A 57,284-nucleotide genomic window follows, 5' to 3' on the forward strand; every position below is an offset into this window, starting at 1 on the left:
ATTCAACGCCATCTCCGAGAGCCGCCAAGAAAACGAGAATACCAAGCGTTAATTTGGTAAGTTAGCGCCAATGGGGGCAGCCACACGCACAAACCTCGCGGAGAGTCCCCCTCACCCGGATTGCATCTGGCGATGCAATCCGACCTCTCCCCGCAAGCGGGGCGAGGTGAGGACCTCGCACTCAAAACTTCAGATTGGCGAAGATCCGCACGCCGATGCCGGGCAGCAGCACCTCGTCCTTGGTGTAGGACACGGAGTTGCGGATCTTCTCGTTCAACAGATTGTTGCCGACCATGCCGACCAGCATCTCGCGCGCGCCGAACATGTTCGGATCGAGCTTGGTGCGATAGCTGACCTCCGCCTTGAGGAGGTTGTAGCCTGGCGTCGGCGTCTCCGCGATCGGAGCGATATCGTTCTGCGCGAAGGCGTGCAGCAGATTGATGCGGGTCAGCCAGTTGGCGTCGCGCCAGAACAGGCCGCCGCCGACGCGCATCGGCGGAATCCGCGGCACATTGGTGCCGTCCGCGAAGGTGGCGCGGACGACGTCGAACTGGTTCTCGATGCCCCAGATGCCGGTGCCGAGCGAAGCGACATCGAACTGGCTCTGGAACTCGAAGCCGCGGAACAGCGCGTTGCGCTGCGAGTAGACCGCCTGGTTCAGCTCGGTGCCGGTGGTGCCGCAGGAGGCAAAATCATCGCCGCACATCACGCCGGTCAGCCGCCGATAGATGAAGTTGCTGAACTGCGTGTAGTAGGCGGTGGCCTCGAAGCGGAAAGGGCCGGTGGCCTTGCGCAGTCCGGCCTCGACGGTTTTGGCCGTCTCGATGGTCAGGTTCGGATTGCCGATGTCGAAGGTTGCGGTCGCATCATGGCCGCCGCGCGAGAACAGCTCGGCTGGCTTCGGCGCGCGCTCGACATATTGCGCGGTGACGCTCGCCACGAGATCGCCCGGCAGGTTCTGCAACAGGCCGACGCTCGCGCTCTTCGGCGTGTACGACGGATTGCGGGCGATGTTGGCCTGTGGCGTGCCGTCCGGCAGATAGTCGACCGGGAAGTTCGGCGTGGAGCCGTTCAATGAGACGTGCTCGATGCGGGCTGCGACCTGCGCCTTGGTCGCCGGTGTGAAGGCGAACTCGTTGAAGACGTAGCCGGCGACGCGGTTGTTGGTGTTGGGGCCGAACAGTCCGTTGAACACCGAGCCGGGATTGTCGGGGCTCGGCGCATTCAGCTCCTGGTGTCCGGCCTGCACGCCGTAGGCGGTCGTGAGCGTCGCGAAGCGCAGATTGACTGGCATCATCTGCATCTCGACGCGCGCTTCCTGCTCGCGATTGGTGAAGGTCTGCCGCACGCCGTCGGTGGTCGGATCGGTGACATCGGCGAGACCGATCTCGTTGTGCCGATAGTCGGTCGCACCGGCCCAGAAGCGGATGGCGTCGATCGCCGCGGAGTCCGGGCGGTACTCGCCCTTGGCGGTGATCTTGGTCTGGTGCGCGTCGATCCGCGTCCGGCTGTCGGCGCCGTCGATGCCGGGGATGTGGTAGAGCGCATCGGTCTGCGTGATCGCCGCACCGATGAAGCCGCCCGAGAAGAAATAGCTGCCGCCGAGCGAGGCGCCATCGTTCTGCACGGCCGAGTTCGGCTGCCGGCCGTTCACCGGGCGGGTCTGGTCGAACAGATAGGGATAACCCGGAATCGAATAGTCGCCGGTCTTGCGGCCGTAGGCATCGGCATGGACAGCGAAATTGCCGCCGCCGGCATCGAGCAGCACGCCGCCCTCGACGCCGCGGTCGACCGAGCTGAACGAGGTGCGCGTTTCCGCGGTGACGCAAGGCGCGCTGCCCACGGCCGGCGCGCTCGCCGGCAGGCCATAGGTCTGGAACGGCGCTGTCGAACAGGTCGGCACCGCATTGGGAATGCGGTTGTTGGTGGCGCTCACGACGCCGCCGATCGAGGTCGAGCCGTAGCGCAGCGCCGCGGGGCCGCGGACGACCTCGATCTGGTCGCTGGTGAGCGGATCGATCGGCACGAAATGATCTTCGCCGAGATCGGACGCACCGCCGCCGCCGATGCCGTTCTCGACGATGCCGACGCGGTTGACGTCGAGGCCGCGGATGATCGGCCGGCTCGATGCGCCCGGCGCGAAGCTCGAGCCGGTGATGCCCGGCTTGGAATTCAGGAGATCGCCGAGCGTTGCCGCGCCGGAGCGGCGCAGCTCCTCGTTCGGCACCACCGTGACGGTCGCGAACTGGTCGGTGATGATGGGCGTCACGCCCTGCTGCGGCGGGGGCGGCGCGGTCTGTGCCTCGCGCGCGGGCGCCGGCGTGCGTGGGCCGCTGCGCGCCACGCGCGCGGTGGGATTGGGCCGCGGCACCACCGGCTTGCGGGCACGGATCGGGCTCGGTGCGGTCACTGTGACCTCGGGCAGTTCGGCCGCCGGCTTCGCCGGATCGTCAGCGCGCGCGGGCGCACCCAAAACGCACAACAAGGCTGCGGCGCTGCAGCCCGACATCAAGGCTCTCGACAACATCTTTCAATTCCTGATCCTGATCAGGCGTCCCACGTCTTTCGTTGCTGGCGGGATGCGCCTGCCGTCGGGTTGCGACGGACCCATTCCTGCACGCGGCCGCCGTGCGCTCGCGCAGCGGGGCAGCGTTTCGAGCGGCTCAGATCAGGCGGTGGGAGGAGCGCGCGGCTGGAAGGCGGTGTCGACGACGACGGCCGCGACAGTGGCGGTGATCGCATCGGGCAGCCGGAATGCGACCGCTTCAGGAGGCGTCAGAACGGGCGCCGGTGACAGCAGGATCGACTGCGCCATCGCCATGACGGCGCAGATGGCGCAGCCGTCAGCGGATGGCTGCTGGTCGGGGTCCTGGCTTGCGGGAGAGGAGCCGGTATGGGCCTGCGCCGTCGTGAGACGGCCGCCGTCCAGCGCCTGCGCGGAGAGCCAATGAACGTGGCCGAACGCGAGCGCGAATTGCAGCACCAGCGCAAACAGCGCCAGCCGCGAGACATCCTTGATGTTCGCGCGAAACCAGCTCATCGCCAGCTCTGGCTCATGTAAATAGGCCTCATGTGAATAGGCCACCCCGTTCGGCTGGGAGGATGATCAGCCGTTGTTACAATGTAACATCGCAAGGGGGCTTCACACCTGTCAATCAGCGCACTGCGACGGCGGGTGGAATCCCCGTCGCTGTGCCCTTCGCGCCACGTCGCACGAGGCGGTGGCGCGTGCTCGTGTCGTCGTGTCAGCGACCCTCGCGCACCCAGGTGGCGGCGAGCGCGCCGAGCAGCAGCAACAGGCCGATCACGCCGGCGAACATCGGCAGCACGCCGACGCCCTTGACGACGCTGGCGTCGCGCATCCGCACGCCCATCCAGCCGTCGCCGCTGAACAGCGTCGATGACCTGACGGGGACGATGCGCGGCATGTCGATGCCGGATCCGTCGGCGATGCGGCGGGCGTCGCCGCCGGTGGCCTGTGCCAGCGGCTTCAGCGTCTCGGTGGTCGAAGTGACCTCGGAGAATTCCTTCGGATTGGTCGGGCCGACATTGATGAGCGCCTTCAAGGTGCCGTCCGTGGCCTGCCACAGGCCGAGCTCGTTGGCCGGCAAGGTCGCGCGCCATTCGCCGGGATCGCCCTGGCTCAACGTCAGCTCACGCGTCTGGCCGGACGGCGAAGTCACGGTGACCGGCGGCACGGTGTCGCCCATGGTCTGGCGGATGACGGCGAGATCCTTGCCCTGGATCTGGAGTCGCAGCGCCTCCTCATCCAGGTCAGGCTGCTGCATCAGCCAGTGCGACGTGCGTCGGAGCAGGTCGAGATGCGGACCGCCGCCCTCGTAGCCGCGCGCCCACAGCCAGATGTGGTCGGATAGCAGCAGCGCGACGCGGCCGGCGCCGAAGCGCGACAGCAGCAAGAGCGGCTTGCCGTCGGCGCCGGTCATCACCGGCGGGCTGACCGCATTGCGCGTCTCGACGGTGCGGAAGAAGCGGCTCCAGCGCGGCGGCTCGGAGCCCGAGCCTTCGAGGCCGCGCGTCACCGGATGCCGTTTGCCGGCGTCGGACAGATGCGCATAGAACGGCTTCTCGGTGACGCCGACCGGTTCGGCGGGCAGCACCGAGTCGAGCGGTGTGCGCCAGATGCTGGTGTTGGAGGCGTAGTCCGGGCCGGCCGAGACCAGCACCGCGCCGCCATTGCGCACGTAGCGCGCGATGTTGTCGAAATAGGCGACCGGCAGCACGCCCTGGCGGGCATAGCGGTCGAAGATGATCAGCTGGAATTCGTTGATCTTCTGCTGAAACAGCTCTCGGGTCGGAAACGCGATCAGCGACAGCTCGTTGATCGGGGTGCCGTCCTGCTTCTCCGGTGGCCGGAGGATCGTGAAGTGGACGAGATCGATGCTGGCGTCTGACTTCAACAGGTTGCGCCAGGTACGCTCGCCCGAATGCGGCTCGCCCGACACCAGCAGCACGCGCAGCTTGTCGCGGACGCCATCGATCGAGACCACCGCGCGGTTGTTGACGAGGGTCAGCTCGTTGTCGAGCGGCGAGGCTTCGATCTCGACGATGTTCTGACCTTCGTGCTTGACGTCGACGTCGACATTGGCGGCCTGGCCGCTGGTCAAGGTGCGCTCGCTGATGACCTCGCCGTCGCGGCGGATCACGACCTTCGCGCTGGCGCCCGCGATGCCCTGATCATCGAGCCGGAAGCTGATGGTCTGGGGCTGGCCGACGATGCCGAAACGAGGGGCCGCGGTGATCGCGACGCGGCGGTCACGCTCGGCCTTCTGGCCCGTGATCAGGGCCTGCAGCGGAGCCTGGAAGCCGAGCGCGGCGAGGTTGCCGGGAATGTCGTGCACGCGGCCATCAGTGATCATGAAGGCGCCCGCGACCCGATCGACGGGGACGTCCGACAGGGCCGATGTCAGCGCGCTGAACAGATGCGTGCCGTCGGTCTCGCCGTCGGCCTGGCCGGCATCGACGACGCGGACCTCGAGGCCCTTGATCTTCTTCAGGCTGTCGACCAGCGACTCCTGGGCCGCCTGGGTCTGCTTGTTGCGGTCACCGAAATTCTGGCTCGGGCTCTTGTCGACCACGACGGCGGCGACCGAGCTCAGCGGCTCGCGGTCCTCGCGCGTGAACTGCGGATTGGCCAGCGCGAGCGCGATCAAGGCCAGCGCGGTGACGCGGATCCAGGCCGAACGCGAGCGGCCGAGCAACAGCAGCGCCGCGATGACGACGATCGCGCCGATCGCGAGCCACAGCACGATCGGCGGGACCAGAGGTGTGAACGCGATGCCGTAGTTCATGAGGCAAACTCGCTGGCTTCGTCATGGCCGGGCTTGTCTCGGCCATCCACGTCGAGCCGCATGAAAGGTTGGACGTGGATGCCCGGGCCTTCGCCGCGCCGAAGCGGCTTCGGCCGCGCAGGCGGGACAAGCCCGGGCATGATGGTGGAGGTTTTGGCGCGATCAACGCGCATAACTGGCATCATTGCCCGAGCCGTTCGATCAGCGCCGGTGCGTGCACCTGATCAGCCTTGTAGTTGCCGGTCAGCGTGTACATCACGATGTTGACGCCGGCGCGGAAGGCGAATTCGCGCTGCCGCGGCTCGCCCGGAACCATCGGCAGCATGGCCTGGCCGTCGGGGCGGATGGCCCAGGCACCGGCCAGATCGTTGGAGGTGATGATGATCGGCGAGACACCGTCGCCGCCGCGCGCCGGGCGCGAGGCGCTGTCCTCGTCCTCGTCCTTCGGCAGCGCCTCGACCCAGGTCTGTCCTGTGGTGAAGCGGCCGGGGAAGTCGCGCAGCAGGTAGAACGTCTTGGTCAGCACGTGCTCGCGCGGCACCGGCTCGAGCTCGGGCACATCGAGCGACGACAGGATCTCGCGCAGCGACTGCATGCCCGGGGTCTGCTGCGCGCCGTTCTCGCCGGGGGGCGCCTCGACCGCGTCGCGGGTATCGAAGATCACTGTGCCGCCCTGCTTCATGTAGGCATCGATCTTGTTGATCGCGTCCTGCGGCGGCTTCGGCACGCCCGGCACGATCGGCCAGTAGATCAGCGGGAAGAAGGCAAGCTCGTCATGGGCGGGATCGACGCCGACGGGATCGCCGGCTTCGAGCGCGGTCCGCTGCGCCAGGAACAAGGTCAGTCCGGTCAGTCCGGCCTTGACGATGGAATCGACGTCGGCATTGCCGGTCACGACATAGGCAAGTCGCGTCTGCGACACCGCGCGCATCGCGAAATCATCGCTTGCCGCATCGGCGCGCGCGGTGGTCGGCATTGCGACGGCGAGCAGGGCGCCGGTTGCAAGCACCGCAAGCGCGATGGAGGCGGGTGCCGCACGTCGCCGCCGTGCGAGCGAGGCCAGCGCGCCGCCGAGGAGAGCGACGATGACCGCGTCGATCAGGAAAAGCAGCAGTGCGGTCGACAGCAGGATGCCCCGGAGATCGCGCGGCTCGGCGGTGGTGTAGCTGGCGCGGTTGGCGCGCAGCGCCGACGTGTCGAGCTGAAGAATGCGATCGGCGGGGCTCAGCGTGTTCACTGCGGTGGGTCCCTCGGCTGGGCCATAGAATCCGGGCGGATGATCCAGCGAAGCCCGGTCGTTGAAATCGGCCGGCAGCGGCTTGGCGGTCGAAGGCGGCGGTCCGAAGGCGCCGAAGCCGTCGAGGATGTGCAGCGGTGCCAGCGTGGCCTTGGCGGTCTCGCCGGCGGGACCCGGTCCCGGCGTCGAGGTGTAGCCGGACATGTCGACGATGCGGCGGAGCATCTCGACCATCGCGCCGGACATCGGCAGATCGGACCAGCGCATGTCTGCGCTGACGTGGAACAGCGCGATCACGCCTTTGCCGCGATGCTCGCCGGTGACGAGCGGCGTGCCGTCCTCCAGCGATGCCCAGCTCTTGGTCGCCAACACGGCGTCGGGCTCGGCGAGGACCTGGCGGTTGACGGTGACGTCCTTCGGCACGGTGATGCCGGCGAACGGGCCGTCGGCAGCAAACGCTGCCAGATGCTGCGGCTTCTCCCAGGTCAGGCTGCCGCCGAGCGTGCGGCCGCCGCGGCGCAGCTTGACCGGCACGAGGTCGTCGTCGCCCTGCGCCAGGCGCGGGCCGGCGAAGCGCACCAGCACGCCGCCATTCTCGATCCAGTCGTTGAGACGGTCGCGCAGCTCGGGCGACAGCGTGCCGACATCGGCCATCACGATCATCGGCACCTTCTGGTCGAGGAATTGCGTGATGACCTGCTGCGGCGCACCGCGGTCGCCGAGCCGGAGATCGGCGAACGGCGACAGCGCGCGGGTGAGGTAGAAGGTCGGGGCGAGCAGCGGCTGCGCGGTGTCGCTGGTGGCGCCGGAGACGATGCCGACGGCGCGGCGGCGCCAGCGCTTGTCGAGCAGCTGTACGGCTCCAGCCGAGCGCTCGCCCGCGATCTCGAGCCGGGTGATGTCGTTGCGCAGCTCGACCGGCAGGTCGAAGCTCGCCTCGGCGTCGTGCGCGCCGGCGGCGAAGCTGAATTGTGCCTCGCCGAGCGGCGAGCCCTTGGCATCGAGCGCGCGGACGATGCCGCCGGGAACGGAGAGATCGGCGCGCAGCACCTTCACCGTCATCTTGGCCGCGGCGTTCTCGGCACCGGCGAGCGCCAGCGGCGAGGACGTGCCGCCTTCGAACACGGTCAGGCTGCGGTCGCCGACGGTCTTGGCGAGACCCGTCACGAACTCGCTGCCGCGGCCGGGATCGACGCCGTCGGAGAACCACATGATCTCGGCATCGCCGGTCGCCTTCAGGAAGCGATCGAGCTGCGGCAGCGCATCGGCGCGCTCGGTCGTGTAGGCCTTGGGCGTGATCTGGCGCAGCGCGACGCGCGCCGCGCCGGCCGCCATCAAGGTGAGGTCACGCGCGGGCTCCGACAGCGGCAGCAGCGCGACGCCGCGGCGGTCGGCATCGGCATTGGCGATGATCTCGTCGGCGGCCCTGATGCGGGTGTCCCAGCTTGCGGCTGCGCTCCAGCTGTCGTCGAGCAGCAGCACCAGCGGCGCCTTGCTGCCGACGGCCTCGGTGCGCGGATTCCAGATCGGACCGGCCGCGGCGAAGATCACCAGCGCCGCCGCGATCAGCCGCAGCAGGGTCAGCCACCAGGGCGAGCGCGACGGTGTCTCTTCCTTGGGCGTGATGTCGAACAGGAGGCGGGTCGGCGGAAACTCGATCCGGCGCGGCCGCGGCGGCATCACCCGCAGCAGCCACCACAGCACCGGCAGGCTGACGAGGCCCGTCAGCAGCAGCGGCTCGGCGAACGACAGCGGCAGGCCCATCATGCGCCGAGCCCTCCGGGGCCAGCGCCCACTTTGACGCCGCCGCGCGCGCTGCCTTTTGCCGTGGTCATGCCGGCATGCAGGAACAGCAGCAGCTCGGCGGCCGAGCGGCTGGTGGTGTGGGTGGTGAACAGCCAGTCGAGCTTGCCGGTCTCGGCGCGGATCTGGTCGCGGTGCAGCGCCACGCGGGCGACGTAGTCCTGCGCCCAGCTCTCGGCGCGGCCCGCGGTGATCACCTCGCCGCCTTCCGGCTCGACGAACTCGACACGGCCGGAATAGGGGAAGGTCTCCTCGGCGGGATCGACCACCTGGACCATCGTGCCGTGTGCGCCCGATGCGGACAGGCCGGCCAGCATGGTGCTGATCTCCGAGATCGGCGACCAGAAGTCCGACAGCACGACGATCTCGGCGAGCGCCGAGGGGACGAAGGACGGCGGCAGGCTCGGCCTGACCGTCTCATCGTGCAGCATCGCTTGCGCGATGCGGTCGATCACGTTGCGGCTCGCGGTCGGATTGATCAGGCCGGGAATACCGACGCGCTCGCCGCCGGCGACCAGCAGCTCGGCCAGGGCGAAGGTCACGATCAGGGCGCGCTCGAGCTTGCTGTCGCGCGCGCCTTTCGACGCGAAGGCCATCGAGGGCGAGCGGTCCGGCCAGATCCACACCGTGTGCGCGGCCTCCCATTCCTGCTCGCGGACATAGAGATGGTCGTCGCGCGCCGAGCGGCGCCAGTCGACGCGCTGCGACGGCTCGCCGGAGACGAAGCGGCGGTACTGCCAGAAGCTTTCGCCGGAGCCGGCGCGACGACGGCCATGCAGACCATGGATCACGTTGGCGGCGATCTGGCGCGCTTCCAGCACGAGACGCGGCAGCGATGCCGCGAGCGTTCGGCTTTCGCCGTCGGCACGCCGTATCGCGAGAATCTCCTTGTCGGCGTGCGCTGTCGCTGCGGCCATCAGCCAATCCGGCTCTTCAGTTGCCGGATCACGTCCGGAATGGTGCGTCCCTCGGCGCGCGCCGGGAAGGTCAGCGCCATGCGGTGCTTGAGCACGGGCTCGGCGAGATCGAGCACGTCGTCGATCGAGGGCGCGAGGCGGCCGTCGAGCAGCGCACGGGCGCGCACCGCGAGCATCAGCGATTGGCTGGCGCGCGGACCGGGGCCCCAGGCGATCAGCTTGCCGGCGTCGCCGGCCTCGGGACCGGGACGCGCCGAGCGCACCAGCGACAGGATCGCCTCGACCACGGAATCGCCGACCGGCAGTCGCCGCACCAGGCGTTGGGCCGCGATCAACGCATCGGCCGTCATCGCGCCCTTGGCGGCACTCTCCTCGGCGCCGGTGGTCTCGAACAGGATGCGGCGCTCGGCGTCGCGATCCGGATAGTCGACGTCGATCTCCATCAGGAAGCGGTCGAGCTGCGCCTCGGGCAGCGGATAGGTTCCTTCCTGCTCGAGCGGATTCTGGGTCGCGAGCACGTGGAAGGGCTTGGGCAGGTCATGACGGGCGCCTGCAACGGTGATGTGCTGCTCCTGCATGGCTTGCAGCAAGGCCGACTGCGTGCGCGGGCTGGCGCGGTTGATCTCGTCCGCCATCAGGAGCTGCGCAAAGACCGGGCCGGCGATGAAGCGGAACGAGCGCTTGCCGCCGGCGCTCTCGTCCAGCACCTCGGCGCCCAGAATGTCCGACGGCATCAGGTCCGGCGTGAACTGGATGCGCTTGGCATCGAGGCCGAGCGTGACGCCCAGGGTCTCGACCAGCTTGGTCTTGGCGAGGCCGGGGACGCCGATCAGCAGCGCGTGGCCGCCGGACAGGATGGTCACCAGCGTGTTTTCCACCACGCGGTCCTGGCCGAAGATGACGCTGGAGATCGCATCCTTTGCCGCTCGGATCTGGCCGGAGACCTGTTCGGCCGACCGGACGATCGCATCCTCGAGCTTCTCGGCACTCTCAGCCATTCCCGTCGCTCCTTCTGCCCCGCGTCTTCGACTTTCGGACGGACGTTCCGCTCCAGTTTGCCGGGGAAGCGGATGCCAATCTATGCGAAGGCGCTGTATTCGTTGAGTTAAACTATCCCCATATTATCGGCATTACGGGGTATTGACGGCATCACGTTATGGCGACCTTACCTGACCTGCAGGGCCGGCAGGAACTTTTGCACAGACGACAGCGATGGAATCTTGCACCAATCGTGCCAAGGTGGACGCAAACTCAAGGCAAACCATGGCGAAGCAAGGGCAGACCACCGACAACGGACTCGACACCGCCAACGGACTCGATCGGCTGACGTCGGCGGCAACGCAGGCCGGCACGTCCGCAAAGGGATTGCCGCCGGTGCATTTGTGGAATCCGCCATTCTGCGGCGATCTCGACATGCGAATCGCCGGTGATGGTAGCTGGTACTACATGGGCACGCCAATCGGGCGGCCGGCGCTCGTGCGGCTGTTCTCGACCATCCTCAAGCGTGAAGGTAACCGCTATTTCCTGGTCACGCCGGTGGAGAAGGTCGGCATCCGCGTCGATGATGTCCCCTTCACGGCCGTAGAAATGCGGACGGAGAGCGATGCGCGCGGGCCGTCGCTGCATTTCCGCACCAATGTCGACGACTGGGTCGGGTGCGATGCCGAGCACCGCCTGCGCTTCGAGCCCGGCGAGAGCGGCGGCCTGACGCCCTATCTGCATGTGCGAGCCGATCTCTGGGCCAAGGTGACGCGGGCGCTCTACTACGAGCTTGTTGACATGGGCGAGGAGCGGATGATCGATGGGCGTGTCATGTTCGGCGTGGGGTCCGGCGGCGCGTTCTTCCCCATGGCCGATGCAGAAGAGGTGAGGGCGGCGCTTTGAACCAGCCCATGGTGAGGAACGGGACCGCTGGGCTCAGTTCAGCCGATTTCTTCGCGCGGGGCCGCGCGCGGCTGCGCTTCGACGTTCCGCAGGCCCTGCTCGATCCCGATGTCATTCCGGCCAGCGGAGATTCCGGCACCGACCGCATGCTCGAGATCATCTCCCGCGAGCAGCCGATCCGCCCCGCGGCAGTGCTGATCCCGGTGGTCGACCATCCCGAGCCGACGGTCCTGTTGACCCAGCGCTCGCCGAACCTCTCGAGCCATGCCGGACAGATCGCCTTTCCCGGCGGCAAGATCGACGTCACCGATGCCTCGCCGCTCGATGCCGCCCTGCGCGAGGCCGAGGAGGAGGTCGGGCTCGACCGCAGCTTCGTCGACCCGATCGGCTATCTCGACGTCTACGGCACCGCGTTCGGCTTCCGCATCCTGCCCACGGTGGCGCGGGTGCGGCCCGGATTCACGCTCAAGATCAACGCCGGCGAGGTCGACGACGCCTTCGAGGTGCCGCTGGCCTTCCTGATGGACCCCGCCAATCATCAGCTGCATTCCAAGGAGTTTCGCGGCATGGAGCGCTCGTATTACGCGATGCCGTTCGCCGAGCGCTACATATGGGGCGCCACAGCCGGCATCCTTCGGGTCTTGTACGAACGGATATGTCGGCCATGATCCGTGGCGTGTTGACGGAAATCGGAATTTTCCTCATTCCTTTTGCGGTTTATGTGTTGTTCTTGCTCGCGACCAAATCGGGGCTGTTGGTGCCGGCCAGCTGGCCCTTTCATCTGATCACAAAATTGACGGTGGCGGCGCTGGTGTTGGTGATTGCAAGTCTGGTCCTGCTCGCCGAGTTCTCCGGCGCGCCGCCGCGTTCGACCTACGTCCCCGCTCATGTCGAGAACGGCAGGCTCGTTCCAGGGGTCGAGAAATGATCGACGCGCGGGTGCTGCACGCGCCCTGGCTCTCGTCCGGTCCCGCCGCGCGCGTGCTCGCGCTGCTCAATTGCGACGGCGAGGAGGCGCGGGTGGTCGGCGGCGCCGTGCGCAATGCGCTGCTCGGCATCGCCATCGGCGACATCGACATCGCGACCACGGCGCTGCCGGCGGAGGTGGTCCGGCGTGCCAAGGCGGCGTCGATCAAGAGCGTTCCGACCGGCATCGACCACGGCACCGTGACCCTCGTGCTCGAGGGGCATCCGTTCGAGGTCACGACGCTGCGCGAGGATACCGAGACCTTCGGCCGCAAGGCCAAAGTCGAGTTCGGCCGCGACTGGGTCGGCGACGCGCACCGGCGCGACTTCACCATCAACGCGCTCTCCGTCGGGCCGGACGGCGTGGTGCATGATCACGTCGGCGGTCTCGCCGACATCGCCCAACGCCGCGTGCGCTTCATCGGCGATCCCGCCCAGCGCATCGCCGAGGATTATCTGCGCATCCTGCGCTTCTTCCGCATCCATGCGGCATTCGGGCATGGCGCCCCTGATCGCGAGGGCTATCTGGCCTGCATCGCCGGCCGTGGCGGGCTTGCGACGCTGTCAGCCGAGCGCGTGCGCATGGAGATGCTGAAGCTGCTCGTCACCGACGGCGCGGTCGGCGCCGTCGCGGCGATGGCGGATGGCGGGTTGCTGACGGCGATCCTCGGCGGCGTCGCCTATCTCGGTCCGTTCGCCGCGATGATCGGCATCGAGCGCGAGCTGGAGCTGCCGCCGAGCGCGGTCCGCCGTCTTGCCGCGCTCGCGGTCGCCGTGACCGAGGATGCGCGCCGGCTCGGCGTTAGGCTGAAGCTCTCCAATGCCGAGACCAAGGCGCTCGACGGCATGGGCCATCGCTGGTGGCGGTTCGCTTCCGCCGACGAGGCGCGGGTCCGGCGTCTGCTGTATCGTCTCGGCGAGACCGTCTACCGCGACCGCCTGATGCTCGGCTGGGCGCGGGCGCGCGATCGCGGCGACCGGCGATGGCGCGAGCGTGCGCTGTTGCCGCAGCGCTTCACGCCGCCGAAATTGCCGTTGAAGGCGGCCGATTTCATCGCGCGCGGGGTTGCGGAGGGACCGCTTCTCGGTCATGTGCTCACCCTCGCAGAGGATGCCTGGTTGGCTGCGGACTTTCCGCTCGACGAGGCATCGCTGAACGCGATCGCCGACCAGGCGGCGGCGCGCGTCAATCGCGACGGACGTTCATGAATTTTCTGGCAGGCTTTGCCGACATCTCGCTCTCGCAACTCCTGCTCGTCGCCGCCGTCGCCCTGTTCGCTTCCATCATCGGCGGTCTTGCCGGCTACGGCACCGGCGCTCTCATGCCGCTCGTACTGGTGCCGATGGTCGGCGCCGAACCGGTAGTGCCGATCATCGCGATCTCCGCGATCCTCACCAACCTCAGCCGTGTCGTTGCCTATATCAGCCACGCCGACCGTGCGCGCGCCGGAATCGTCATCGCGGCGGCAGCGCTCACGACCGCGCTCGGCGCCTACGGCTACACGCGACTGACCAATGCCGGCGCGGCGTTCGTGATCGGCACGATGCTCATGATGAGCGTTCCGCTGCGGCGGATCCTGCGCAAGCGCGAGGTCCGGATCGGCAACGGCGGACTCGCCGCCGGCGCCGTGGGCTATGGCGTTCTCGTCGGCGGCACCTCCGGCTCCGGCGTCATCCTGCTGTCGCTGCTGATGGCCGCGGGCCTGGAAGGCGCCGCGGTCATCGCCACCGACGCGATGATCTCGGTGGCGACGGGCGTCATCAAGATCTCGGTGTTCGGCCTCGCAGGCGTGGTCACGGCACAGGTGCTGGCCTTCGCGCTGCTGATCGGCGCGGTCGCGGTGCCCGGCGCGTTCCTCGCCAAGGCCTTCGTCGCGCGCATGCCGGTGCACATCCACGCCGCCATCCTTGACGCCGCCGTGATCACCGGCGGCGGCGTGATGATCGCGTCGGCGCTGCGACACCTGCTGCCGGCGGGGTAGCTTTCCGGCGTCAGGCCACCTGCTGGCCCGTCTCCCGATCGGATGGCGTGATGGTGTCGGTCTCCGCACGTGCCACGATGGCATCGAGCGCGGCGACGGCCCGGTTCGTCACCTCGTCGATCGGCGGGACCATGCCGCCGGAGGCGAGCTCGACCCGGTTGCGGCCCTTGTGCTTGGCGCGGTACAGCGCGCCGTCGGCGACGCGCAGGATCTCCGTCAGGTCGAGGCCGGCCTCGGGATAGGCGGCGACGCCGACCGAGATCGTCACTCGCGGCAGCATGCCCTCGCCATAGCTGATGTTGAGCGCCTCGACGCGGGCGCGCAGCTCCTCCGCGCGCAGCGCGGCCTCCTCGATTCCGCAGTTCGGCAGCATGACGACGAACTCCTCGCCGCCGAGGCGGCAGGGCACGTCGTCGCCGCGGAACGTGGCCTTGAGGATATCTCCGACATGGCGCAGCACGGTGTCGCCGGCTTCGTGACCGTGATTGTCGTTGAACGACTTGAAGTGGTCGATGTCCAAGGTCACCACGCTCAGCGGCGTCTGATTGCGCGCGGCGCGCAGCAGTTCGCGGCGTGCCGTCTCGATCAGATAGCGGCGATTGTTCAGCCCGGTCAGCGTATCGCGTAGCGACTGGTCACGCAGGCCTTCGCGCAGCTTCATGTTGGCGATGGCAATCGACAGGTGCTCGGCGCAGGCGAGCGCGAGACGAGCCCGATCGGCGAAGCGCGCCTTGGCCTCGGCCGCGGTGTCGCGGTCGTCGAAATTGTAGGCGACGTGCAGCAGTCCGACGGTCTCGCCATGGGCCAGGATCGGGATGCAGCAGTAGTTCTCATTGGTCTCGTGGTGCACGTGGTCGCAGCGGAATTCGACCTCGCTCGTGCCATGGACGTAGACATGGCCGCGGCGCAGGCTCCAGCAATCGTCGGGGTGCAGGGTCCGGGTGGGCAGCGTGCCGTTCCATTCGGCGGCCAGTTCGAGCACGTCGCGGCTGTCGGCGTAGATGTAGAGCGCGCCCGTGCATTCCGGCATCAGTCCGCCGAGCACGGTCGAGATCATTCCGTAGAGCTCGCTCTCGGACTTGGCCGACTGCAGCCATTCGCTGAGCTCCGAGAGGGTTCGTGTCGCCGCGTTCAGGCGTTCGTTCTCGACCAGGCTCTTGCGGAACACGGCCAGCGCCCGCGCCATCATGCCGAGCTCGTTGCTGTGGCCGGCATAGGGAATCTCGGTCTGCAGCTCGCCCCTGGCGATCGCCTCCATGCTGCGGGTGATGCGGAAGATCGGCATCGAGACATCGTGGACGACGAACAGCAGCGTCGCCAGCCCGATCAGCGCGCTGACGCCGTTGACCGACCACAGCACCAGGCGAAACACCTGGGCATCCAGCGTCGCGCTCTCGATCGCGCTGTCGGCGCGATGGTCGGCGAGCCTGATGCCGTGTCCGATTGCATCGACCACGGCCTGGAAGACCGGCGGCGTTTCGATGTTGACGACATGCTCCAGGCGGTCGCGGCTCGCCCCGACCTCCGGCTCGAGCATCACCGCCTGCTGCTTCTGGTACAGGTCCCATTTGTTGACGAACTGGTCGAACGCCATCTTCAACGGCGCGTCGGTGCCGATCGTGTCCTGGAAGCGCGCGATCTTCGCATCGACGTCGGTGGTGCGGCGTCTCAGCTCCTGCTCGGACGCGGCGCGTGGCTCGGCCGCGGTGGAGAGGGCTGCGCGGATCGCGACGAGATGGGTGTGGGCGATGCTGACGTTGAGATCGCCCAGGGTGTGAATCTTCGGCAGCCGGTCGCGGTTGATGTTCTCGATCGCGTCCTGCAGCGCCGACAGCCGCATCGTCGCCATGACCGACACGCCGGCGAGGATCGCCAGCAGCAGGAAGACGGACGTCAGGAGCGAGTTCTTGATCGACACGCCCAGGGAGATCTGCGGCAGATTGAGAGCCATGACACCGACGCTGCTCGAACCGGCTTGCGATCGGTCGAAGCGGCGCGCAAGGACTGGCGCCTATTCCCCTCCAAGCCCCGCAGCGAATAGACGCTTGTGCGAATTTCGATTCGGTTACGGGCAGGCCGCAGGTCACCGGGGGAGGGCACGAACGGCGCGCGCGGTTAAAGGCGCGTGTCCCGTCAAGGTGAACGACGGGCTAACGCTCAGGCCGGCACCAGCTCGGTCAGCGAGCGGATGATGCGGTCGGGCTTGACGTCGGTGCCTTCGGGCAGGCCGTCGCCATGGACGTCGATCCAGATCGAGTAGATGCCGAGCCGCTGCGGCGCGACGATCTCCCATTCGAGATTGTCGCCGATCATCCAGGTGTCGTCCGGACCGACGCCGAGCCGCTCCATCGCGTGCCAATAGGCGCGCTCCTCGGGCTTGCCGAAGCCGTGCTCGCCCTCGATCTGGATGTGGTCGAAGCGATGCGCCAGCGCGAAGCGCTCGATCTTGGCGCGCTGCTGGCCGGCCTCGCCGTTGGTGACGAGCGCCAGCCTGACGCCGCGCGCCTTGAACGCGTCGATCGCCTCGTGGGCGCCGGGGAAGACGAACATCTGCTCGTCGCGGTAGGCGGTGAAGCGGTCGGCGATGCGGATCGCGAGCTCGGTCGGCAGGGCGGCGCCGGCGCTGGTCAGCGCCGCGAAGCCGCCCTTCACCACCTCCTGCCGCGCCTGGATCAGCTTCATCCGCCACTCCGCGCCCGCGACCGACCAGAAGCTGCGCGCGGAGGCCAGGATCGCGGCGGCCACGGCCTGCGGCGTATGCGGCGCGAGTTCGTCGGCGAACTCGGTGGCGACGATGTTCCAGGCGATCTCGGGACGGCCATAGGCCGACAGGATGGTGTCATCCATGTCGATCAGCATGGCGCGGGGCAGGGCGGCGGTCATAATGAGCTTACGGGTCAATCAAACAAGGGTTTCAGGGCCATTTCACTTCAGGCGGCATCGACGACAGAATGGACTCCACATTGCCACCGGTTTTCAGCCCAAATGTGGTGCCGCGGTCATAAAGCAGGTTGAATTCCACATAGCGGCCGCGCCGGATCAGCTGCTCCTCGCGGTCCGCCTCGGTCCAAGGCGCGGCAAAATTGCGGCGGACCAGCTCGGGATAGATGGCGAGAAAGGCGCGGCCGACGTCCTGGGTGAAGGCCAGGTCGGCCTCCCAGTCGCCGGAATCGTGATGGTCGTAGAAGATGCCGCCGACGCCGCGCGGCTCCTTGCGGTGGGGCAGGTAGAAGTACTCGTCGCACCAGCGCTTGTACTTGTCATAGGAGGCGACAGCCGCGTGCGCGTCGCAGGCACCTCTCATCGCGGCGTGGAAGGCGACCGTGTCAGGGTCCTCCTGGGTGCGGCGGCGGTCCAGCACCGGCGTCAGATCGGCGCCGCCGCCGAACCAGGCTTTTGTCGTGACGACGAAGCGCGTGTTCATGTGCACCGCCGGCACGTGCGGCGACCACAGATGCGCGATCAGCGAGATGCCGGAGGCCCAGAACCGCGGGTCTTCCGAGGCGCCGGGAATCTGGCTGCGGAATTCCGGGGCGAACTCGCCATGCACGGTCGAGCAGTGCACGCCGACCTTCTCGAACAGCCGGCCGTGCATCATGCTCATGACGCCGCCGCCGCCATGCCCGCCGCCATGGTCGGTGCGCTCCCACGGCGTGCGCACGAACCGGCTCGGTGCGCGCGGATAGAGCGCAGCCGGCGCCTCGTCCTCGAGCCGCTCGAACGCCGCGCAGATCTGGTCGCGCAGGCTCTCGAACCAGGCGCGGGCGCGGGCCTTGCGATCCTCGATGGCGGCGATGGTCATGGACGCTCCCCCCTGGCACATTGGCGGTCACCCCGCCGTCAAGAGTCCATGACAGCCGGAGGTGACAGTGCTGTTGTCGCTACGGTTCGGTCCTACCACAATCGATCAGGCCTGCGGACCGAAATAGGTGCAGGTCTCGCGGCAGCTGTCGCGGTGGACGCTGACCTTGGTGACATGGCCGATGGAGCGGACGCGCTCATAGATGAAGCGCGACAGGTTCTCCAGCGTCGGCAGCCCGATCGCCTCGATCTTGTTCAGGAACTTGTGGTCGAGCATGGTCTGGATCTCGCCCAGGCGCTGCGTCAGCACGCCGAAATCCACCACCATGCCGGTCTCGGGATTGGTCGCATCGCCCCGCACCGTCACCTCGGCGCGGAAGGAGTGGCCGTGGATCTCCTGGCTGGCTTCGCCGAGCGTCGTGATCGGCAGCGTATGCGCGGCCTCGAAGGTGAACGACTTGGTCAATTCCCACATCGTGTCAGTCACAATCCTATCTGATGCCGATCATCTTGTGCGTCTGCAGGCTGAGCCGCCATTGCGGATGATGCTGGCAGTAATCGATGGCGCGCGCCGTGTTCGCGGCCGCCTCGGGCCCGTCCATCGGCTGCAGCGAGAAGCGCTCGAAGGCGAGCCCGTCGAACCGCTCCGGCTCGGCTCCCTCCTGCGGATAGACCAGCTTCAGCTCGTGGCCCTGCCGCAGCTTCAGCTCGGCGCCGGCCTTCGGGCTGACGCAGATCCAGTCGATCCCGTCAGGCGGAATGAGCGTACCGTTGGTTTCGACCCCGACCGCGAAGCCGCGGGCGTGGAGCGCTTCGATCAGGTCGGCATCGACCTGCAGCAGCGGCTCCCCGCCGGTGAGGATCGTATAGCGGTCGGCCGCCCCGCCTGTCCATTGCCCGGCGATGGCCGCGGCCAGGTCGGCGGCATTGGCGTAACGGCCGCCTAGCGTGCCGTCGGTGCCGACGAAATCGGTGTCACAGAACCGGCACGTCGCGGTTGCGCGGTCGGCCTCGCGGCCGCTCCACAGGTTGCAGCCGGCGAAGCGGCAGAACACGGCGGCACGGCCCGCCTGGGCGCCTTCGCCCTGCAGGGTCATGAAGATTTCCTTCACCGCGTAGCTCACGCTCCGGCTCCTTGTGACTGCAATTGGACGAATTGTCCGGTCTGGCGCAGCGCCTCGCCGGTGGCGATCGCCGCCGCCATCGCCACGTTCAGCGAGCGCAGTCCGGGCTTGAGCGGAATCCGCAACCGCGCATCGGCCGCTGCCGCCACGCCGTCCGGCACGCCGGCGCTCTCGCGCCCGAGCAGCAGGATGTCGTCCGGCCGGTAGCTGACGTCGAGATAGCAGGTCGCGGCCCTGGTCGTCAGCAGCAGCAGGCGATGGCCCGCTCCGGACCGCCAGGCCTCGAACGCGCTCCAGGAATCGTGCCGCCGCCAATTCAGCTGGTCCAGATAGTCCATGCCGGCGCGGCGGAACTGGCGGTCGGACACCGGAAAGCCCGCCGGCTCGATGATGTGGGCCGCGAGCCCGAGGCAGGCGCAGAGGCGCAGAATCGTTCCGGTGTTCTGCGGAATGTCGGGCTGATAGAGCGCGATCTGCATGCGAATTGGTCTTAAGACTGAGGCTGAAAGTCCGCTTCGGAAGCGGGAATTGGTGCATGGCGTGCTGCAGGGCCGATAGCGGGCTTGCGCTCGTATCGCAAGGGTGCCAATAGAACGATTCTGGACGGCTTGTTCCCCAGGGGCGGTGGAGCGAGCCGTTTTCTGCCGCCGCGGGGGACGCGGGCGCCGGCAGGATCTCCCGGTCACGTGATCTCCCAGGTCGAGATCGTCAGACGTCGAGCGGGGCGGTTCCACCGGCTGCAACGAAGAAAGGGTTGGAATCGTGACAGCGTCTACTGCGGATCATCCGACACGCCGGGATTTTCTTTTCGTCGCCACGGGCGCTACCGCGGCAGTCGGCGGTGTGCTCGCCCTGTGGCCCTTCATCTCCCAGATGAACCCCGATGCCTCGACCATCGCGGCCGGTGCGCCGATCGAGGTCGATCTCGCGCCCGTCGCCGAAGGACAGGACATCAAGGTGTTCTGGCGCGGCAAGCCGATCTACATCTCCCACCGCACCAAGAAGCAGGTCGAGGAAGTGCGCGCGGTGCCGGTGTCGAGCCTGCCGGATCCGGCGACCGACCAGTCCCGCACCAAGGACGGCCACGAGCAGTGGCTGGTCGTGATCGGCATCTGCACCCATCTCGGCTGCATCCCGATCGCGCATGAAGGCAATTACGACGGCTTCTTCTGCCCGTGCCACGGCTCGCAGTACGACGCTTCCGGCCGCGTGCGCCAGGGACCGGCGCCGCTCAACCTTCCCGTCCCGCCCTATCAGTTCGTTTCCGACACCAAGATCCAGATCGGCTGAGCAGACGTTTGTCTTGAGCTCACGCTCGATCGTGCAAGATAATTTCTTCAGGAACGCATCATGAGTGGACCTTCTGACTACCAGCCGAGCCACCCCGCCTTGAAGTGGCTCGAGCAACGACTTCCGATCATCGGCCTGGTCCACTCGTCCTTCGTTGCCTATCCGACGCCGCGGAACCTGAACTACTGGTGGACGTTCGGCGCCATCCTTTCGATCATGCTGGGCGTGCAGATCGTCACCGGCGTCATCCTGGCGATGCACTACACGCCGCACGCCGACATGGCCTTCAAGTCGGTCGAGCTGATCGTGCGCGACGTGAACTACGGCTGGCTGCTGCGCAACATGCATGCCTCCGGCGCGTCGATGTTTTTCCTTGCCGTCTACATCCACATGTTCCGCGGCCTGTATTACGGGTCATACAAGGCGCCGCGCGAGGTGCTCTGGATCCTCGGCGTCATCATTTATCTCCTGATGATGGCAACGGGCTTCATGGGCTACGTGCTGCCGTGGGGCCAGATGAGCTTCTGGGGCGCCACCGTCATCACCAATTTGTTCTCGGCGGTGCCCTATTTCGGCGAGAGCATCGTGACCCTGCTGTGGGGCGGCTACTCCGTCGGCAATCCCACCCTGAACCGCTTCTTCGCGCTCCACTACCTGCTGCCGTTCCTGATCGCCGGCGTGGTCGTGCTGCACGTCTGGGCGCTGCACGTGGTTGGCCAGAACAATCCGGCCGGCGTCGAGCCGAAGACCGAGAAGGACATGGTGCCGTTCACGCCCTATGCCACGATCAAGGACTTCTTCGGCGTCGCCTGCTTCCTGATCTTCTATTCCTGGTTCATCTTCTACATGCCGAACTATCTCGGCGACGCCGACAACTACATCCCGGCCAACCCGGCGGTGACCCCGGCGCACATCGTGCCCGAATGGTACTACCTGCCGTTCTACGCCATCCTGCGCTCGGTGCCGAACAAGCTCGCCGGCGTGATCGCGATGTTCGCGGCGATCATCGTGCTGGTGTTCCTGCCCTGGCTCGACTCGGCCAAGACCCGCTCGAACAAGTACCGTCCGCTCGGCAAGCAGTTCTTCTGGATCTTTGTCGTCGTCTGCGTCGGCCTCGGCTATCTCGGCGCGCAGCCGCCGGAGGGCGTCTACGTCGTGCTCGGCCGTATCCTGACCGTGCTGTACTTCGCCTACTTCCTGATCGTGCTGCCGCTGCTCGCCCGCATCGAGCGCCCGCGGCCGCTGCCGAACTCGATCGCCGACGACGTGCTGGCGAAGTCCGGCCGCAAGGTGGTGGCCTCGGCCGCGATTGCGCTGGTCGCCGCGGTGTCGCTGCTCGCCGGCAGCATGGGCGATGCCCGTGCCAGCGAAGGCCAGGAGAACCCGCCGTCGGTGAAGTGGTCGTTTGCAGGTCCGTTCGGCACCTTCGATCGCGGCGCCGTGCAGCGCGGCCTGAAGATCTACAAGGAAGTCTGCTCGAACTGCCATTCGCTGAACTATGTGGCGTTCCGCAATCTGGCCGAGCCTGGCGGCCCGGGCTACTCGCCAGCCCAGGCGGCCGCGTTCGCCGCCGAGTACAAGATCAAGGACGGTCCGAACGACGCCGGCGACATGTTCGAGCGCCCGGGCCGTCCCGCCGACTACTTCCCGGCGCCGTTCCCGAACGAGCAGGCCGCGCGGGCCGCCAATGGCGGCGCGGCGCCGCCGGACCTGTCGCTGATCGCCAAGGCGCGCTCCTACAAGCGCGGCTTCCCCTGGTTCCTGATCGACTTCTTCACCCAGTTCCAGGAGCAGGGCCCGAACTACGTCAACGCACTGCTGCAGGGCTATGAAGAGACCCCGCCGCACGGCGTGACCATCCCGGACGGCTCGTACTACAACAAGTACTTCCCCGGCCACGCGATCAAGATGCCGCCGCCGCTGTCCGACGGCCAGGTGACGTTCGACGACGGCTCGCCGGCCACCGTGAAGCAGTATGCCCACGACGTCGCGACCTTCCTGATGTGGACCGCCGAGCCGCACATGGAAGCACGCAAGCGCCTCGGCTATCAGGTGTTCATCTTCCTGATCATCTTCGCCGGGCTGATGTACTTCACCAAGAAGCGGGTCTGGGCTGCCGCGCATTGAGCGGAGCGCGAGCCATCGCCGCATGCGATTGAAAAAGCCCCCTCTGGGGGCTTTTTTTCTTTTGGCCGCTCTGGCCGTCGTAGCATTGGCGAGGCACGGCAGAGGAGGGGACGCATGACGTCATTGTTGGCCTTCGCAGGCGCCGCCGTGCTCGAGATCGGCGGCTGCTTTGCGTTCTGGGCTTGGCTGCGGCTCGGCCATTCGCCGCTATGGCTGTTGCCGGGGATGGCCGCGCTTGCCGGCTTCGCCTATCTGCTGACCCTCGCCGACAGCCCGCTCGCCGGCCGCGCCTACGCCGCCTATGGCGGCATCTACATCACGTCGGCGCTGCTGTGGGGCTGGCTGGTCGAAGACCATCGCCCCGATCTGTGGGACGCCGCCGGCGCCCTGATCTGCCTCGCCGGCATGGCCGTGATCCTGTTCGCGCCACGGTCGCTGCCTGTGTAGCGCGGCGACCCGTGGCCGAGCGTGGCGACATCCGGCTACGAAGGCGGTCACGTTGAAGCGAACCCGATCCCCTCCCGTCGCGCCGGACGCGCATTTGCGGTAAACCGCATTCCCAACGTCCCAAACAGAAATTGCGGAGGACCATCATGGGCACACTCATCAGCTTCAAGCGCCCCGACGGCCAGGAGGCCAAGGGCTATCTCGCCAAGGCGGCGCAGGGCAATGCGCCGGGCGTCGTCGTCATCCAGGAATGGTGGGGCCTGCAGGATCAGATCAAGGGCATGTGCGACCGGTTCGCGCTGGCCGGCTTCAACGCGCTGGCGCCGGATCTCTACAAGGGCACGGTGGTGCCGTATCACGACACGGATGCGGCAGGCCGCGAGATGAACTCGCTCGATTTCATGGACGCGACCACGCAGACGGTGCGCGGCGCCGCGCAATATCTCGCCCGTAACGGCGCCAAGGTCGGCCTCACCGGCTTCTGTCTCGGCGGCGCGGTGACGATCATCGGCGCCACCCGGATCGCTGAGCTGACCGCGGGCGTCGTGTTCTACGGCATTCCGCCGGAGCAGGCAGCCAAGCCCGCCGACGTCAAGATTCCGCTGCAGGCCCATTTCGCCAACAAGGACGATTGGTGCACGCCGGCGCTGGTGGACGGCTTCGAGGCGGCGATGAAGGCCGCCGGCAAGTCGCTCGAGCTCTACCGCTACGACGCCGAGCATGCCTTCGTGAACGAGCAGCGCATGACCGTGCACGACCGCGCGGCCGCCGAGCTCGCCTGGGGCCGCGCCACGGCGTTCTTCCACAAGCATCTCGGCTGAGCTGAGTGCAGGGGCGCACCGGTCCGAAGCGGTGCCGCGCGGACTTTACACCGCGCGGACGGCCTTGATCTCGGCCGACGTCTGTTCGGCCTCGTCGCGGGACGAGGCGTCGTCGGTCGGCTCCAAGGGACGGGCGGGATCGATGCTGGTCGCCGCGTCGGCGGAGCGCCGTCGACGCTTCGTCCTCTTCGCCTGCGCTTCCAGGAAGCAATCGAGCAGCGTCTGCTGCTTCGGAAGCGCATGCGACACAGAAGGCTGTTTGCCGCGAGCCATGTTAACCAAGGTAATTCAATATGGTTAACCAATCATTGCCATACTATGGCAGATAGACAACAGGTGTTGCCCTCACGCACGGTCAAGTTATGTAACTTTTTGCGGTTGTGACAACCGCCGATCGACAGGAGAGGCCTCATGCACGCGCGCAACATGAGGTTGTGACGGGCCGCACAGCCGCCGGCTGCAGCCTTCCGCCGCCTGGCGCTGCGAGGTTTCCGCGAATCACCGTTGTTTCGCCGGGATATGAGCGTTGATCATGTTCGAAACGCGTCGCTTCGTTCGATGTTCGAATTCGCCGCGTCTCGTCGCCGGTTGCGTCGCAGAAACAATCTGAGGTAGCATTCCCCGATCCCTCTGCTGATGGAGAAAGCCGTGCGTGTGGCCTTTGCGCTGGCCGGGCTGGGCGGCTTGAACGCCCATGGCGCCGGCTTCCTCGATACGGCCCGCGCCTGGGGCGTGACGCCGGATCTCGTCACCGCGACATCCGGCCAGATCCTGGTGCTGTCGGCGTGGCTTCAGGGTCTCGATCTGCGCAACGAGCTGATGTCCTCCGACCGCCACCGGGATCCGGCGTCGCAGTTGCGCACGGTGATGTTCGGCTATCCCGGGGTGTTCCGTCCCGCCTATGCCGAGGCGCTGGCGCGCCTCGTCTCCTGGCCGGATTGGCGCGACGGCCCGTTCAACGCCCTCGCCGACCGGCTGTGGCCGGCGCAGCAATATGTCCCGGTGCGCAGCGAGGCCGACTTCGCGCACGCGGCGGAGACGCTCAACGCCACGCCGATCGGCGTCGTGTTCAACACCTATGATCCCGAGACCGGCACCGGCTATCTCTACGGCAACGAGGCGGCGCGGGCGCTGCTGCCGTCGGAGAAGTCGGTTCCCAATGCTCATGCCGTCAAGGCGCGGCAATCGGCGGCGAAGCGCGACCTGCGCTACGCCTCCGAGGTGCTGGCCGAGCGCGCCATCCGCCCGATCACGCCGGAAGCGGTCAAGGCGGCGCTGTGGCTGTCGCTGTACGGCTTCACCAAGCTGCCGCAGGGACAGATGGACGGTGCCTATCACCGTGCCAGCATCATTTCCGAGCTGCACGGTTTCGACCGCGTCTTCGCCGTCCGCCCGCTCGCCCAGGGGTGGCAGGGCCAGGCGCCGGCCAATTGGTTCGAGGTGCAGGACTGGACCACCGAGATGTGGTTCTCGGTCGGCTACAAGGCCGAGGTCGATGCGCTCAAGCGCATCAACGACCTGATCGCGAGCGGCGCCATCACCGATCCCAAATACAAGACCGTGGAGCTGGTCGAGATCCAGCCGGAGACGCCGGCCGGCTATTTCAACTACTTCGTCGAGCGCGGCGAGGTGTATGAGAACGCGGTGGTGGCGACGGAGATGAAGTTCGCGGAGCTCGGGCTGGTGAAGCCGGGGACGTGAGCGGTCGGCATTCGGTCACGGCCGCCGCCGCGCGATGCGGTAGCGGCCGCGATGGCCGTGGTCAGCCTGCGGTGATGGCTCCCACAAGCGCTTCGTTGGTCATCGGCCTGCCGTGCAGATTCCAGGTGCCGTCGACGGCATGGACGCCGTTGGACCAGATCCGGTCCCTCGCCAGCGCCCCGCCGGAGAGGTCATGCAGAATGTCGGTGGCTTCGCCGAAGAACGCCGTCTGGATGTCGTGGCTGGCGAGCGCAAAGGACGGCGTCTTGGTCTCGATCCAGGCTCCGTCGACAGGCGTGCCACCGGCGAAGGTCTGGCCCTTCGGCAGGATGTTCAGATGGGCTGTGACGTTCGCCGTCATGATCCTGTTTCCCGCGAGACCATGATGTCTCAGGAACGCTTCCGTGATCCGCGCGACGGCGATCGGCGCCTTGTCGGCAGCGATGACGCCTTCGGTGAGTGTGAGACTGATCGGCATGAGTCCTCCTGTGCCCGCGCTATGGCGGTTGTCCGGGGAATGGCGGCCATTATATAACGACCGTGATGTATTGATAGAATAACGATCGTTATGAGTCAATCATGAAATAACGATCGCTATGAGAGGCGCCAGATGCGGTATCAGGCCGAACATAAGCTGGAAGCAAAGGCAAAACTGTTGGAGGCCGCAGGCCGCGGATTTCGCCGGCTCGGCTATGGCGGGATCGGCGTCGATGGTCTGGCCAAGGAGGCCGGGGTCACCTCCGGCGCATTCTACGGTCATTTCAAGTCGAAGGACGCCGCGTTCGAATCCGCCGCCTTGGCCGGACTCGAGGAACTCAGAGCCGGCATTGCAGCCCTTCAGGCGGAGCAGGGCGCCCGCTGGGCCGAGACGTTCGTCGCCTTCTATCTCGGTGAGCGCCTCACTTGCGCGCTGGATGCGAGCTGCGGCCTGCAGAGCCTGACCCCGGACGTCACGCGCGCCAGCGCGGCCATCAAGGCCAGCTACGGCGCGGCGCTCGAACGGGTCGCCCGGCAGATCGCGAAAGGGTTGCAGGGAAAGACCGACGAGGCGCGGCTGCAAAAGGCCTGGGCATTGATGGCGCTTCTCTCGGGCGGCGTGACCATGGCGCGCAGCGTCGCCTCACCCGAAGCCCGCGACGCCATCGCCGCCCATCTCAAGCAAGCCGCGCGCGGGCTGCTGTAGGGCAATTGCCGCGCGAGTACTCAGCTTCGCAAGTTGTGAGTTGCCGCTCGCCCAACAGCGGTGAGCCCCGCTCCCTGCAAGCGGCCCTCCAGGGCAGGGCTGTCGCATATGGAGATGCGGAGCTGTCCCAGCGAACTATCCTGCCGACTAGTTGCTCCGTCATGGCCGGGCTTGTCCCACGGCTGTCCGGTTCAGACAGACTGGACATGGTGCATGGCGTGGATTCTTCTGCGGTCTTGAGCATCGCCAAATGTTCGAGACACACCAGGAAGGTCCCGCCATGCCGCATCAGAATACAGTATTCCGAGACATTCTGAAGTTGGTCCCCTGGCATCGCTTCGAGGCGCTTGTGGACGAGCATGGCACGGACGCGCGGATTCGACGGCTTTCCACCAAAGACCAATTTGTGGCGCTGCTGTACGGTCAGCTTTCGGGGGCTTCCAGTCTGCGTGAGATTGTCACCGGGCTGTCGAGCCACACCGCGCGGCTTTATCACCTGGGTGGGGGCCCTGTCCGCCGCTCGACTTTCGCGGACGCCAATATGAATCGGCCTGCGGAGATGTTTGCCGCCCTGTTGGCCATCATGATGAAGCAGGCCCATCGCCGGTTACGCCGCAAGCTTGCCGAGACGACGTATTTGATTGATTCGACCAGCGTACGGCTGACAGAAGCCAGCGCTGGCTGGGCACGGTTCTCTACCGGTGTCTGCGGTGCCAAGGTGCATGTGATCTATGATGCCGACGCCGACCGGCCGATTTATGCGGCAATCAGCGGAGCCAACGTCAACGACAATACTGCAGCGCATCAGATGCCCATCGAGCCGGGAGCAACCTACGTCTTCGATCTCGGCTATTATGAATATGCTTGGTGGGCTCAACTGGACGCCGCCGGTTGTCGAATCGTGACCCGGTTCAAATCCAATACGCCGCTGCGGGTCGTGGAGGAGTTGCCTGTCATCGCGGATGGCAACATCCTCTCCGACCGCATCGGCTTCCTTCCACAACGCCAAGCCTACAGCCGCCGCAATCCAATGCAGACTGCGGTGCGCGAAGTGCGCGTCACCTTGGAAACGGGAAAGATCCTGCGCATCCTGTCGAACGACCTCGATGCCAGCGCTCAAGAGATCGCCGACCTCTATCGTCGCCGCTGGGCCATCGAGTTGTTCTTTCGTTGGGTCAAGCAGACCCTCAAGATCACCAGGTTCCTCGGGACTTCTGAGAACGCCGTTCGTATCCAGATCGCCGTTGCCCTGATCGCCTTCCTCTTGCTTCGCCTCGCGCAAGACCTTCAGAAGGCAATCCAAAGCCCCTTGGTCTTTGCCAGATTGGTCCGCACCAACCTCATGCATCGCCGCCCCATCGATCAATTGCTCACGGGGCCACCCCAACTTGCCAAAAACCCACAACAGTTGAGCCTCGCAATATGCGGAAGCTGAACCGGACAGCCGTGGCCTTGTGCCGGGCATCCACGTCTTTCAAGCTGACGCGAAGGACGACGCGGATGGCCGGGTCAAGCCCACGGCTGTCCGGTTCAGACAGACTGGACATGGTGCATGGCGTGGATTCTTCTGCGGTCTTGAGCATCGCCAAATGTTCGAGACACACCAGGAAGGTCCCGCCATGCCGCATCAGAATACAGTATTCCGAGACATTCTGAAGTTGGTCCCCTGGCATCGCTTCGAGGCGCTTGTGGACGAGCATGGCACGGACGCGCGGATTCGACGGCTTTCCACCAAAGACCAATTTGTGGCGCTGCTGTACGGTCAGCTTTCGGGGGCTTCCAGTCTGCGTGAGATTGTCACCGGGCTGTCGAGCCACACCGCGCGGCTTTATCACCTGGGTGGGGGCCCTGTCCGCCGCTCGACTTTCGCGGACGCCAATATGAATCGGCCTGCGGAGATGTTTGCCGCCCTGTTGGCCATCATGATGAAGCAGGCCCATCGCCGGTTACGCCGCAAGCTTGCCGAGACGACGTATTTGATTGATTCGACCAGCGTACGGCTGACAGAAGCCAGCGCTGGCTGGGCACGGTTCTCTACCGGTGTCTGCGGTGCCAAGGTGCATGTGATCTATGATGCCGACGCCGACCGGCCGATTTATGCGGCAATCAGCGGAGCCAACGTCAACGACAATACTGCAGCGCATCAGATGCCCATCGAGCCGGGAGCAACCTACGTCTTCGATCTCGGCTATTATGAATATGCTTGGTGGGCTCAACTGGACGCCGCCGGTTGTCGAATCGTGACCCGGTTCAAATCCAATACGCCGCTGCGGGTCGTGGAGGAGTTGCCTGTCATCGCGGATGGCAACATCCTCTCCGACCGCATCGGCTTCCTTCCACAACGCCAAGCCTACAGCCGCCGCAATCCAATGCAGACTGCGGTGCGCGAAGTGCGCGTCACCTTGGAAACGGGAAAGATCCTGCGCATCCTGTCGAACGACCTCGATGCCAGCGCTCAAGAGATCGCCGACCTCTATCGTCGCCGCTGGGCCATCGAGTTGTTCTTTCGTTGGGTCAAGCAGACCCTCAAGATCACCAGGTTCCTCGGGACTTCTGAGAACGCCGTTCGTATCCAGATCGCCGTTGCCCTGATCGCCTTCCTCTTGCTTCGCCTCGCGCAAGACCTTCAGAAGGCAATCCAAAGCCCCTTGGTCTTTGCCAGATTGGTCCGCACCAACCTCATGCATCGCCGCCCCATCGATCAATTGCTCACGGGGCCACCCCAACTTGCCAAAAACCCACAACAGTTGAGCCTCGCAATATGCGGAAGCTGAACCGGACAGCCGTGGGCTTGTCCCGGGCATCCACATCGTTCTCAGCATGCCGGACGACGTGGATGGCCGGGACAAGCCCGGCCATGATGAGGTGGAGAAAGACGCGCACACGTAAGCGCCACCCCCACCTGTGTCCCTACCGCCCTTGACCCCGGCCGCCGCCCGTGGTCAGTTCCGCGCCATGAGCACCCTTGTCCGCCCAGCCCGTCTCTGGTGGCGCACCTTGTAAAAGGTGGCCGGTGCGATTCATTTGACATTCGATCGCAGAGGGGCCGCCACGCAGCGGCGGCTTCCGGTTGGTCCTGTGTGGCGTTTCCTCGGCAAATTCCGTAAGAGGACGCCCAAGAGGACCCCATGAACAGGACCGTTTTCGCCCTTCCGGCCCGCAGCGACTACCGCACCTCCAGCGGGCTCGCGATCACGCGCGCCGTCGAGCAGTTTTCCGGCAATGCCAGCCGGCTCGACGACCTGATCGACCTGCTCGACCGCCGCCGCGGCGTGGTGCTGTCCTCGGGCACGACCGTGCCCGGCCGCTACGAGAGTTTTGACCTCGGCTTCGCCGACCCACCGCTGGTACTGGAAACCAAGGGCACCGACTTCACCCTGCAGGCGCTCAACCGCCGCGGCGAGGTGCTGATCGCGTTCCTGAAGGACACGTTGCGCGAGCCCTGCGTGGTCATTACTGCGGCTTCGCCGGCGCGGCTGGCCGGACACATCGTCCGCGGGCCTGCCCCGGTCGAGGAGGACCAACGCACCCGCCGCGCCAGCGTGATGTCGCTGGTGCGGGCGATGATCGCCGCGCTGTCCGCCAATGACGATCCGCTGCTCGGCCTGTTCGGCGCCTTCGCCTACGACCTCGTCTTCCAGATCGAGGACCTCGTGCAGAAGCGGCCGCGCGAAAAGGACCAGCGCGACATCGTGCTCTACGTGCCCGATCGCCTCCTGGCCTATGACCGCGCCACCGGCCGCGGCGTCGTGCTGTCTTATGATTTCTCCTGGAACGGCCAGTCGACATCAGGCCTGCCGCGCGACACCGACGCCAGCGTCTATCTGAAGGAGCCGCGCCAGGGCTTTGCCGACCACGCGCCGGGCGAGTACCAGGCCACGGTCGAGAAGGCCCGCGCCGCCTTTGCCCGCGGCGACCTGTTCGAGGCGGTGCCCGGCCAGTTGTTTGCCGAGCCGTGCGAGCGCTCGCCGGCGGAAGTGTTCCAGCGGCTCTGCCGGATCAACCCGTCGCCCTATGGCGCGCTGATGAATCTCGGCGACGGCGAGTTCCTGGTGTCGGCGTCGCCCGAGATGTTCGTCCGCTCCGACGGCCGCCGCGTCGAGACCTGCCCGATCTCCGGCACCATCGCGCGCGGCCGCGACGCCATCGGCGATGCCGAGCAGATCCGTCAGCTCCTGAACTCGGAGAAGGACGAGTTCGAGCTCAACATGTGCACCGACGTCGACCGCAACGACAAGGCGCGCATCTGCGTGCCCGGCACCATCAAGGTGCTGGCGCGCCGCCAGATCGAGACCTACTCGAAGCTGTTCCACACCGTCGACCACGTCGAGGGCATGCTGCGGCCGGGCTTCGACGCGCTCGACGCGTTCCTGACCCACGCCTGGGCCGTGACCGTCACCGGCGCGCCAAAGCTGTGGGCGATGCAGTTCGTCGAGGACAATGAGCGCTCGCCGCGGCGCTGGTACGCCGGCGCGATCGGCGCCGTGAATTTCGACGGCTCGATCAACACCGGCCTCACCATCCGCACCATCCGCATGAAGGACGGGCTCGCCGAGGTGCGCGTCGGCGCCACCTGTTTGTTCGATTCGGACCCCGCGGCCGAGGATCGCGAGTGCCAGGTCAAGGCGGCGGCGCTGTTCCAGGCGCTGCGCGGCGATCCGCCGAAGCCGCTGTCGTCGACGGCGCCGGACGCGACAGGCTCCGGCAAGAACGTGCTGCTGATCGATCATGACGACTCGTTCGTGCACATGCTGGCCGACTATTTCCGCCAGGTCGGCGCCAACGTCACGGTGGTGCGTTATGTCCATGCACTGAAGATGCTGGCCGAGCGCAGCTGGGATCTGATCGTGCTCTCGCCGGGGCCGGGCCGTCCCGAGGACTTCAAGATCTCGACCACCATCGATGCCGCGCTTCAAAAGAAGCTGCCGATCTTCGGCGTCTGTCTCGGCGTGCAGGCGATGGGAGAGTATTTCGGCGGCCAGCTCGGCCAGCTCGCCCAGCCGGCGCATGGAAGGCCCTCGCGGGTCCAGGTGCGCGGCGGCCGCCTGATGCAGGGGCTGCCGAATGAGATCGTGATCGGCCGCTATCACTCGCTGTTCGTCGAGCGCGACAGCATGCCCGAGGTGCTGACGGTGACGGCGGCAACCGAGGACGGCGTGGCGATGGCGATCGAGCACAAGACGCTGCCGGTCGGCGGCGTGCAGTTCCATCCGGAATCGCTGATGTCGCTCGGCGATGCCGTCGGTTTGCGGATCGTGGAGAATGCATTCCGGCTGAAGCAGCCGGCGTAACAGGTGGTCGCCGTCATCGCGAGGAGCGTAGCGACGAAGCGATCCAGAGTTGTTTTCGCGGCCCTGGATTGCTTCGCTTCGCTCGCAATGACGAATTCCTCGCGGTCACGGCAAAACAAGGTAGCGAGAGCACGATGACGTTCGATCTGGACATCAAGAACACGGTCCGCACCATTCCGGACTATCCGAAGCCCGGCATCCTGTTCCGGGACATCACGACGCTGTTGGCGGACGCGCGCGCGTTCCGCCGCGCGGTGGACGAGCTGGTGCATCCCTGGGCCGGATCGAAGATCGACAAGGTCGCCGGCATCGAGGCCCGCGGCTTCATCCTCGGCGGCGCGGTCGCGCATCAGCTCTCGGCCGGGTTCGTGCCGATCCGCAAGAAGGGCAAGCTGCCGCACAAGACGGTCAGCATGTCCTACGCGCTGGAATACGGCACCGACGAGATGGAGATGCATGTCGACGCGGTGCAGCCCGGCGAGCGCGTGATCCTGGTCGACGATCTCATCGCCACCGGCGGCACGGCCGAGGGCGCGGTGAAGCTGCTGCGCCAGATCGGCGCGACCGTGGTGGCGGCCTGCTTCATCATCGACCTGCCGGATCTCGGCGGCGCCGCCAAGCTGCGCGCGCTCGACGTGCCCGTGCGCACGCTGATCTCGTTCGAAGGGCACTGAAACGCGCGCGGCGGCGTCAGGACCGCTGCATCAGGAGCTCGTTCTCGATCTCGCGCAGCGCATAATAGTTGCGCCGGATCCATTGATAGAGCTCGGTGGAGGGGTCCTTCTCCTGGCGCAGATAGCCGGTGAAGGAGAACGAGAAGCGCTCGATGTAGGTTCGGAGGAAGGCGGGCAGGGCGGCAATGCGCAGATGCTTGCTGCGGCTGTAGAGGTCGGGGAGCTCCTCGCGCAGCACGTGGTCGTTCTCGACCACGATCAGCTGTGCCTTCGGGATCTGCCGCCGCAGGGCGTCATAGGCGCGCATCGAGACGCGGTCGCCCTCGGCGCAGTACAGCACGATCGGGACCACGTTCCGCCGTGCGGCCTCCTTCAAAAAGCCGATCTGTTCGGACATTTTGAAGAACTCGTCGAACGAGTAGTAGCCGAGGTCGATCACCTTGGGGATACCGTCGTTGAGGATCACCCGGTCCATCAATTGGATCTTGCCGTAGGTGTCCTCGATCGTCGCGGTTTCCGTGATCTGCGGCAGGAAGTCGAGCAGCGACGGCTCGCGCAGGGTGACGTCGAAGGCGAGCACCTGGCCGTTCTTGAGCAGCAGGAACTCGCTCAGGACCCGCGCAAGCAGCGTCTTCCCGGATTGCGGCCGGGGCGAGCAGACGATGTAGACGGGCGTCGCGGGCATCCGACCTATATCAGGTCAAATGCGGTTGCGATAAAGTCCCATCAGTCACGGGAATGCTATTTTTCCCCGGCCGGCCGCGGCGCCGCCGCCTTGGTCGAGCCGACGATGTCGGTCAGCTTGATCCGGTCGTACTCGCTCCAGACATTGGCGAGCCAATGCCGGACATAGCCGCGCAGCACGAAGGAGTAGTTGGCGGCCTCGTCGCGCGGCCCCTTGTTGGCGACGAATTTGAGGAACGGCACCGACGCCACCTCGACCTGCTCGAACGCCATCTCGTTGAGCTTGGGGATGGTCAGCTCGGTCGCGTCCTTGATGCGGTGGAAGTAGGAATTATAGGTCGACTGGTCCCACTCGAAGAAGCTGGTGTTGTTGATGAAGTTCTTCACCAGGAAATATTTCGCCCCGATCATGTAGCTCGCGGTCTCGGCGATCTCGTCGAGCGAGGCGATCGACGAGCCCAGGATGTGGAACACCGCGAAGGTGATCTGGCCGGAGCGGGCGGCGTCGAGGAAGCCGATGTCGCGCAAGGCGGCCAGTGTCGGCGACATCAGGCCGGCGCGGACGTCGATCACGGTCACTGACGGCGCCACCGCGCTCAATGTGTCGAAGATCTTCATCTGGTCCGGCGTCGAGTTCATGTCGACGATCTCGGTGATCTCGGGGTGGAAGCGCTTCAGGGTGCCGCGCGGATGCTCGGTGTCGAACGCCCGGGTGGGGACGTTGTTGGCGCTGAAATAATCGAGCAACGTCCGCGACACCGTGGTCTTGCCGACCCCGCCCTTGTCCGCGCCCACCACAACCACTGCCGGTTTCGCCATGGAAAGTCCTTCAGCCCTGAGGCCGGCCAGGGGGCCGGCGCATTGCATTCTGCTTTGGGCGCGAACATGGCAGAAACGCTGGAGAATTCAAATTCATTGCAGCACGGGACCGGGGAAATTTGCGCCTTCGCCGCCGCGGGCCGGAGCAATCGGAGGCATTCCGGCCAAACGTTCGTGCCGGCGCGGAAGCACTTGCAAGCGAGTGGCAGCACGATTGCCCGTCGCACGGCATTCGCCCCCGATTCCGCTGCGAAGGAGGGGTCTAGTGCCGGCCCCAGGGACCGGTTGCGGGTGTGCTCCAAGGTCCCTCGGGAGCGGCTTGTCCCTGGCCGGATGGCGTAGGCGGGCCATCGGCCTGGCCCCAGGGACCGCCGGACGGCAGCGGTGGCGGAGCGTCGCTTTCGGTCGCGTTGGCGCCGGTGTCGTCCGGCTGTGCCTCGTCCGTGGGCAGCGCCAGCGGGCCCGGATCGTGGCCGCCGGCGAACTTGATCAGCGCCTGGACCCGGGCATCGACGGAAGGGTGGGTGGCGAACAGGTCGGCAAAGCCCTCGCGCGGATTGTCGACGCACAACTCCATGACGGCGGAGGTGGCACCGGGCAGCTCGCCGCGCCCTTCGATCTTGCGCAGAGCGCTGATCATGGCGTCCGGATTCTTGGTCAACTCGACCGACCCGGCATCGGCGAGGTATTCGCGGGTGCGCGACAGCGCCAGCTTGACCACCTGGGACAACAGCCAGGCCACCACGATCAGCACGACCGCGATGATCACGACGATGATGGCCCCTCCGCCGGAGCCCTTGCGGTCGGAGTCGGACGAGGAGGAGGACGACGACGAGCGGCCCCAGCCGCCGCCCCAGCTCATATTGGTGAACAGGCGGAAGAACAATTCGCCGAAGAAGCCGACGACGCCGGCGATGATGACGGCCACGACCATCAGCTGCACGTCGCCGTTGCGGATATGGGTGAGCTCGTGACCCAGCACCGCCTCGATCTCCTTGTCATCGAGCGCAGCGAGCAGGCCGGTCGTGACGGTGACGGCGTATTGCCGCTGATTGAGGCCGGTGGCGAAGGCATTCAGCGCTGGGCTGTCCATGATCTTCAGCTTCGGCATGGTGATGCCGCGCGAGATGCAGAGATTCTCGAGCAGATTGTACAGCCGCGGCTGCTCCTGACGCGTGACCGCGGTCCCGCCGGTGACGGCGTCGATCATCGTCTGGTGGAAGAAATAGGCGATCACGATCCAGGCCGCCGCGCCCAGCGTGGCCCAGGGCAGCGCCTTGATCAGGTCGCGGGTGGCAGCGTTCATGTAATAGGCGACGCTGCCATTGCCGTTGATCATGACCTCCGCGATCAGCGCACCGGCGAACACCAGCACATAGATCAGCAGGAACAGGCCGCCGAGCAGCAGCACCGAACGGGTCTTGTTCGATGCGATGTGGGTGTAGAGACCGTAGGCGGCCATGGCGTCGGACCCTTCAGCGCGGAAGGCGCGGGATCAGAACTTGACGCTCGGCGCGGCCTCGACGTCGGCCCGGCTGGCGCCGAGATCGAAGAACTCCTTGCGGGTGAAGCCGAAGGTGCCGGCGAACAGTGCGGCGGGCATCTGCTGGATGCCGGTATTGTATTCCTGCACAGCGTTGTTGAAGAAGCGGCGGCTGGCGGCGATCTTGTTCTCGATGTCGGACAGCTCGCTGGCGAGCTGCTGGAAGTTCGCATTGGCCTTCAGATCCGGATAGGCCTCGGACAGCGCGATCAGCCGGCCGAGCGCACCGGAGAGCTGGCCTTCGGCCGCCGAGACCTGGGCCGGTCCCTGCGCCGACATGGCCGCATTGCGGGCCTTGATCACCTCATCCAGCGTACCGCGCTCATGCGCGGCATAGCCCTTCACGGTCTCGACCAGGTTCGGGATCAGATCGTGGCGCTGCTTGAGCTGGACGTCGATGTCGGCAAAGGCCTGGCCGACCCGCTGGCTGAGGGCGACCAGCCGGTTGTAGGCGCCAAGGGCGAACAGCACGAGAATGACGATGATGCCGAGGACGATCCAGCCGGACATGACGGGCTCCGAGGGAGGGGGCGGGAGAACGAGGCGGCCGACACGCGACGGCGCCGCCGGTCCGCAGGTGGACCGGCGTGCATTGGTCGCATCAGGGTGGATGCCCGTTCAAGTCGCTTGAACCTGACCGCTCCGTTCGATGGACGCCCAAGCGGCCGAATTGGCACCGGAGGCAACGACGCGCAAGGCTCAATAGGGACGGGCGACCCGCCATTGCTGCGTGGGGTCGTTGCCCTTGATATCGCCGGGGGCGCTGTCGAGCTGCGAGGTGTAGAGCGGCCGGTAGCGGTAGGCCCACATCTTCTTGCCGTCGCTGCGGGTGATGACGGTGAAGTCGCCGGTCGCGACCGCGTTGTCGGGCGCCGCCAGCGGGGGGCGCTTCTGGGCACAGTCGCCGTCGCAGGTCGATTTGTTCCCGGTCGTGTCGCGCTCGGTATAGTACAGCGTCATGCCTTTCGGGTCCGTCAGAACCGGCCCGTTCTTGCCGATGATCGCCCTGGCCGGCGGGCCTTCCTGCTTGGGAGCCGGCGGCGGCGCCGAGGACTCGCCGCCATGGCCGCCCGCGAAGGCGGTTCCTGCCGAAGCCAGCAGCATCGCAGCGATCGTCATCGTCCTGAACATCGAAATGCATTCCCTTGTGAGCAGCGCATGTCAGCGCCCGTTGCAGCTCACCGTAGCAAACGCGGATTTCTCGCCGGTTTCGCGAAATCGCGAAAATGAGAGACAAACTCGACCTGTCGTTAACCATCGGCGGCCGGGCAGGTATTTAGCGGCGCGGCGGCGGCTCCACGCCGTCGCCCCAGTTCCACCGGCGGGCGGCGGCGAAGGCGGGCTTGTCGCGGCGGGGAACGCTGATGACCCCGGCGGCACCATCCGCCTGACACAGCTTCGCGGTTGTCGCGACCTTGGTGACCGACGGCGGCGCGAGCACGCGTGCGGCGGGCCGATGCGTTGCAGGCTTGCGGGTGAGGGCAATGAAGCTGAACTTCTCGTCCTCGAACGGGACGTCAGCTCCTTTCAGTTCGCGATGCGCCCGCGACCGCGCCAGCCGCTGCGCGAAGTGGCACCAGTCCGGTGCGACCAGCGGGCAGGGGGCTGCGTGCGGGCAGGGCGCCGCGACATGAGCCCCGGCCGCGATCAGGCGGTCGCGCGCCGCGATGATGCGCTGATAGCCGGCGGGCGTGCCGGGCTCGACAATCAGCAGCGTATCGCCGGTCCTGGCCCACAGCGCATCGACGGTCGCAGAGCGCTCGGCGTCCGTCAGTTCGCCGATCATGTAGCTGGCGATGACGAGATCGGCACTTCCGGCACGATCGAGCAGCGCTCGCGCCGGTCCCAGCGCATAGGAGAGGTCGCGCAGGCGCATCGTGTCGTCAGCGAGCGTCAGCGCCAGCCCGCGCAACACTGCATTGGAATCGACGGCGTTGAACGAGGTCAGCGGCGGAAACGCTTCCGCCGCAGCAAAGCTCGCGGTCGCCGGCCCGGCACCGACGTCCAGCAGCGAGGCCGGTGCGAAGTCCGGGCAGGCCTGCATCACGGCGTTCAGGCTGGCTGCGACGGCCGCATAGGTCGCCGGCATCCGCACGGTGGCATAGGCGATGGCGTCGGCGTCGCTCGTGATCGTTCCGGAATTGCCGCCGCTGCGATAGGCGGCCGAGATGCGGGCCGCTCGGGCGGCTGCATCCTGCCGCGACTGCCCGTGCAGCCTGGCTTCGAGGGACGCCTTCAGCGCGGCGGGCAGATCGGGAGAGATCATCGGTCCTCTCCACGCGTCAGTCCGGGCGCCGCTGACGCGGCGATCCGGAATGACGGAGCACGGTCACGCCACCTGCTGGTCGAGGATCTTCACGGCCTCGTCGAGCGCGACCGAGACGAGCTGCGACACGCCGCGCTCGGCCATGGTGACGCCGAACAGCCGGTTCATGCGCGCCATGGTGATCGGGTTGTGGGTGATGATGATGAAGCGGGTCTCGGTCGAGCCCTTCATCTCGTGCAGCAGGTTGCAGAAGCGTTCGACGTTGTGGTCGTCGAGCGGCGCGTCGACCTCGTCCAGCACGCAGATCGGCGAGGGGTTGGTCAGGAACACCGCGAAGATCAGCGCCATCGCCGTCAGCGCCTGCTCGCCGCCCGACAAGAGCGACAGCGTCTGCGGCTTCTTGCCCGGCGGCTTGGCGATGATCTCGAGGCCGGCCTCGAGCGGATCGTCGCTCTCGATCAGGTGCAGCGCCGCCTCGCCGCCGCCGAACAGCTCGGTGAAGAGACGCTTGAAGTGGTCGTTGACGGTCTCGAACGAAGACTGCAGGCGCTCGCGCGCCTCCTTGTTCAGGCTCTGGATGCCCTGGCGCAGCCGCTTGATGGCCTCGACCAGGTCGTCGCGCTCGGTGGTCAGCGCGGTGTGCGAGCCCTCGACCTCGGTGAGCTCCTCCTCGGCACGCAGGTTGACGGCGCCGAGCCGCTCGCGGTCGCGGCGCAGCTTCTCCAGGGTCTCTTCGATCTCGTGCAGCGGCGGCAGTTGCGTGTCCGGACCGATCTCGGCCATCGCCGCGACGGCCTGCGGCTCGCATTCGAGCATGTCGTGGATCTCGCGCTCGACGTCGCCGATGCGGCGCTTGGCGCTCTCCAGCCGCTCCTCGGCGCGCGCAGCCGCCTCGCGCGACTTCGACAACGCTTCCAGCGACGCCTTGGCGGCGCGGTCGGTGTCGCCCATCGCGGTCTCGGCCTCGGCCAGCGCGTCGGCCGCGACCTGGCGCTCCTCCTCGGCAATCGCAAGCTCGTCGATCAGCGCGCTGCGCTTCTCGGCAAAGATCTCCGGCGCGTTGTCGAGCTCGGCGCGCTCGTCCCGGACCTCGGCGATGCGCGCCTCGATGGTGGCGATCTGCGAGCCGGCGCCGCGGATGCGGTTGAACCAGTCGTTGCGCTCGCTGATGATCGCCTGCACGCGGCGATCGGCGAGCTCGGCCTCGCGGGCCAGCGCCTGGGCCTCGGCGCGCACCTGCGCGGCGGCGCGGCGCTTGGTCTCGATCTCGGCGCGCACGGCGGCCAGCCGGCCGTCGGCCTCGGTGGTCGCCGGCAGCTCCTCGATCGCCTCCAGCGCATTCTGGTGCAGCTCGGCGATCTCGGCGCGGTCGTGGGCGAGACGCGTGGACGCCTCGACCAGCGCCGATTTGCGCGCCGAATGGCGGTTGATTTCGCGCTCGGCGTTGGCGTGGCGCTCGCGCGCGGAGTTCACCTCGCGCTGGGCGGCGCGCCAGGCTTCGCGTGCGGCGCTCTCGGCTGATGTCGCGGCCCTGACCTCGGCCTCGGCGCTCTCCAGCGCCTGGCGCTTGTTCGTGGCATCGATGCGCGCCTGCTCCAGCTCGGCCTCGATGTCGATCAGGCGGGCGCGCTCGGCAAGCCGGCGGGCCGCGCCGGTCGGCGCATGCGCGGCGGCGATGAAGCCGTCCCAGCGCCAGACGTCGCCTTCCGGCGACACCAGCCGCTGGCCTGTCCGCAGCTGCGATACCAGCTGGGCGCCGCGATCGCGCGACACCACGCCGATCTGGGCGAGACGGCGCGACAGCTCCGGCGGCGCCTGCACATAGGCCGCGAGCGGCTCGACGCCGTCCGGCAGCGCGGGGTCGGTGACCTCGGCGCCGGCGACGGTCCAGTGCATCGGCGCGGACGCATCGACCGGGGCGTCGAGATCGTCGCCGAGCACGGCGCCTAGCGCCTTCTCAAAGCCCTTGGCAACGGTGACGCCGTCGATGATCGGCGGCCACAGATTCTTGGTCTCGCTGTTGACCATCTTGGAGATGGTGCGCGCCTCGGTCTCAAGCCGCTGCACGCGTTTCTCGGCTTCGGCGAGCGGGGCGCGCGAGGCTTCGAGCTTCTGCCGCGCATTGGCCTGCGCGGACTCGTTGGTCTGCACAGCGGCCTCGGCCTGCGCCTCGGATTCCTCGGCCGCTTCGAGCGAAGCGGCGAGCGTGTCGAGATCGCCGAGATGGGCGGTCTCCTGCGCCAGACGCTCCTCGTCGGCGCGGACATTGGCGATGTCCTGGTCGAGCCTGGCGAGACGGTCGCGATGGCTGCGGACGTTGGCCTCGAGCTGGTTGCGGCGGGCGGTGAGATCGGCGAGCTGCGTCGTCAGCTCGGTGAACTGGCGCTCGGTCTCGGCCAGATCAGCCTCGGCTTCGGCGACGCGCTCGTCGACGCCGCTGCGCATCTCGACGCGCGCCTTGATCTCTTCCTTCAGCTCCGCGTCTTCAGTCTCCAGGCGCTGCAGCGCGACCTGCGCATCCTGGTTCTGCTGCTGCTCGCGCGCAACGTCGGCGGTGAGCTGCATCAGGCGGCGGTCGAGCTCGCCGACGCGCTCCTTGGCGCGCACCTCCTCGCGGTCGAGCAGATCGCGGGCGTTCTTCAGCCGCTGCATCGTCGCGGCGGCGCGGGCCTCGGCCTCGCGCAGCGCCGGCAGATGCGACGAGCGGATGGCCTGGATGCGGGCGGATTCGGCCTGCTCGCGGGTCCGCTCCGCCATCTCGCGCACGGCGACATCGTGCACATGCGCGGCGTCGTTGAGATCGGCATGCGCGCCCATCCAGCGCAGATGATACAGCGTGGCTTCGGCCTTGCGGACCTTGGCCGCGACCTCGCGATAGCGGATCGCCTGCCGCGCCTGCTTGCGCAGGCCTTCCATCTGGCCGGAGAGCTGGCCGATGACGTCCTCGACGCGCAGCAGATTCGTCTCGGCCGCCTTCAGCCGCAGCTCGGCCTCGTGGCGGCGCGCATGCAGGCCGGCGACGCCGGCGGCGTCTTCCAGCACGCGGCGGCGCTGCTCGGGTTTCGCTTGAATGATTTCGCCGATCTTGCCCTGGTGGACGAGGGCCGGCGAGCGAGCGCCTGTGGCGGCGTCGGCGAACAGGATCTGCACGTCGCGGGCGCGCACGTCGCGGCCGTTGATGCGATACACCGAGCCGGCCTCGCGCTCGATGCGGCGCGAGATCTCGAGAATGTCGCGGTCGTTCACGGCGGCGGGCGCGGTGCGATCGCTGTTGTCGATCGTCATCACCACTTCGGCGTGGTTGCGCGAGGGCCGCGTGTTCGAGCCGGAGAAGATCACGGCGTCCATGTCGGCCGCGCGCAGCGATTTGTGCGAGGTCTCGCCCATCGCCCAGCGCAGCGCCTCGACCAGATTCGACTTGCCGCAGCCGTTCGGACCGACGACGCCGGTGAGACCGGGTTCGATCACGAAGTCAGTCGGTTCGACGAACGTCTTGAAACCGTGAAGACGAAGACGCGTGAGTTTCATGCACAGATTCTCTGTTGGCGGGAGACGAATCTCCCAACCCCGACAATACCATGGAAGGCAATGTCAATGTGGACTGAGTCGCCTTTGCGCCCCATTCTAGGGGCCGGACAATGGCGATGGCCGCCCGCGAGGGCAACCCGGCGGCCCCGCTTTTCCAAGGCTTTCTCGCGGCGAACGGCCCACGAATCAGAAGCGGCCCCACGAAGGGGCCGCGCTGTGTCTTGTCGGACTCAGTCTCTCGAATCAGCTCTTCAGAAGCGGGTTGATCTTCTTCTGAAACTCCTCGATCGAAGCCTCGCCCTTGATCTTCTCGCCGTTGATGAAGAAGGTCGGCGTCGAATCGACCTTGAGAATGTCGCTCGCGTATTTCTGGTCGGCGGCGATCTTGTCGAGCAGCGCCTGGTCCTTGAGGCAGGCCTCGACCTGCTGCTGGCTGAGGCCGGCCTGCTTGCCGATCCGCGTCAGGGTCTCCGTGGTGTTCTTCACCACCCAGTCGTTCTGCGAGCGGAACAGCATGTCGGTGACGGCAAAATACTTCTGTGCGTCGCCATTGGCGATGCAGCGCGTCAGCATCGAGCCCGCGGCGGCTTTGATGTCGAGCGGGAACTCGCGGAAGATGTAGCGGATCTTGCCGGTATCGATGTATTCGGCCTTCAGCTTCGGGAACACGGTGGCGTTGAACGCCGCGCAATGCGGGCAGGTCATGGAGGCGTATTCGGTGATGGTCACCGCAGCGTCTGCCGGCCCGATCGCCATGTCGGGCAAGGACTGGGGCTTGGCGACATCGGCGGCGCTCTGCGCCATCGCGTCCGAGATCAGCCGCAGCGGGGACAGGCCCGCCAGGGCGGCGAGGCCGGTCAGCGACAAGGCTGCGGTGAAGGCGCGGCGGGTAATGATCAAGGCTCTGCTCCGAAATGGGCGCATCTCGCGCCTGAAACACTCGTGACGTGGCTTTTCGCTAGCTTGAAACCCAGTTGGAGGCAATGCCGGCGCTCAAGCCGGGATCAAACGGCGAACGTCAATTTCGCTTGATGGCCGCGCCCAGCCGGGCCAGCGCGTCACGCAGCGCGTCGTCCTCGATCGCGGTCAGGGTCTGCGCGACTTTCGCCACCGTCTTCGGATCGGGCGGGGCCGGGCGGCGCTTCACCGGCGGCCGGGTCAACGGGCCCTGGCGCAGCGCCAGCTTGCCGACGGCATGCCAGCCGAAGAAGCGGTTGACCCGCTCCAGGATCACATCCGAGGAATGCTGGATCTCCAGCGCCATCGGCCCCTCGACGCGCAGGATCAAGGTGGCCGGCTCCTGCGGCTGGCCCTCGACCGGCCGCGGCCATTGCATCTTCAACGGCTGGGCATGCTCGGCGATGTCGCGGCCCGCGATCTCCGGCCAGCGTGTCACGAGTTCACGTGCGGCAAACCCCTGCTTGGCATAGGCGGCCGTCAGCACGTCGCCCATCATCAGCGAGAGAGGCTTTGCGGTGAGACGGCCGGGCTTTGCCATGATCAATGCTCGCAACGGCGCGGGCGTCAGGCCGCACGCGGCCGGATGGCCTTCAGGTCCGGCGCAATCTCGCGGCGCCGCTGCATGAGATCATAATCCATCTGGAGACCGAGGAAAAAGCCCTCCGAGATCCGGAAATAACGGGCAAGGCGCAGGTCGGTGTCAGCAGTGATGTCGCGCTTGCCCAGCACGATTTCATTGATCCGCCGGGGCGGCACGTGAACGGCACGCGCCAGCGCGTTCTGGCTCAGCCCCATCGGCTTGAGGAACTCTTCCAGCAGGATTTCGCCGGGATGGGGATTGTGCAGCAGGTTGCTTCTAGCGGTGGTAGTCGACGATTTCGACATGCGCCGGTCCTCTATCATCCCAGACGAAGCAAATTCGCCATTGATCGTTGATCCTGATCGAATGCTGGCCGACGCGGTCAGCCTTCAAGGCTTCGAGACGGTTGCCCGGCGGCACGCGGAGATCGTCGAGAACCCGCGCCTGATTCAAAAGACGAAGTTTGCGAAGCGCGACATCCTGGATGTCGGACGGCAATCTCCGGCTCCGTCGGCCGCTCCATATCAGCTCCGTCTCGCGATCCGCGAAGCTCTGGATCATCCGGAACTTATAACGCGGGACGTTATAGAATGCGAGCGCATTCTATTTGGCTCTGCCACGAGTTGGGGACTTCCGGATCAGGGTTCTGGTCTCGTTGCTCGTTTCCTCGTATGGAGGAGGGGTGGCTCAACTTAAGGCTTCTCGCAAACATGATATCGCTGTCGGGGAAGCAGGGCGTCCCGCACAGCTTCTCGCCTGGTACGACCGCCATCGCCGGCGGCTGCCATGGCGTGCGCCAGCCGGACAGCGCTCCGATCCGTATCGGGTCTGGTTGTCGGAGATCATGCTGCAGCAGACCACGGTGAAGGCGGTCGGGCCGTATTTCGAGAAGTTTGTCGCCCGCTGGCCTGATGTCACGGCGCTCGGCAGCGCCGATCTCGACGACGTGCTGCGGATGTGGGCGGGGCTCGGCTATTATTCGCGGGCGCGCAACCTGCATGCCTGCGCCGTCACCGTGATGCGCGAGCATGACGGCGCCTTCCCGGACACGGAGGAGGGCTTGCGCGCGCTGCCCGGCATCGGTCCCTATACTGCCGCGGCCATCGCCGCGATCGCGTTCGATCGCCTGACCATGCCGGTCGACGGCAACATCGAGCGCGTCGTCTCGCGGCTATTCGCCGTGGAGGAGACATTGCCGCAGGCCAAGCCGCAGATCCAGGCGCTAGCCGCCACCTTGCTCGGACCGTCCCGCGCCGGCGACAGCGCGCAGGCGCTGATGGACCTCGGCGCCACCATCTGCACGCCGAAGAAGCCGGCCTGCGCGCTGTGCCCGCTGAACGACGACTGCGCAGCGCGCGAGCGCGGTGACCAGGAGACGTTCCCGCGCAAAGGCGCCAAGAAGACCGGCGCGCTGCGGCGTGGCGCCGCCTTCGTCGTCGTCAGGGGCGATGAGCTGCTGGTGCGCTCGCGTCCCTCGAAGGGCCTGCTCGGCGGGATGACCGAGGTCCCCGGCTCGGAGTGGCGCGCCGGCCAGGACGACGCCGACGCGCTGGCGCAGGCGCCAGAGTTGGCCGGTGTGAAAGGCTGGCACCGCAAGCTCGGCGTCGTCACACATGTCTTCACGCATTTTCCGCTGGAGCTCGTGGTCTACGCGGCCCGCGTGCCGGCCCGCACGCGCGCGCCAGACGGCATGCGCTGGGTGCCGATCGCGACGCTCGACGGCGAGGCGCTGCCCAACGTGATGCGCAAGGTGGTGGCGCATGGGTTGGGTGATTGAGGATGCGTCTGTGACGGAGGCTGAAGAACCCGGCTAGCTGACGTAGAGTGGGCAAAGGTGCGCATCACCACAGCTCGCCACGGCCGCGCTGTTTCGCGCGCTGTGCCCATCGTTTGGCTCTGGGTGCGCGGTGACGCGGTGGGCACGCTGCCGCCCTGGCGGGCGGCTGCTTTGTTCACCCTACCTGATCTCGGCCGATCGCGACGCTCGTCCGCCGCGCCCATGGTGGCCCTCGTAGCTACTCGATCAATTGAATCTGGACCCTGGACGGAGCGTCCTTGAGCACGCTGGCCGCAGTCGCGCCAAAGGTTGCCTTGAAGGCGTGGCTGAAATGGCTGGAGCTCGCAAAGCCTGCATCGAGGGCCGCCGACGTGATGGAGTCGCCGCCTCCCACACGCTCCACAGCGTGCCGGAAACGAATCCAAATCCTGAACGTCCTCAATGGCACCCCAATCTCTTGGACGAACAGATGCTGCAGGCGGCTGGGGGAAAGGTCGACTCGCCGGGCCAGTTCCTGGATCGAGTGATTGCGGGCGATGTCAGCCCTTATGATCGACACGATATGTTCGACCCGCGCATCGACTCGTGGTGGACGCGGTTCGATCCCCAATGCCTGCTCAGCCGCGAAATCGAAATCGTCGAAGCGTAGTCTATGACCGGCCTGATGCAACGCGTAGAGATTCCGCACAGCGACGATAAGCGAGCTTTCGACGTCAGGGGCCAGTGAGCTTAGGCCACATCCCTGATGGGGCGAGAGGCGCCGATAGTAAGGATCGTCAGGATCGTTGTATATCACGGCGACCGGCGCCCCGCTTGGATCAAGGGTATGCGACAAGCCTGCGGGGACGATGGCCGTAAGGCAGGTCAGGCTTTCCCCGGCCATTGTGGTGCCGATCCGCAGAGGCCCCTGAAGCGCCACCAGGCAGACCGATATTGGATGCCGGTGCAGCGGCAGCGCACCTGGACGCCCGATGAACATCATTCGCTGAGGCCAGAGGCACAACAAAGCTCTCTCGTCGAAGTTGGTAGCCGATTCTGGCAAGCGACCATTCCTCCACACGTCTATGCTGCGAGAAGATCACGCCGACGCAATCCAGCGACCTGGGCGCGCAAGCTTTTGTCGTACGCCGCGTCCATAGCGGAAAGATCTGTTTGGGGAAATGATGTCCAACGCCCTCTTGATTGCGACTGTTGAGTTGTGGCGGCTTCTTGCCGTGGCCGGCATCTGGAAATGCCGCCTACACGGTACAGCCCGCTTGCAACACGCACCCGGTCAGCCTCGGCCAGACTAAGAGACGACGGTCCGTGTCACGCGCGCCGCGCCCGGCACGCGAGACCCCCTCAGCGATTGCGCCGCCGTGCCGCGGACCACGCGTCCTCGGCCGATGGAGCGCCGCGCCGTCACACAAAACGCCCCACCGCAGCCTCTCCCATACTCCGGAGCACCAGATGACCCTCACCGCCCCCTACGACCCCAACAACATCTTTGGCCGAATCCTTCGCGGCGAAGTCCCCGCCGCCAAGGTCTGGGAGGACGATCACGTCCTCGCGTTCATGGACGCCTTTCCGCAGTCGGAGGGGCACATCCTGGTGATCTCGAAGACCTCGACCTCCCGCACCCTGCTGGACGTGGAGCCGGACGTGCTCGCTCGGATGGCCGTAGCCACCCGACGCACCGCCCGGGCCGTGGTCAAGGCGCTCGCACCCGAGGGTTTCCTGATCGTGCAGTTGAACGGGGCTGCCAGCGGTCAGACCGTCTTCCACCTGCATTTCCACATCATACCTCGCTGGGCTGACGTGCCGATGAAGGGCCACGGGGAGGCGCCGATGGGTAAACCAGAAACCCTGCTCGCCCTCGCCGACCGCATCGCCGCTGCGCTCGATTGACCGCAGCCCGGCATGCGGTCCGCTGTCGCTCAAATACCGATCGGAATAGCTCGGATGTGGCAGCACGAAGACGATGTGGTCATGCCTTGCGGCGACGGGCCGTCGCCCTGCGGGGTCTCACCGGAGGCTTCAAGCACTGGGAGCTTGTCCGAAGTCCTGCTCAGCAACGGCACCTGGGAAGCTCAGCAAGGATTCTCACATGTTTCGTTCACTTAGCATTGTCATCACCGGGGGAGCGACAGGCCTGGGCTTTGCGATAGCGAACGCGCTTACCCCTCAAGGCGCTCGGCTGACGCTCCTCTCGCGGCGGACCGATAATCTGGACCTCGCGGCTCACGAACTTCGTCGGCGACACGCCGGCGCCGACATCGAGGTTCAGGCCGTCGATGTTGGCGATCCAATTGCGACGTTCCAGGCCATCGGGGAGGTTGCTCGTCGCCGAGGCGGGATCGACATGGTGTTCAACAATGCCGGCGTGATGCGCGAGGGGCGGTTCGAGACCCTCACCGACAATGACTTCCGGGACGTGATGCAAACCAATTTCTTTGGTGTGGTGAACGTCACCAGGGCTGCTTTACCCCATCTGGGCGCCACTGGCGGGCGGTTGATCAATATAGCATCGATCGCTGGTTTGACCGGCATTTTCGGTTTCACCGCCTATGGATCTGCGAAACATGCCTTGGTCGGCTTCACCGAATGCCTGCACTACGAGCTGCTGCGCCAAGGTATCAAGGTTCATCTCGTCTGCCCGGCGGAGTTCGAGACGCCGATGGTGGCGGAGCTCGATTCCTATCGGACACCGGAGAACCGGCGACATACGCTGACCATCCCGAGAACTCCCTTGGACATCGTGGTCGCGGATACGTTGCAGGGAATCCAGCGCGAGCGGTATCTCATCGTTCCGGGTCGGCGCGCCCGGCTGGCCGTCCTCAGCCTTCGGCTCTTGCCATCGATTGCGCGTAGACTTGGCGCTCGCATTGTCGCAAAGCACGAGCGGAAGCCCCCGGGGTGAGTTCATCGTTCTGCCCTTCAGACCTAGGATGCGTCTTCTGTTTTTCAGAATATTTCTTGACTTCCACCCCAAATCAGGTGTCTTATCCAGCCGTTCCGTTCCAGTAGGAGGGGCGTACGCGTCGTCACGACACGCGGGGCGGGATGCGGTGGCTGCGACGGCGTCGTCAGGACGAGCGACGTCGACCGGTCTCGTGCAGCGCTGCGGCGGCTTGCTGTCGTGGTGCGGGTGCGAGGTCTTTCGCGGACGTTGAAATCGTGTGGTCCTGACATCCCGACGCTGATGTCAACTCACGACGAGGCTTCGCTTCGCGTGGGGATGGTGGCCAGAAAGCCCGGCGCACCAGGGAGATCACGTATAAGACGGAAGCCCATCGCGCAGGGAATGCCGGATGACCGGCTGGACCTGTGGTGACTGCCGCCTGCTTTCTTTGTTGCAGGCGGGCCATGGGTTGCGGCCAGCACCCGGCATTCCCTGCGCCCTCCTCTTTGCGAGGGTCCTTCTCGGCAACAGCTCGGGCGCGTTGCGCCGCGAGACGGCGAGGTCGTGTCTGTCGTGTTTCGCCATCGATCGACAGGAACACTGCTTCTCAAGGGCAGGGGCGTGCCTGACTCGCATAGCCAGACATCCGATCCGCGCCGATGGACCCTGCGTCGCGTCGCCTGGAACGATCATTCTGCAAGCAACCGCCGATGCTGCGCCAAGTTTCGCGACTGCAGCGGTGAATCCTTTCGCTTGGCTTGTCTTTTACGTTGCGACTGCATTGCAGATGTAGATAATCTTAGATTGTGTTTGATGGTCGTGCTCTTCGAGCGCGCAGACCTGTTCCGAGCTGCTGCTCCTCACCCTGAGGAGCCCGCCGCAGGCGGGCGTCTCGAAGGGCGAGGCCACCCTGGGGCCTCATGGTTCTCCCGGCGATGCGTAGCATCGTCCGGAGACGGCGTTGCGCGCTTGTTCACCATGAGGGGTGAGCGCGGAAACCGGTGCTGCACATGACCATGAGCGGCGTGCTCATCGAGAACGGGCGTGCTGATCGAGAAGGGGAAAGCGTCGGCACCTTGTTGAAGTGACAACATCATGATCGGCAGCTCGGACCAACGCGAGCAAGGATAAGATCGATTTGGGGAGGCAAAGATGACAAAGCTAACAGGATTTTCACGTCGTTCGATGCTGGGCCTTGGCGCTGCGGCCGGGCTGTACGGTCTCACGAGTCCCGTCCTGGCCAAGGGGCCGTTCCTGAAAACGCAGGCGCCGACCTTCTTCCGCTTCAAGCTCGGCTCGGCCGAGGCCACCATCATCTCCGACGGCGTGCTGCCGCTCGGCGATCCCCATGCGGCGTTCCTCGGCATTTCTCCCGGTGATCTCGATGGAATGCTGACGAGCAACTTTCTGCCGACAGGCGCCGCGACCCTCGAGCAGAACATCCTGGTGCTCAACACAGGAGACAAGATCATCATCTTCGACAACGGCATGGGTGTCTCGAAGCTGTTCGGTGACACCACCGGCAAGATGCTGATGACCTTGAAGCAGGCGGGCATCGAGGCCAAGGACGTCGATGCGCTGGTCATGACGCATGCCCATATCGATCATTGCGGCGGCGTCATCGGCCCGGACGGCAAGCCGAGCTTCCCCAATGCCGAGCTGTTCATCTCCGAAGCCGACTTCACCTTCTGGACCGACGAGGCCAAGGTCGGCCCCAATTACAAGGCGTTCTACGAGCAGGCGGTGCGCAATCTCGTTCCTGTCAAGGACCGCATCACCTTCTTCAAGGACGGCCAGGAGTTCCTGCCGGGCGTCCAGGCGATGTTCACGCCGGGCCACACCGTCGGGCATACGATCTTCCTGATCCAGTCGGGCAAGGATCAGCTCGCCTATATCGGCGACATCTCCCATCATCCGGTGCTGCTGATCGAAAAGCCGCTGATCGAGTTCGCCTATGACACCGACCCGAAGCAGGCCGCCAAGACCCGCGTCCGCGTGCTCGACATGCTCGCCGCCAACCGGACGCGGATCCTCGGTTATCACTTCCCATGGCCGGGCATCGGGCACATCGGCAAGGCCGGTGACGGCTTCCGCTACTACCCGACGGCGGTCCACACGATGGAGGTGGCGCCGCTGTGACCTGAGGCCGCCTTGCCGTTTGCCCGACCGCCGGCGCATGCTGGCTGCGCAGACGTGTTCCCTCGACAGCGGGATGGACGGCCGATGCCGCCGCCGCTAGGTTTTGGGTCTCGTCTTGTCAGGGATCACCATGCTCAAGCTCTATGTGGCGCCAGGCACCTGCGCGCTCGCTTCACACATCGCGCTGGCCGAGACCGGCGCCGACTACGTCGCCGAGAAGCTCAGCTTCAAGACCAACCAGCAGAACAGCCCGGAATATCTCGCGATCAATCCCAAGGGGCGCGTTCCGGCGCTGGTGACCGAGCAGGGGGTTCTGACCGAGACGCCGGCGATGCTCGCCTATATCGCGCAGCGCTTCCCGGAGGCTCGTCTTGCACCGCTCGACGATGTCTTCGCCTTCGCGGAGGTGCAGTCGTTCACCAGCTATCTCTGCTCGACGGTCCACATCGCCCACGCGCACAAGATGCGCGGCTATCGCTGGGCGACCGAAGACTCCTCTTTCGCCGACATGAAGAAGAAGGTGCCGGAGACGATGGGTGCCTGCTTCGCGCTGATCGAGCAGAAGATGTTGCGCGGTCCCTGGGTGATGGGCGAGCAGTACACGATCTGCGATCCCTATCTGTTCACGATCGCGCAATGGCTCGAGGGCGACGGCGTCGACATCAACGCCTTCCCGAAGGTCGCCGCTCATTTCAAGCGCATGGCTGAACGGCCGGCGGTGAAGAAGGCGCTTGCCGAGGTCTCGGCCTGAGGAATGCCAAGGCCCCCGGGGATGCCAGAAAAAACGTCGCTTGGAGCGGGAACTCACCCGTTCCAGTGACGTTGCATGAGGCCGTGGCGCGCCGCGCGGCCCCATCTCCTTTTTCTGAGCCCCTTGATGTCGCTGGCTGCCATTTCCGATGATCCAATTCCCGCTGACGGCACCGAGGGCATTCGCGACAGATTGAAGGCCGCCACGTCGGCGGCTCATCATGCCCTCGACGAGCGCCTCAGCTGCTTCGACCTGACCACGACGGCGCATTATCGCCGCTTCCTGCAGGCGAGCGCGGCCGTGCTGTTGCCGCTGGAACAGATGCTCGACCGTGCCGGCGCCGACGCGATGCTCGGCGACTGGACCCGGCGGCGGCGCGCGGAGGCGATCCGCGCCGATCTTGCCGATCTCAACGGCCGTATCGTTCCCATGGACCTGCCGGCGCGGCCGCTCGATCGTGCCTTCGTCTTCGGCACGCTCTATGTTCTGGAAGGCTCGCGTCTCGGGGCGGCCTATCTGCTGCGCATCGTCGCGGCTTCGGCCGACCCCCGCGTGCGACGGGCAACGCGCTATCTGCGTCACGGCGCGGGGCAGGGGCTGTGGCGCAGCTTCCTGTCACAGCTTGCGGAAGAGCCGCTTCCTCCCGGCGACGATGTCAGAGTGATCATGAGTGCACGCGAAGCGTTCGCGATGTTTGCGAAGGCGATGGCAGCAGCATGAACGAGCCGGTCAACCTCACCAATTGCGATCGCGAGCCGATCCATGTCCCCGGAACGGTGCAGCCGTTCGGATTCCTGCTGGCGCTGGTGTCGGACTTCACCATATGCATGGCCTCGGAGAACGCGCCGGACTTTCTCGGCGGCGACCTCGGGTGGCTGCTGCAGCGGCCGCTCGATGCCGTGCTCTCGGAGGCGGCCGCGGCCGCGATCCGTGCCAGGGTCGACTATCTCAGCGGCCCGGATGCGGTCGAGCGCGTGTTCGGCGTCGATCTGCAGGGTCGTGGCAAGCTTTTCGACCTCGCCATCCACTTTTCCGGTGCGTATCTCGTCGTCGAGGCCGAGCCCAGTCTGATCGAGCCCGGCGTCAATTCCGGCGAACTGGTGCGGCTGATGCTCGGCCGCATCCGCAAGACGACGGGGATGATGGATCTGGCGCAGGAGGCGGCGCGCCAGCTCAAGCTGCTGACCGGCTTCGATCGTGTGATGGTGTATCGGTTTCATCCCGACGGCTCGGGCGAGGTGATCGCCGAGGTCGCGGGCTCCGGCCTGGAGCCGTTCCTCGGGCTGCATTATCCGGCCTCGGACATTCCCAAGCAGGCGCGGCAGCTCTATCAGCGCAACTGGCTCCGGATCATCGCCGACATCAACGCCGCGCCTGCGCCGCTGCAGTCGACGCCTACGCACAATGCCGGACTGCTCGACCTGTCGATGAGCGTGCTGCGCGCGGTCTCGCCCGTTCACATCGAGTATCTCCGCAACATGGGCGTCGCCGCGTCGATGTCGGTCTCGATTCTGCGCGAAGGCAAGCTGTGGGGCCTGTTCGCCTGCCATCACTATGCGCCGCATCATCTGTCGTTCGAGAAGCGTACCGCGGCCGAGCTGTTCGGCCAGATGTACTCCTGGCTGCTCGAGGCGCGCGAGCGCGAGACCGACGTCGCCTATGAGGCGCGTGCGCATCAGATCCAGGAACGGCTGATCGAGCGCGCGGCTGCGCAGGCGCACAGCAAGCGCGCGATCCTCGACCTTGTCGCCGACTATCGGCAGATGATCGAGTGCGACGGCATCGCCGTGTGGTCCGACGACGAGATCACGCTCGAGGGCGAGACGCCGACCGAAGAGGAGGTGCAGGACCTCATCGGCTTCATCAACCGGACCTCCCCCAGCCGCATCTGCGCCAGCGCCGAGATTGCCAAGGTGTACGCGGCCGGCGAGGTATTCCGCGATCGCGCCGCCGGCTTCCTCGCCGTCCCGATCTCGCGCACGCCGCGCGACTGCCTGATCTTCTTCCGCCGCGAGGTGTTGCGCTCGGTCAACTGGGCGGGCGATCCGAACAAGACCTATGCCGAGGGGCCGCTCGGGCCGCGCCTGACGCCGCGCAAGAGCTTCGAGCTGTGGCAGCAGACGGTGGCCGGCCAGTCGAAGCCATGGTCTTCGGCGGACCTGCGCATCGCCGAGGGCCTGCGCATCACTCTGCTTGAAGTGATCCTGCAGCTTTCGGAGCTCGCCGCGCGCGAGCGCCGCGGCGCACAGGAGCGGCAGGAGCTGATGATCGCGGAGCTGAATCACCGCGTCCGCAACATCCTCAGCCTCGTGCGCGGCCTGGTCGCGCACAGCAAGGAGACCTCGAGCTCTGTCGAGGAGTTCGCTTCCGTGCTCGGCGGTCGCATTCAGTCGTTGGCGCGCGCACACGACCAGATCACCAATCTCAATTGGGCGCCGGTCGCGTTGCGCGCGCTGCTCGAATCGGAAGCGGGGGCCTATCTCGGTTCGCGGGCAGGGCGGGTGCTGATGGAAGGGCCGGATGTCGCGCTCGACCCCAAGGCGTTTGCAACGCTCGCGCTCGTCGTGCACGAGATGATGACCAACTCGGCGAAATACGGCGCGCTGGCCGACTCCACCGGACAGGTGCAGGTGATCTGGCGGCTCGATCCCGGCTCGAGCCTGGTCATCGACTGGAAGGAGAGCGGCGGCCCGCCTGTGCAGCCGCCGTCGCGGCGCGGCTTCGGCACCACCATCATCGAGCGTTCGGTGCCGTTCGACCTCAAGGGCGACGCCGAGATCCGCTTCGACCTGCTCGGCGTGCAGGCGCGTTTCGTGATCCCTGCCAATTTCGTCCAGATGGTGCCGGCGATGACAGGCGCTCCCTCCCGTCATCAGTTCAAGGAAGAGGACACGCCGCGGCTGTCCGGTACGGTGCTGATCGTCGAGGACAATCTGATCATCGCGATGGGCGCCGAAGTGATTCTGCTCGAGCTGGGTGCGCGGCACATCGACACCGCGGCCTCCGTCAATCAGGCGTTGAAGTCGATCGAGCGCGCGGTGCCGAGCTTCGCGCTGCTCGACATCAACCTTGGCGCGGAGAGCAGCCTGCCGGTCGGGCACCGGTTGAAGGAACTCGGCGTGCCCTTCATGTTCGCGACCGGCTATGGCGAGCGTGCGCCGATTCCTGCGGAGCTGTCCGACATGCCGGTGATTCAGAAGCCGTACACGCGCGAAGTCGTCGAGAAGGCATTGATGAAGATCAAATGAGTCGCACGCGCATCAAAGTCGGCTTTGCGCGTCGCGGTGATTGGCATTCATGATTGCAGTCTTGGGTTTTCTCACATCCGCGTGTTTGTCGTGAGCGACATAACGCACGATGGGAGACACAGCATCGACTATTCCCACTGTTGCTGCGACAAAACAGCCCGAAAATATTAGAACGCATCCAAAGGACACCGCTGTTCTAACATTGTTTCGACAAATGGAACCTCCGCAGCCTTATTCCGAACGAAGTCATCGCCGAAACGGCGCAACGGGGGCGCGTTGAATCGTCGGAGGTCTGATGACGAATCGAACGACGAGTTTGTTGCCGTGCGTTGCTATCGCCGTGCTGGCGGGAGCGGCTGCGACGACAATCGAGTTTACACCGGCATCGGCTGCAGACGAATGCCTTGCAAAGCCTGCGGGGACGCCGGCGGGGAAGCACTGGTTCTATCGCATCGATCGCGCGACCAAGAAGCAGTGCTGGTATCTGCGCGACGACGATCGCGAAGCGAAGGGCGCGTCGCTGGTCACGCGCAAGCTCGCCTCGCAGAAGGAGCGGGCTCAGCTCTCGTCGACCGCGGCCAATGCACGTGCCGAGATCCAATCGTCGTCCAAGGACGCCGCCGATGAGGTGAAGGTCGTGTCCTCGACGCCGACCGCTGCGGCGTCTGTGCCGGCGACGTCTGCGTTTCCGTCGGTTGCTGCATTTCCGGCCGCGCCTGCACCGGTCGCCGCGCCGGCGCCCGTCGCGTCAGCGTCGGCGGGTGCGCCCGACCCGGTCGGCGCGGCTGTGAACGAATCTGCTGTTGCGACGCGTTGGCCCGACCAGTCCGGCACGCTGCAGGCAGCGGCGGAGCCCGGCGCGCCGCGCGCATCCTCCTACACGCTCGCTGCCGCCAGCGACACCAGCGCCGCGGAAGCGGCTGCTCCCGCGACGCCGGCGCTGGCCGCTGCGGATGCGTCGCCGGCCGTGACGATCGGCATGTCCGGGGACGATGCGTCCAAGACGCGGATGTTCGCTTTCCTCGGCGCAGTCGCGATTGCGGGCTTCTCGATCAGCGTGCTGTTTGCGCGCGCCCGGGGCAGGCGGCAGCTCCGCATCGAGCCGGCGGCCGCCCGGCGCGTCACGCGTTGGCCGGCGGAGCCTGAGCTCGATCGCATGCAGCTGCCGCCGGTGGACAGCTACTATCCGGCCCTGGCGGGACGCAGGGGTAAATCGTCGCAGTCGACTGCGCAGGTCTCGGTCGTGCCGCGCGACGACGCTCGCTACGATGAGCAGTACGAGGTCGAAGACCTGCTGGCGCGTTATTCCGGACAGGAACGCCGGAATTCGTGAGCGTCAGGCGACGGACATCTCGGAGCGAATCTCGGCGCGCAATTCGTCGATCAGCCTGAGGCCGCCCTTCGTCTCGACATGCCAGAAGGTCCAGCCGTTGCAGGCCGGCAGACCTTGTGCCACCGCGCCGATGCGGTGGATCGAGCCAACCTTGTCGCCCAGCATGATGGCCCCATCGGCGCGCACCAGCGCGCCATGGCGGCGCTTGGAGTCGACGAGCTTGGTGCCGGGCGCGATCATGCCGCGCTCGATCAGCTCCGAGAAGGCGACGCGCGGCGCTTCGCGCGCCGTCATGAACGGTGCGAGCGTGGCCTCGGGCAGCGGCTCGACCGCGGCGATGCGCCGCTCTGCCGCTTTCGCATAGACCTTGTCGCGCTCGAAGCCGATGTAGCGGCGGCCGAGGCGTTTCGCCACGGCCCCGGTCGTGCCGGTGCCGTTGAACGGATCGATCACGAGATCGCCGGGCTTCGATGACGACAGCAGCACCCGCGCCAGCAGGCCCTCGGGCTTCTGCGTCGGATGAACCTTCTTGCCGTCGCCGTCCTTCAGCCGCTCCTCGCCGGTGCACAACGGAATCAGCCAGTCCGAGCGCGCCTGAACGTCCTCGTTGGCGGCCTTCAGCACTTCGTAGTTGAACGTGTAGCCCTTCGCCTTCTCGTCACGCGCGGCCCAGATCATGGTCTCGTGCGCGTTGGTGAAGCGGCGGCCGCGGAAGTTCGGCATCGGGTTGGACTTGCGCCAGACGATGTCGTTGAGGATCCAGAAGCCGAGATCCTGCATGATCGCGCCGACGCGGAAGATGTTGTGATAGGAGCCGATCACCCAGATCGTCGCGCTCGGCTTCATCGCGCGGCGCGCGGCGAGCAGCCAGGCGCGGGTGAAGTCGTCATAGGCGGCGAACGAGGAGAACTTGTCCCAATCGTCGTCGACGGCATCGACCTGCGATTCGTCGGGACGCTTGAGCTCGCCCTTGAGCTGCAGATTGTAGGGAGGATCCGCGAACACCAGGTCGACGGATGCGGCCTGCAGTTTCGACATCTCGGCGACGCAGTCGCCGACGATGATTCGTTGCTCTTCAAGCGGCTGAAATTTAGTGCGGGGCGCCTTTGCAGACGCCCCGCGACGCGACTCTACCATGACTCAAGAACTCTGACTCAGGCGACGCTGTCGGCGACGCGGGACCTAACAACCGACTGCCCACACATTGACGTGGCAAAGTAAAAATGGACTTAATCGGGAAAATTTTTCGCATCGATGCGCACGCGTTCATCACGCGCACCGACGATGATGAGCCGTTCGTCGATGCGCGATGATCTCTGCGCAACGTGGCGATTGCGATGGGCTTTTTCGCTTCGCGCGCACGCCGCCGCCCGGCGAGGGGAGGTTGCACATGCCGGATTTTTCGGCTCGCGCTAGGCAAAATTTGCCGGCCGGGTTATTGATTAACACAGTGGAAATTTTACCTGTTTGCCGCGTTAGGCATTTCGCGCAGAGCCGCGCAAGGACAGTGAGGAAAGGCCGCCATGCGTTACGATGATTTCCGTCGCAGCGACGACATCGACGACCGTCGCGACGAAGGCGGCGGGATGGGCGGCGGTATGGGTCTGCCGATCGGCGGCGGCGGGCTCGGCATTGGCACCATCATCGTGCTCGGCCTGATCGGCTACGCCTTCGGCATCGACCCGCGCATCCTGATCGGCGGCGCCGAGATGATCACCCGTGGCGGCGCGCCGATGGAGCAGGCCGACCGGCGGTCGCCCGGCAAGACCGGCGCGCCGAAGGACGAGATGGGTGACATGATCTCCGGTGTGCTCGGCGAGATCGACGACCGCTGGAGCGAGATCTTCCAGGCCAGCGGCCAGAATTATACCGGGCCCAAGATCGTGCTGTTTCGCAACAGCACCAATGGCGGCCGCTGCGGCATGGCGCAGTCGGCGATGGGGCCGTTCTACTGTCCGCCGGACCGGCAGATCTTCCTCGACACCAACTTCTTCCGCGAGGTCGAGACGCGCTTCCGGGGCTGCTCGGGCAGCGCCTGCAAGTTCACCGCGGCCTACATCATTGCCCACGAGGCGGGACACCACGTCCAGAACCTGCTCGGCATCCTGCCGCGCGTCACGCGGATGCAGCAGCAGTCGGACAACAAGGCCGAAGCCAACGCGCTGCAGGTCAAGGTCGAGCTGCAGGCCGATTGCCTGTCCGGGGTGTGGGTCAATCG

Annotated in this window: 51 protein-coding genes (1 of these 51 running past the window's edge); 24 read left to right on the forward strand and 27 right to left on the reverse strand. The window is 66.2% G+C overall.

What is annotated here, in order from left to right:
* Positions 1 to 181: 181 nt before the first annotated feature.
* The 6 genes from QX128_RS19065 to QX128_RS19090 form a co-directional block, all read right to left on the reverse strand.
* Positions 182 to 2,509, reverse strand: a complete 2,328-nt coding sequence (locus tag QX128_RS19065; RefSeq protein WP_316238344.1) for a TonB-dependent receptor — start codon at positions 2,507 to 2,509, stop codon at positions 182 to 184.
* 159 nt (positions 2,510 to 2,668) lie between these two features.
* Positions 2,669 to 3,040, reverse strand: a complete 372-nt coding sequence (locus QX128_RS19070; protein ID WP_316178114.1) for a DUF2946 family protein — start codon at positions 3,038 to 3,040, stop codon at positions 2,669 to 2,671.
* A 205-nt stretch (positions 3,041 to 3,245) separates the two neighbouring features.
* On the reverse strand, positions 3,246 to 5,309 hold the full coding sequence (locus QX128_RS19075; RefSeq protein ID WP_316238219.1) for a hypothetical protein: 2,064 nt from the start codon (positions 5,307 to 5,309) through the stop codon (positions 3,246 to 3,248).
* A gap of 181 nt (positions 5,310 to 5,490) precedes the next feature.
* The gene (locus QX128_RS19080) at positions 5,491 to 8,313 is read right to left on the reverse strand and encodes a DUF4159 domain-containing protein (RefSeq protein ID WP_316238220.1); all 2,823 of its coding nucleotides are present in this window, start codon (positions 8,311 to 8,313) and stop codon (positions 5,491 to 5,493) included.
* Positions 8,310 to 9,266 (reverse strand): DUF58 domain-containing protein, encoded by a 957-nt coding sequence (locus QX128_RS19085; protein WP_316238221.1) that lies wholly within the window; start codon positions 9,264 to 9,266, stop codon positions 8,310 to 8,312. Before QX128_RS19085 ends, QX128_RS19080 begins: the two co-directional genes overlap by 4 nt.
* A complete protein-coding gene (locus tag QX128_RS19090) occupies positions 9,266 to 10,264 on the reverse strand; it encodes a MoxR family ATPase (protein ID WP_316217332.1) in 999 nt (332 codons plus the stop codon). The genes QX128_RS19085 and QX128_RS19090 overlap by 1 nt, the downstream gene beginning before the upstream one ends.
* A gap of 265 nt (positions 10,265 to 10,529) precedes the next feature.
* Here QX128_RS19090 and QX128_RS19095 point away from each other — a divergent pair, with 265 nt between their 5' ends.
* The 5 genes from QX128_RS19095 to QX128_RS19115 are packed head-to-tail and all read left to right on the forward strand — an operon-like array spanning position 10,530 to position 14,098.
* Positions 10,530 to 11,150: a DUF1285 domain-containing protein gene (locus QX128_RS19095; protein WP_316238222.1), complete on the forward strand. Its 621-nt coding sequence runs from the start codon at positions 10,530 to 10,532 to the stop codon at positions 11,148 to 11,150.
* Between the two features lie 8 nt (positions 11,151 to 11,158).
* Positions 11,159 to 11,818, forward strand: coding sequence for a CoA pyrophosphatase (locus tag QX128_RS19100; protein WP_410051435.1), 660 nt, complete (start codon positions 11,159 to 11,161; stop codon positions 11,816 to 11,818).
* The gene (locus QX128_RS19105; RefSeq protein ID WP_315802775.1) at positions 11,815 to 12,078 is read left to right on the forward strand and encodes a DUF6111 family protein; all 264 of its coding nucleotides are present in this window, start codon (positions 11,815 to 11,817) and stop codon (positions 12,076 to 12,078) included. The genes QX128_RS19100 and QX128_RS19105 overlap by 4 nt, the downstream gene beginning before the upstream one ends.
* Positions 12,075 to 13,325 carry a CCA tRNA nucleotidyltransferase gene (locus QX128_RS19110; protein ID WP_315802776.1) on the forward strand — a complete coding sequence of 417 codons (1,251 nt, stop codon included), beginning with the start codon at positions 12,075 to 12,077 and terminating at the stop codon, positions 13,323 to 13,325. The genes QX128_RS19105 and QX128_RS19110 overlap by 4 nt, the downstream gene beginning before the upstream one ends.
* A complete protein-coding gene (locus QX128_RS19115; RefSeq protein ID WP_316238223.1) occupies positions 13,322 to 14,098 on the forward strand; it encodes a TSUP family transporter in 777 nt (258 codons plus the stop codon). The genes QX128_RS19110 and QX128_RS19115 overlap by 4 nt, the downstream gene beginning before the upstream one ends.
* Before the next feature lie 10 nt (positions 14,099 to 14,108).
* On the opposite strand, the gene QX128_RS19120 is transcribed toward QX128_RS19115, so the two are convergent.
* From QX128_RS19120 to QX128_RS19145, 6 genes are all read right to left on the reverse strand, one after another.
* Complete coding sequence (locus QX128_RS19120) at positions 14,109 to 16,049, reverse strand: diguanylate cyclase (protein WP_316238224.1); 1,941 nt, start codon at positions 16,047 to 16,049, stop codon at positions 14,109 to 14,111.
* A 206-nt stretch (positions 16,050 to 16,255) separates the two neighbouring features.
* Positions 16,256 to 16,981 carry an HAD family hydrolase gene (locus QX128_RS19125; RefSeq protein WP_316178143.1) on the reverse strand — a complete coding sequence of 242 codons (726 nt, stop codon included), beginning with the start codon at positions 16,979 to 16,981 and terminating at the stop codon, positions 16,256 to 16,258.
* Between the two features lie 31 nt (positions 16,982 to 17,012).
* Complete coding sequence (gene hemF, locus QX128_RS19130; protein WP_316238225.1) at positions 17,013 to 17,900, reverse strand: oxygen-dependent coproporphyrinogen oxidase; 888 nt, start codon at positions 17,898 to 17,900, stop codon at positions 17,013 to 17,015.
* 105 nt (positions 17,901 to 18,005) lie between these two features.
* A complete protein-coding gene (locus QX128_RS19135) occupies positions 18,006 to 18,374 on the reverse strand; it encodes a 6-carboxytetrahydropterin synthase (RefSeq protein WP_315802876.1) in 369 nt (122 codons plus the stop codon).
* A 16-nt stretch (positions 18,375 to 18,390) separates the two neighbouring features.
* Positions 18,391 to 19,023, reverse strand: coding sequence for a 7-carboxy-7-deazaguanine synthase (gene queE, locus QX128_RS19140; RefSeq protein WP_316238226.1), 633 nt, complete (start codon positions 19,021 to 19,023; stop codon positions 18,391 to 18,393).
* On the reverse strand, positions 19,020 to 19,502 hold the full coding sequence (locus QX128_RS19145) for a tRNA (cytidine(34)-2'-O)-methyltransferase (protein ID WP_316178147.1): 483 nt from the start codon (positions 19,500 to 19,502) through the stop codon (positions 19,020 to 19,022). The genes queE and QX128_RS19145 overlap by 4 nt, the downstream gene beginning before the upstream one ends.
* A 280-nt stretch (positions 19,503 to 19,782) precedes the next feature.
* Here QX128_RS19145 and petA point away from each other — a divergent pair, with 280 nt between their 5' ends.
* The 4 genes from petA (at position 19,783) to QX128_RS19165 (ending at position 23,708) form a co-directional block, all read left to right on the forward strand.
* Positions 19,783 to 20,313: a ubiquinol-cytochrome c reductase iron-sulfur subunit gene (gene petA, locus QX128_RS19150; protein ID WP_315802877.1), complete on the forward strand. Its 531-nt coding sequence runs from the start codon at positions 19,783 to 19,785 to the stop codon at positions 20,311 to 20,313.
* Positions 20,314 to 20,373: 60 nt separating this feature from the next.
* Positions 20,374 to 22,440 (forward strand): cytochrome c1, encoded by a 2,067-nt coding sequence (locus QX128_RS19155; RefSeq protein WP_316178149.1) that lies wholly within the window; start codon positions 20,374 to 20,376, stop codon positions 22,438 to 22,440.
* A 114-nt stretch (positions 22,441 to 22,554) separates the two neighbouring features.
* Complete coding sequence (locus tag QX128_RS19160) at positions 22,555 to 22,887, forward strand: YnfA family protein (RefSeq protein ID WP_316178150.1); 333 nt, start codon at positions 22,555 to 22,557, stop codon at positions 22,885 to 22,887.
* A gap of 146 nt (positions 22,888 to 23,033) precedes the next feature.
* Complete coding sequence (locus tag QX128_RS19165; protein WP_315802785.1) at positions 23,034 to 23,708, forward strand: dienelactone hydrolase family protein; 675 nt, start codon at positions 23,034 to 23,036, stop codon at positions 23,706 to 23,708.
* 45 nt (positions 23,709 to 23,753) lie between these two features.
* Here QX128_RS19165 and QX128_RS19170 read toward each other — a convergent pair whose 3' ends face one another.
* Positions 23,754 to 23,957, reverse strand: coding sequence for a hypothetical protein (locus QX128_RS19170; protein ID WP_315802786.1), 204 nt, complete (start codon positions 23,955 to 23,957; stop codon positions 23,754 to 23,756).
* Between the two features lie 399 nt (positions 23,958 to 24,356).
* Between QX128_RS19170 and QX128_RS19175 the strand changes: the two genes are divergently transcribed.
* Positions 24,357 to 25,409: a hypothetical protein gene (locus tag QX128_RS19175; protein ID WP_316238227.1), complete on the forward strand. Its 1,053-nt coding sequence runs from the start codon at positions 24,357 to 24,359 to the stop codon at positions 25,407 to 25,409.
* 61 nt (positions 25,410 to 25,470) lie between these two features.
* Here QX128_RS19175 and QX128_RS19180 read toward each other — a convergent pair whose 3' ends face one another.
* On the reverse strand, positions 25,471 to 25,887 hold the full coding sequence (locus QX128_RS19180) for a 4-oxalocrotonate tautomerase (protein WP_316238228.1): 417 nt from the start codon (positions 25,885 to 25,887) through the stop codon (positions 25,471 to 25,473).
* 132 nt (positions 25,888 to 26,019) lie between these two features.
* On the opposite strand from QX128_RS19180, the gene QX128_RS19185 reads away from it, so the two are divergent.
* The 5 genes from QX128_RS19185 (at position 26,020) to QX128_RS19205 (ending at position 32,557) form a co-directional block, all read left to right on the forward strand.
* Entirely contained in the window at positions 26,020 to 26,592 is a 573-nt protein-coding gene (locus QX128_RS19185; RefSeq protein WP_315802789.1) for a TetR/AcrR family transcriptional regulator, read from the forward strand.
* A gap of 280 nt (positions 26,593 to 26,872) precedes the next feature.
* On the forward strand, positions 26,873 to 28,027 hold the full coding sequence (locus tag QX128_RS19190; RefSeq protein ID WP_315800429.1) for an IS4 family transposase: 1,155 nt from the start codon (positions 26,873 to 26,875) through the stop codon (positions 28,025 to 28,027).
* Positions 28,028 to 28,211: 184 nt separating this feature from the next.
* Positions 28,212 to 29,366, forward strand: a complete 1,155-nt coding sequence (locus QX128_RS19195; protein WP_315800429.1) for an IS4 family transposase — start codon at positions 28,212 to 28,214, stop codon at positions 29,364 to 29,366.
* A 354-nt stretch (positions 29,367 to 29,720) separates the two neighbouring features.
* Positions 29,721 to 31,883, forward strand: a complete 2,163-nt coding sequence (locus QX128_RS19200; RefSeq protein WP_315802790.1) for an anthranilate synthase component I — start codon at positions 29,721 to 29,723, stop codon at positions 31,881 to 31,883.
* A gap of 134 nt (positions 31,884 to 32,017) precedes the next feature.
* On the forward strand, positions 32,018 to 32,557 hold the full coding sequence (locus tag QX128_RS19205) for an adenine phosphoribosyltransferase (RefSeq protein WP_315802791.1): 540 nt from the start codon (positions 32,018 to 32,020) through the stop codon (positions 32,555 to 32,557).
* Positions 32,558 to 32,573: 16 nt separating this feature from the next.
* On the opposite strand, the gene QX128_RS19210 is transcribed toward QX128_RS19205, so the two are convergent.
* The 11 genes from QX128_RS19210 to QX128_RS19260 all read right to left on the reverse strand — a co-directional run bounded on the left by QX128_RS19210 (position 32,574) and on the right by QX128_RS19260 (position 43,498).
* Positions 32,574 to 33,242 (reverse strand): hypothetical protein, encoded by a 669-nt coding sequence (locus QX128_RS19210; RefSeq protein ID WP_315802792.1) that lies wholly within the window; start codon positions 33,240 to 33,242, stop codon positions 32,574 to 32,576.
* 56 nt (positions 33,243 to 33,298) lie between these two features.
* Complete coding sequence (locus tag QX128_RS19215; protein WP_009025709.1) at positions 33,299 to 34,060, reverse strand: hypothetical protein; 762 nt, start codon at positions 34,058 to 34,060, stop codon at positions 33,299 to 33,301.
* A 262-nt stretch (positions 34,061 to 34,322) separates the two neighbouring features.
* A complete protein-coding gene (locus tag QX128_RS19220; RefSeq protein ID WP_315802793.1) occupies positions 34,323 to 35,522 on the reverse strand; it encodes a M48 family metalloprotease in 1,200 nt (399 codons plus the stop codon).
* Positions 35,523 to 35,555: 33 nt separating this feature from the next.
* Complete coding sequence (locus QX128_RS19225) at positions 35,556 to 36,113, reverse strand: LemA family protein (protein ID WP_315802794.1); 558 nt, start codon at positions 36,111 to 36,113, stop codon at positions 35,556 to 35,558.
* A gap of 189 nt (positions 36,114 to 36,302) precedes the next feature.
* A complete protein-coding gene (locus QX128_RS19230) occupies positions 36,303 to 36,734 on the reverse strand; it encodes a hypothetical protein (protein WP_316178160.1) in 432 nt (143 codons plus the stop codon).
* A gap of 145 nt (positions 36,735 to 36,879) precedes the next feature.
* Positions 36,880 to 37,869: a small ribosomal subunit Rsm22 family protein gene (locus QX128_RS19235; protein WP_316238229.1), complete on the reverse strand. Its 990-nt coding sequence runs from the start codon at positions 37,867 to 37,869 to the stop codon at positions 36,880 to 36,882.
* A gap of 63 nt (positions 37,870 to 37,932) precedes the next feature.
* Entirely contained in the window at positions 37,933 to 41,397 is a 3,465-nt protein-coding gene (gene smc / locus QX128_RS19240; RefSeq protein WP_316238230.1) for a chromosome segregation protein SMC, read from the reverse strand.
* 243 nt (positions 41,398 to 41,640) lie between these two features.
* Positions 41,641 to 42,297 (reverse strand): DsbA family protein, encoded by a 657-nt coding sequence (locus tag QX128_RS19245; protein ID WP_315802798.1) that lies wholly within the window; start codon positions 42,295 to 42,297, stop codon positions 41,641 to 41,643.
* A gap of 118 nt (positions 42,298 to 42,415) precedes the next feature.
* Complete coding sequence (locus tag QX128_RS19250) at positions 42,416 to 42,895, reverse strand: DUF721 domain-containing protein (RefSeq protein ID WP_315802799.1); 480 nt, start codon at positions 42,893 to 42,895, stop codon at positions 42,416 to 42,418.
* 26 nt (positions 42,896 to 42,921) lie between these two features.
* The gene (locus QX128_RS19255; protein ID WP_315802800.1) at positions 42,922 to 43,242 is read right to left on the reverse strand and encodes a HigA family addiction module antitoxin; all 321 of its coding nucleotides are present in this window, start codon (positions 43,240 to 43,242) and stop codon (positions 42,922 to 42,924) included.
* Positions 43,214 to 43,498 (reverse strand): type II toxin-antitoxin system RelE/ParE family toxin, encoded by a 285-nt coding sequence (locus QX128_RS19260; RefSeq protein ID WP_315802801.1) that lies wholly within the window; start codon positions 43,496 to 43,498, stop codon positions 43,214 to 43,216. Before QX128_RS19260 ends, QX128_RS19255 begins: the two co-directional genes overlap by 29 nt.
* A gap of 121 nt (positions 43,499 to 43,619) precedes the next feature.
* Here QX128_RS19260 and mutY point away from each other — a divergent pair, with 121 nt between their 5' ends.
* Positions 43,620 to 44,714 carry an A/G-specific adenine glycosylase gene (mutY, locus tag QX128_RS19265; protein ID WP_410053162.1) on the forward strand — a complete coding sequence of 365 codons (1,095 nt, stop codon included), beginning with the start codon at positions 43,620 to 43,622 and terminating at the stop codon, positions 44,712 to 44,714.
* A 238-nt stretch (positions 44,715 to 44,952) separates the two neighbouring features.
* Here the strand turns inward: mutY and QX128_RS19270 are convergent, their stop codons facing one another.
* Positions 44,953 to 45,696, reverse strand: coding sequence for an AraC family transcriptional regulator (locus QX128_RS19270; protein WP_316238231.1), 744 nt, complete (start codon positions 45,694 to 45,696; stop codon positions 44,953 to 44,955).
* Positions 45,697 to 46,163: 467 nt separating this feature from the next.
* On the opposite strand from QX128_RS19270, the gene QX128_RS19275 reads away from it, so the two are divergent.
* The 7 genes from QX128_RS19275 (at position 46,164) to QX128_RS19305 (ending at position 55,066) form a co-directional block, all read left to right on the forward strand.
* Positions 46,164 to 46,601, forward strand: a complete 438-nt coding sequence (locus QX128_RS19275; protein ID WP_315802805.1) for an HIT family protein — start codon at positions 46,164 to 46,166, stop codon at positions 46,599 to 46,601.
* A 199-nt stretch (positions 46,602 to 46,800) separates the two neighbouring features.
* Entirely contained in the window at positions 46,801 to 47,613 is an 813-nt protein-coding gene (locus tag QX128_RS19280) for an SDR family oxidoreductase (RefSeq protein ID WP_316238232.1), read from the forward strand.
* A gap of 1,134 nt (positions 47,614 to 48,747) precedes the next feature.
* Entirely contained in the window at positions 48,748 to 49,734 is a 987-nt protein-coding gene (locus QX128_RS19285) for an MBL fold metallo-hydrolase (protein WP_316238233.1), read from the forward strand.
* A 130-nt stretch (positions 49,735 to 49,864) separates the two neighbouring features.
* Complete coding sequence (locus tag QX128_RS19290; RefSeq protein WP_316238234.1) at positions 49,865 to 50,485, forward strand: glutathione S-transferase family protein; 621 nt, start codon at positions 49,865 to 49,867, stop codon at positions 50,483 to 50,485.
* A gap of 126 nt (positions 50,486 to 50,611) precedes the next feature.
* A complete protein-coding gene (locus QX128_RS19295; RefSeq protein WP_316178176.1) occupies positions 50,612 to 51,205 on the forward strand; it encodes a biliverdin-producing heme oxygenase in 594 nt (197 codons plus the stop codon).
* Positions 51,202 to 53,733: an HWE histidine kinase domain-containing protein gene (locus QX128_RS19300; protein WP_316238235.1), complete on the forward strand. Its 2,532-nt coding sequence runs from the start codon at positions 51,202 to 51,204 to the stop codon at positions 53,731 to 53,733. Before QX128_RS19295 ends, QX128_RS19300 begins: the two co-directional genes overlap by 4 nt.
* A 319-nt stretch (positions 53,734 to 54,052) precedes the next feature.
* Positions 54,053 to 55,066 (forward strand): hypothetical protein, encoded by a 1,014-nt coding sequence (locus QX128_RS19305; protein WP_316238236.1) that lies wholly within the window; start codon positions 54,053 to 54,055, stop codon positions 55,064 to 55,066.
* A 3-nt stretch (positions 55,067 to 55,069) separates the two neighbouring features.
* On the opposite strand, the gene QX128_RS19310 is transcribed toward QX128_RS19305, so the two are convergent.
* A complete protein-coding gene (locus QX128_RS19310) occupies positions 55,070 to 56,203 on the reverse strand; it encodes a site-specific DNA-methyltransferase (RefSeq protein ID WP_316178181.1) in 1,134 nt (377 codons plus the stop codon).
* 386 nt (positions 56,204 to 56,589) lie between these two features.
* On the opposite strand from QX128_RS19310, the gene QX128_RS19315 reads away from it, so the two are divergent.
* Positions 56,590 to 57,284, forward strand: the 5' portion of a protein-coding gene (locus tag QX128_RS19315) for a neutral zinc metallopeptidase (RefSeq protein ID WP_315802817.1). It continues 226 nt past the right edge of the window; only the first 695 of its 921 coding nucleotides appear in the window; it begins with the start codon at positions 56,590 to 56,592; the stop codon falls past the right edge of the window.

The organism is Bradyrhizobium sp. SZCCHNR1015 (genome assembly GCF_032489875.1).
Classification (GTDB): Bacteria; Pseudomonadota; Alphaproteobacteria; order Rhizobiales; family Xanthobacteraceae; genus Bradyrhizobium.

Coding starts and splice junctions, on each gene's coding strand:
- QX128_RS19065 (WP_316238344.1), bottom strand. CDS start 2,509: ATGTCGGGCTGCAGCGCCGCAGCCTTGTTGTGCGTTTTGGGTGCGCCC.
- QX128_RS19070 (WP_316178114.1), bottom strand. CDS start 3,040: ATGAGCTGGTTTCGCGCGAACATCAAGGATGTCTCGCGGCTGGCGCTG.
- QX128_RS19075 (WP_316238219.1), bottom strand. CDS start 5,309: ATGAACTACGGCATCGCGTTCACACCTCTGGTCCCGCCGATCGTGCTG.
- QX128_RS19080 (WP_316238220.1), bottom strand. CDS start 8,313: ATGATGGGCCTGCCGCTGTCGTTCGCCGAGCCGCTGCTGCTGACGGGC.
- QX128_RS19085 (WP_316238221.1), bottom strand. CDS start 9,266: ATGGCCGCAGCGACAGCGCACGCCGACAAGGAGATTCTCGCGATACGG.
- QX128_RS19090 (WP_316217332.1), bottom strand. CDS start 10,264: ATGGCTGAGAGTGCCGAGAAGCTCGAGGATGCGATCGTCCGGTCGGCC.
- QX128_RS19095 (WP_316238222.1), top strand. CDS start 10,530: ATGGCGAAGCAAGGGCAGACCACCGACAACGGACTCGACACCGCCAAC.
- QX128_RS19100 (WP_410051435.1), top strand. CDS start 11,159: ATGGTGAGGAACGGGACCGCTGGGCTCAGTTCAGCCGATTTCTTCGCG.
- QX128_RS19105 (WP_315802775.1), top strand. CDS start 11,815: ATGATCCGTGGCGTGTTGACGGAAATCGGAATTTTCCTCATTCCTTTT.
- QX128_RS19110 (WP_315802776.1), top strand. CDS start 12,075: ATGATCGACGCGCGGGTGCTGCACGCGCCCTGGCTCTCGTCCGGTCCC.
- QX128_RS19115 (WP_316238223.1), top strand. CDS start 13,322: ATGAATTTTCTGGCAGGCTTTGCCGACATCTCGCTCTCGCAACTCCTG.
- QX128_RS19120 (WP_316238224.1), bottom strand. CDS start 16,049: ATGGCTCTCAATCTGCCGCAGATCTCCCTGGGCGTGTCGATCAAGAAC.
- QX128_RS19125 (WP_316178143.1), bottom strand. CDS start 16,981: ATGACCGCCGCCCTGCCCCGCGCCATGCTGATCGACATGGATGACACC.
- hemF (WP_316238225.1), bottom strand. CDS start 17,900: ATGACCATCGCCGCCATCGAGGATCGCAAGGCCCGCGCCCGCGCCTGG.
- QX128_RS19135 (WP_315802876.1), bottom strand. CDS start 18,374: ATGTGGGAATTGACCAAGTCGTTCACCTTCGAGGCCGCGCATACGCTG.
- QX128_RS19145 (WP_316178147.1), bottom strand. CDS start 19,502: ATGCAGATCGCGCTCTATCAGCCCGACATTCCGCAGAACACCGGAACG.
- QX128_RS19155 (WP_316178149.1), top strand. CDS start 20,374: ATGAGTGGACCTTCTGACTACCAGCCGAGCCACCCCGCCTTGAAGTGG.
- QX128_RS19160 (WP_316178150.1), top strand. CDS start 22,555: ATGACGTCATTGTTGGCCTTCGCAGGCGCCGCCGTGCTCGAGATCGGC.
- QX128_RS19165 (WP_315802785.1), top strand. CDS start 23,034: ATGGGCACACTCATCAGCTTCAAGCGCCCCGACGGCCAGGAGGCCAAG.
- QX128_RS19180 (WP_316238228.1), bottom strand. CDS start 25,887: ATGCCGATCAGTCTCACACTCACCGAAGGCGTCATCGCTGCCGACAAG.
- QX128_RS19185 (WP_315802789.1), top strand. CDS start 26,020: ATGCGGTATCAGGCCGAACATAAGCTGGAAGCAAAGGCAAAACTGTTG.
- QX128_RS19190 (WP_315800429.1), top strand. CDS start 26,873: ATGCCGCATCAGAATACAGTATTCCGAGACATTCTGAAGTTGGTCCCC.
- QX128_RS19195 (WP_315800429.1), top strand. CDS start 28,212: ATGCCGCATCAGAATACAGTATTCCGAGACATTCTGAAGTTGGTCCCC.
- QX128_RS19200 (WP_315802790.1), top strand. CDS start 29,721: ATGAACAGGACCGTTTTCGCCCTTCCGGCCCGCAGCGACTACCGCACC.
- QX128_RS19205 (WP_315802791.1), top strand. CDS start 32,018: ATGACGTTCGATCTGGACATCAAGAACACGGTCCGCACCATTCCGGAC.
- QX128_RS19210 (WP_315802792.1), bottom strand. CDS start 33,242: ATGCCCGCGACGCCCGTCTACATCGTCTGCTCGCCCCGGCCGCAATCC.
- QX128_RS19215 (WP_009025709.1), bottom strand. CDS start 34,060: ATGGCGAAACCGGCAGTGGTTGTGGTGGGCGCGGACAAGGGCGGGGTC.
- QX128_RS19220 (WP_315802793.1), bottom strand. CDS start 35,522: ATGGCCGCCTACGGTCTCTACACCCACATCGCATCGAACAAGACCCGT.
- QX128_RS19225 (WP_315802794.1), bottom strand. CDS start 36,113: ATGTCCGGCTGGATCGTCCTCGGCATCATCGTCATTCTCGTGCTGTTC.
- QX128_RS19230 (WP_316178160.1), bottom strand. CDS start 36,734: ATGTTCAGGACGATGACGATCGCTGCGATGCTGCTGGCTTCGGCAGGA.
- QX128_RS19235 (WP_316238229.1), bottom strand. CDS start 37,869: ATGATCTCTCCCGATCTGCCCGCCGCGCTGAAGGCGTCCCTCGAAGCC.
- smc (WP_316238230.1), bottom strand. CDS start 41,397: ATGAAACTCACGCGTCTTCGTCTTCACGGTTTCAAGACGTTCGTCGAA.
- QX128_RS19250 (WP_315802799.1), bottom strand. CDS start 42,895: ATGGCAAAGCCCGGCCGTCTCACCGCAAAGCCTCTCTCGCTGATGATG.
- QX128_RS19255 (WP_315802800.1), bottom strand. CDS start 43,242: ATGTCGAAATCGTCGACTACCACCGCTAGAAGCAACCTGCTGCACAAT.
- QX128_RS19260 (WP_315802801.1), bottom strand. CDS start 43,498: ATGATCCAGAGCTTCGCGGATCGCGAGACGGAGCTGATATGGAGCGGC.
- QX128_RS19270 (WP_316238231.1), bottom strand. CDS start 45,696: ATGATGTTCATCGGGCGTCCAGGTGCGCTGCCGCTGCACCGGCATCCA.
- QX128_RS19275 (WP_315802805.1), top strand. CDS start 46,164: ATGACCCTCACCGCCCCCTACGACCCCAACAACATCTTTGGCCGAATC.
- QX128_RS19280 (WP_316238232.1), top strand. CDS start 46,801: ATGTTTCGTTCACTTAGCATTGTCATCACCGGGGGAGCGACAGGCCTG.
- QX128_RS19285 (WP_316238233.1), top strand. CDS start 48,748: ATGACAAAGCTAACAGGATTTTCACGTCGTTCGATGCTGGGCCTTGGC.
- QX128_RS19290 (WP_316238234.1), top strand. CDS start 49,865: ATGCTCAAGCTCTATGTGGCGCCAGGCACCTGCGCGCTCGCTTCACAC.
- QX128_RS19295 (WP_316178176.1), top strand. CDS start 50,612: ATGTCGCTGGCTGCCATTTCCGATGATCCAATTCCCGCTGACGGCACC.
- QX128_RS19300 (WP_316238235.1), top strand. CDS start 51,202: ATGAACGAGCCGGTCAACCTCACCAATTGCGATCGCGAGCCGATCCAT.
- QX128_RS19310 (WP_316178181.1), bottom strand. CDS start 56,203: ATGGTAGAGTCGCGTCGCGGGGCGTCTGCAAAGGCGCCCCGCACTAAA.